The organism is Bradyrhizobium sp. AC87j1 (assembly GCF_002936975.1).
Lineage (GTDB): Bacteria > Pseudomonadota > Alphaproteobacteria > Rhizobiales > Xanthobacteraceae > Bradyrhizobium > Bradyrhizobium shewense.
This window is the reverse complement of the sequence record NZ_PTFE01000028.1, coordinates 1-55769: the sequence shown is the minus strand read 5'-3', so window position 1 is coordinate 55769 and position 55769 is coordinate 1. Positions and strand designations below refer to the sequence as shown.

Below are 55769 nucleotides of genomic sequence, written 5' to 3'. Positions count from 1 at the left end.
GCGTTCGTCAACAGGAAGCGATAGGCGCGCGCCACCTCTCCCCAACCGCACGACCAAATCTCATCCGAGCCCAGACATTTTCTCATCCCTGGCGCGGTTGCATTTTTTGCACCGCATCATATGATGATCATAATCTTACACATCATCGCCAGGGAGTCCCATCATGGCCGAAGCCGCCGATCCCGTCGTCATCGTCTCCGCCGCCCGCACCCCGCTCGGCCGCTTCATGGGCGAGCTCTCGCCGCTCCCCGCGCACAAGCTCGGGTCACACGTGATCGGCGCGGCGCTGGAGCGCGCAAGACTTGCACCCGAGAAAGTCGACGAGGTCTTCATGGGCTGTGTGCTGCCGGCGGGACAGGGCCAGGCGCCGGCGCGGCAGGCGGCGCGCGCGGCCGGGCTGCCCGACGCTACCGGCGCGACCACGGTCAACAAGGTCTGCGGTTCCGGCATGAAGGCGACCATGCTGGCGCACGATATCATTCGCGCCGGCTCGGCCGAGATCGTCGTCTCCGGCGGCATGGAGAGCATGAGCAATGCGCCCTATCTGCTCGCCAAGGCGCGCGGCGGCTATCGCGTCGGCCACGACCGTATCATCGACCACATGATGATGGATGGCCTTGAGGACGCCTACGAGACCGGCCGCTCCATGGGCGATTTCGGCGAAGCGACCGCAGAGGCCTATCAGTTCACCCGCAAGGACCAGGACGCCTATGCCATGGAGACGCTCAGCCGAGCCCGCAAGGCGGTCGAGGGCGGCGCGTTCAAGGCCGAGATTGCGCCGATCACGCTCGCGGAAAAGGCCGGTCCCCGCATCGTCGCCAATGACGAGCATCCGCTGAAAGTCGATCCGGCGAAGATCCCGGGCCTGAAGCCGGCGTTCCGCGCCAACGGCACCATCACGCCGGCCGCCTCCTCCGCCAATGCCGACGGCGCGGCGGCGCTGGTGCTGACGAAACGCTCGCTTGCCGATCGCAGCGGATTGCCTGTTCTCGCGGAGATCAGGGGCCACGCCACCCACAGCCAGGAGCCGCAATGGTTCACCACGGCGCCGATCCCGGCGATCCGCAAGCTGCTCGACAAGGTCGGTTGGGCTGCCTCCGACGTCGATCTGTTCGAGATCAACGAGGCCTTCGCCGTGGTCGCGATGGCGGCGCAACGTGACCTCGGCATTCCCCGCGACAAGCTGAACGTCAATGGCGGCGCCTGCGCGCTCGGCCATCCTATCGGCGCCACCGGCGCGCGACTGATCGTGACACTGCTGCATGCGCTCGAGGCGAACAATCTCAAGCGCGGTATCGCCGCGCTCTGCATCGGCGGCGGCGAAGCCACGGCGATCGCGGTGGAGCGGCTGGTGCGCTGAGCGCGGGTGTCCGAAATAGAGGGAAGTCTGTCATTTCAGACTTTCCTTTCCCGTGCCAGACTGGAACCATGACGCGAGTCTCACCGGGCTCGCCAATCCACATTGAGGCCCAATGATCTCGAACTGGCTCGCGGCAGCATTGTCCCGCCGCAACATTCATTACGGCTGGGTGATGGTCGGCGTGACCTTCCTTGCCGCGCTGATCAGCGCCGGCACGGTCGGCGCGCCCGGCGTGTTCATCGTTCCGCTTCAGAAGGAGTTCGGCTGGAGCACGGCGGAGATCTCCTCCGCGCTGTCGATCCGGTTCATCCTGTTCGGACTGATGGCGCCATTCGCGGCCGCCCTGCTCAACCGCTACGGTTTGCGCAACGTCACGCTGGCGGCCCAGCTGATCGTCGTCTCGGCGCTGGTAGCATCGCTCGGCATGACCGAGGTCTGGCAGCTCGTCGCGCTTTGGGGCGTCGTGATCGGCATCGGCACCGGCATGACCGCGCTGGTGCTCGGCGCAACCATCGCCACGCGCTGGTTCGCAGACAGGCGCGGCCTCGTCGTCGGCATCATGACTGCGAGCGTCGCCACCGGCCAGCTCGTGTTCCTGCCGTTGCTCGCAAGCCTCACCGAACGCTATGGCTGGCGGCTCGCGCTCGGATTCGTCTGCATCATGCTCGGCGTCTCTGCGCTGGCCGTCCTGCTTGCGATGCGCGACCGTCCGAGCGATCTCGGCCTGCGCCCGTACGGCGATGAAGGCACCGAGCCCCTGCCCGCCCCGCCCGTGACCCACGGGTCGATCACGGGCGTGGCGCTCGGTACGCTGCGCGATGCCTCGAAGTCGACGGCATTCTGGATCCTGTTTGCGACCTTCTTCGTCTGCGGCGCCTCGACCAACGGCCTCGTCCAGGTTCACCTGATCCCGATGTGCCTCGATTTCGGCATCCCGCAGGTGCAGGCCGCGAGCCTGCTCGCAGCCATGGGCATCTTCGACTTCTTCGGCACCATCATGTCGGGTTGGCTGTCGGACCGCTACGACAACCGCTACCTGCTGTTCTGGTACTATGGCCTGCGTGGGCTCTCGCTGATCTTCCTGCCGTTCAGCGATTTCTCGTTCTATGGCCTGTCGATCTTCGCGATGTTCTACGGCCTCGACTGGATCGCAACCGTGCCGCCCACCGTGCGCCTCACCGCGCAAAAATTCGGGCCCGAGCGCGCCAATCTGGTGTTCGGCTGGATCTTTGCGGGCCACCAGCTCGGCGCCGGTACCGCGGCGTTCGGTGCGGGCCTGTCGCGGACGGTCTATGAGAGCTACCTGCCCGCGTTCTTCATCGCCGGCGCGCTCTGCGTGTTCGCCTCGTTGATCGTGCTGGCGCTGTCGCGGCAACCGAAACTACAGCCGGCGGCGGCCTCGGCCTAGTACCGGAGCGTAGAGGTGACGCCGAACACTGCGGCGTCACCGATCCGCGAAACACCGCTCGGGTCGTTCGGATTTGCAACGCCGCCGGAGGGGCGGAACACATATTGAAAGTAAGGCGCGATTAGCCAGCCCGGCTTGATGTGCGCCTCGTAGATCATCTCGATCAGCGTCTCGTTGCTGCGCACCGGGCTCCGGAGGCCGGTGAAGGCCCGCGTGTCGATGTCGAGATGGCGCGCGGTGTTCGAGATCCGCATGTAGGCCATCGCCACGCCGAAGCGGTCAAGCGGACGGCCCGGCGTGAAGCCGACGAAGCCGATGCCGCCGTCCATATAGAGATCGATCAGATTGCGGTCCGGCGGGCTGTAGGCGATGCGGCCGAAGGCGGTGATGCCGGGGAGCGAGGCCGACGTGCTGGTCTCGGTGACCTCAGGCGGGCGATACAGCACCTGCTCGATCACGGCGAAGATGCCGTAATTGCCTTTGAGCTTTGCGGGAATGCCGCTGCCGCCGGAATCGGCGATCGACATCCCTTCTGCCGTAAAACGCTGGCTGTCGAACGAGCCGTAATGCTTCCACCCACCCGGCGTGAAATTGCCGGCGAGCGGGCGGCCGCCGATATCGATGTCGTAGTTGAAGCGGACCTGCCCGATCACCCACGGCGGATCGTTGATGCGGAATGCCAGACCATGATGGTCGCGCAGCTGCGGATCGACATCGCCGGGCCCGGACGGATCGCCGTTGAACACCGCACCATACGCGATGATCTTGTCGGTCAGCGCCGCCTTGATGCGAATGCCGGGCACCGCGATCGGCGGCGCCGGGCCGCCGGCCGGAAGATTGCTGGCCTTGATCGCGGGCCAGCCGAAGGTGCCGTTGATGAAGAGATCGTCGGTCTGGCTGTCGAAGAATTCGACATCGGCGGCCTGCTGGCCGGCCCGGATGTTCAGGCGGTCATTGAAAAAGCTCTGCTCGAAATAGGCATTGTAGAGCCGCTGATCCGGCAGCGCCTCGATCTCGCTGATGGTGGCGAGGTTCTGGACGTAGTTGCGGGAGAGCCCCTGGCCGTAGATGACGAAAGCATTGGCGTAAAAGCGGCCGCCGGTCCAGCCGACCAGTCTGTCGAGATCGGCATCGACCGACAGATCGAGCCGGCCGAAATGGATGGCACCGCGCTTCACGCCGCCGGCGGCGTTTGCGATATTGTCTGCGATATAGGTGGCGCCGAAATTCAGGCCCTTGCTGGCAAGGCCGTCATGCCATTCGTTGAACCATTTGGGAAACAGCCATGCGGCCGCGCTTTCGTCCTTGGCGCCGGCGAGCGCGCTCGTCGCCGTGCAGGCCAGGGCAATCGCGGCCGCCACGGATATTTGGGTCCCCCAACTCACGATCGACACACGCTACTTGAAGATGCCGGTGCGCCGCATGAAGAGATAGGCCGCAGCCACCGAGGAGGCCATCAGCACCGCGGCCCAGAGGAATCCGCTCTCGACCTCGGTCAGCGGCAGGCCTTTTGTGTTCATACCAAAAATGCCGGTGATCAGCGTCGGCGGCAGCAACAGCGAGGTCACGATCGAGAGGGTGTGGAGATGGCGGTTGCTCTCCTCCTCGTTCTTGAACCGCAGTTCCTCCTCGAGCAGGCGGCTGCGCTCGCGCAGCTCGACGATGTCGTGATCAAGGCCATCGAGCCGCTGCGCGAGCTTGCCGGCCTGGATCCGCAACGCCGGCGACAAATGATCGGTGTTCTTCTGATCGAGACGGTGAAACAGCGTGCGCAATCCGGTGAGCTGCCGATGCAGCCGCACGCAGGTACGGCGGAGACGGCCGAGATTGCGGCGCATCTCGGGCTTGGCGTCATCGGCCAGGATGCGCTCCTCGATGTCGTCGATCTCCTGGCCGAGCTTGTCAGCCACCCGGTCAAGCGTGTCGGCGACCTCGTCGACGATCTTTTCGAGCAGATGGGCGACGTTGTCGACGCGGTAGCCGCCTTCGAGCACCCGCCGCGTGGCGTCCGCCGAGCACAGCGCCTGGTGGCGGCCGGAGACCAGCAGCCGCTCGGTCATGGCGAAGCGCAGGAACGCGGTCTCCTCCGTCGCGCTGTCGATCTCGCGCACGAGATCGGAGAACACGCCGTAGACGCAGTGGTCGATGACGTGAAGCTGCTGGAACGTGTCGCTCGACAGCAGCAGCTCGCGCGCCAGCGGCGGCAGCTGCGACGCCGCGATCCAGGGCCGTGCCCGCGCGTCAGTCAGGGTGAAATGCAGCCAGAGCCGGCCGTCATGGCTGAACTCGATCGGCCGGTCGACCGGCAGCGCCTCGGCACTGCCGTCGCTGTGCAGGCGGAAGGCCCAGACCAGGCCGGGAATGGCGGGTTCGCCGTCCGATAGTGCGCTGACAAGCTTTGCCGGCTCAGCCATGGCCAACCCCAACCGTCAACAACTGCCCCATTCCGGAAGATGGCTGACGGCATCTTCCGGACCCCACGCGGGTACTCAATTACGCCAGTGTTACAGTTTGATGATGCCGCCCTATTCCGCCGCGAGCCCCGTCGCGGCCGCCTCGGCTTGCCTGATGTAGTCGTGCACGACGCGGCCGAACGGCAGCGTCAGGTCGGCGATGTAATGATGCGCGCCGAGGCAGCGGCGGACCGGGAAATCCGCGACCGGCGCGTTGACATGCGGCACCAGATGCAGCCGGCCCGGCCCCATCCAGGAGCCCTTCGGCACGATGTCGACGAGGTTGATCGCGACCAGTTGGCAGACCTCGAGACGGCCGTCGACGCCCGGAATCATCTTCAGATTGATCTGCGTCTTCGACAGCGTGGCGCGGGTGAGATCGCCGTTGCCGGCCATGCTCTCGTGCTTGTAACCCATGGTGCCCATGGCGACGAGCTGGCCGGCATATTCCAGCGTGCCCGTCAGCGTGTCCTTGACGATCTCGAGCTTGGGGTGGGCGTACTTCTTGGGAAAGCCCCAGATCTCGCGGCCGGCGGCGATCGGCGGATCGTCGTCGAGATACATCTGCGAGACGAAGTTGACGTCCTCGCCGTTGAGGCGCGCGGGGATGACGAGGCCGGATTCGGTGTAGCTGCCGAAGCCGGAGGAGTCAGGCATTTTGATCCATTCGTAATGCACGATCGGCTGGTCGATCGGCTGCAGCGGCTCGGGCAAACCGGCGCGGATCAGCTCCGGGTCGGTCTCGTAGGTGATGACGAGGAATTCGCGGTTGACGAACCGATACGGCCCGGCCGGATAGCTCGGCCCTGCCGCGGGCATGGACGGAAGTCTCAGCACGTCTTCGCTTCGCATCGCTGGTCTCCTGTGAATCCTGATCGGCGGCAATTGCTAGCGATCCTCATTGACTGCGATGTGAAGCTTTTCCGTCAGGCACACGACCCCTGCCGTTGCAGCGTGGTCGATCTGCGTTGCCGGCGATGCAACGGTGCCGCCTCTGTCATCACGCCGTCACCGCGGGACGCAATCGTCTGGCGCAAGCAGGAGGCATCGCCATGGACGCCCGCACGTCGCAACCGACCTATCAGACACATCAGGCGCCCTCGCGGGGCTGGCGGCCCGAGCGCTGCGATCGCGTCGCGCTGGTGCTGCAAGGCGGCGGCGCGCTCGGCGCCTACCAGGCCGGCGTCTATCAGGCGCTGCACGAGGCAGGCATCGAGCCCGACTGGGTCTGCGGCGTCTCGATCGGTGCGATCAACTCCGCCATCATCGCCGGCAACAAGCCGGAGAAGCGGCTCGAGGCGCTGCGCATCTTCTGGGAGCGCATTACCAACCGCAAGATCTGGCACTACACGCCCGACGGCGACATCTTCCGCCAGTGGCGCAATCTCACCAGCGCGTGGATGACCTCGGCGATGGGCCAGCCCGGCTTCTTCACCCCGCACCAAATGAACCCCTGGTTCAGCCCGGTCGGCGCGCGCACCGCGACCAGTTACTACGACACGATGCCGCTGAAGGAGAGCCTGCTCGAGCTGGTCGACTTCGATCTCATCAACGAGAAGAAGGTCCGCTTCGCGGTCGGCGCGGTCAACGTGCTCTCGGGCAATTTCATCTATTTCGACAATTCCCATGACGAGATCGAGCCGGAGCACATCATGGCCTCCGGCGCCCTGCCCCCGGCGCTGCCGATGGTGCGGATCGGCACCGATCATTTCTGGGACGGCGGCATCGTCTCCAACACGCCGTTGCAGCACCTGCTCGACCAGGAGGATGCGCTCAACTCGCTGGTGTTCCAGGTCGACCTTTTCAGCGCGCGCGGCGTGCTGCCGCGCTCGATCCAGGACGTGATGGCCCGCCACAAGGACATCATGTATTCCTCGCGCACGCGCCACAACACCGACGTCTATCGCCGCACCCATAATCTCAAGGTCCTGCTCCACAAGGCGCTGGCGAAGCTGCCGGACGAGCAGCTGTCCGACGAGGAGCGCAAGCTGAAGGCGAGCCTGTGCCACATGCCGGAGATCGCGATCCTGCATCTGATCTACCAGCAGAAGGCCTATGAGGGCGACGCCAAGGACCACGAATTCTCGGGCACCTCGATGCGAGAGCACTGGACCAGCGGCTATGAGGACACCAAGCGCACGCTGAAGCGCCGCGACTGGATCAAGATGCCGGAGGAAGGCATGGGCCTCGTGGTGCACGACGTGCACCGGGAGACGGAGAGCGCGTAGCTCTATTCCGTCGTCATTGCGAGCGCAGCGAAGCAATCCAGAGTCTTCCCGCAGCTCGTAGGATGGGTAGAGCGAAGCGAAACCCATCAACGCTTCTTCGACGTCGAACCATGATGGGTTTCGCAAGGGCTCTACCCATCCTACGACCTCGCAGACACGGCCCCACGTTCTCGCGGCTCATTTCGCCCGAGCTTTGCTTTCTTCGTTGCCCTTCTTGTTCAGCTCGTAGGATGGGTAGAGCGGAGCGAAACCCATGAACGCTTCTTCAACGTCGAACCATGATGGGTTTCGCAAGGGCTCAACCCATCCTACGACCTTGCAGACACGGCCTCGCATTCTCGCGGTTCATTTCGCCCGAGCTTTGCTCTCTTCGTTGCCCTTCTTGTTCAGAAAGGGCGCAGGGAAGGCCGGGCGCCGGCTGGCACCCGCGGTCCCGTGTGCGAACAAGACGCGCACGGGGTGGACAACAGGTGTAGCCGGGCGACCGGCCTTCCCTGCGCGAATGGCTTTACGGCTTATGTCGCGCTCTCCCCGGGGAGCGATGCACTATTGCCCCCGTCGCCTTGCGGATGACTGATGTGCAGACCCGGTTGGGCCGCAACATCACCGCAACACTTGACGCACAGACCCCGGGCGTCAGGACCACACGATTTTGCCGTCCGCGCACGTCCCCGTTCCTGTCCCCGATGGCTTGCGTGCGCTCACCATCGAGGCCGAACCGAGGACGCCGTCAGCGCCGTGTCGTATCGCGCGTGCCGCTGCTCACGGGGATCCCGCCCTGCAGCCTGCCCAGCGCGCCGACGCCGTCGCGGCCACCGCCTCCCGGCCCGCGTCTCGTGACGATCGCGAAACGCCCCTTATGGCGGGCGGGATGGGCCATGGATACGACATATCCGAAATTCGGTAAACAAGAATGTTTTTGCGTGGAGGGATTGACAGGGTGTTTTGCCCGACGGGCGGCGGGCGAGTGTCACCGTGACTGAATATTCGATGCAATAGTGCGGCGCGCCTGAAACTCCAGCTTGTCGGGAGCCGGCTTAGCCCCAGGAATTGCGGTGACAGTGCACTCAACTCTCACGTGACGATGAGTTGACGCCATGGAGGCGGCTTCGGGCCGCGCCCGCCAGGGACGAAGAGCGCGCCTGGTCAAGCGTTCGAGCCGCGACATGGAGTACTCGTCAGGTCAATTGCCCGTCAATTTCTACTGCGAAGCTTCGTCAATGGTGCTGACGGTAATTCTCCGGAATTGCCGTTGCGTCTGCCCCGGTCTGGGATGGGCCATTCAACGCATCTACTTCGAGACAAGACGACTGCCCCTTTGTTTGTATCGTACATTGAGTCTGGAGATGATCATGCGCAACATTGCATCGGCGATTGCAATCGTGATCTCGTTGAGCGCGCCGGCTTTGGCTCAGAAGGCCGAGATCGAAGCAAACAACGCGAAATGGATAGAGATGTTCAACAAGGGAGATTTTTCCGGGATTGCGTCTCTCTACAGCGCCGATGCGACCGCGCTCCCGCCCGGCTCCGCGATGGTGCAGGGCCGACCAGCCATCGAGGTCATGTGGAAAAGCATGGCTGAACAAGTGACCGATCCGAAGCTCACAACGGTGGATGTCAAGCCACTCGGTTCTTCCGCGGCCCGTGAGATCGGCACGTTCGTCCTGAAGACCAAGGGATCGACACCGCAGGACGTGACCGGAAAGTATGTCGTTGTCTGGGAGAAGGTCGGAGACGACTGGAAGCTCGCCACCGACATCTGGAACGACGGCAAGTAGCCGTCTTACCTCCAAACCGGCGCTTGCGCAGAAAGCACGAGAGATCAAACCGACGCGCGTGTTCATTCGCCGTTGTCATTCGATACGCAGGCGCTATCGTGTGCATGCGGCGCAGCCGCGACATTCATCCGATAATTCTAGGCATGGGAGAATCGCATGAAATTCATAACCACCTGGAGCGTACCTCAAGGCACCTTCAATGCAGCCGTCGCCCGCTTTCTCGAGACCGGTGGCGCGCCACCCGAGGGCGTCAAGATGCTGGGTCGCTGGCATGGCATGAATGGACAGGGATTTGCGATCTCTGAATCGAGTGATCCAAAAGCCATGTATCGTTGGCTCGCTCAATGGTCTGACCTGCTCCCGTTGACCGTCACGCCCTGCCTTGAGGACGGAGACGCGGGCGAGGTGATGGCGTCGCTCCCCAAGCGTTGATCATCAATACTCACGTCGCTGCCGCCGCTGAAACCGGCGGTGGTGACGTGCTCGACCGTGGTGACGTCGCCGCTAGCGCTCAGACAGGGGCCGAATCTCCCATTGCTCGAGGCGGTCGATTGGCGCGCGGCCGTTCGTGCTGGCCCAGCCAAATCATGAGGAGAACCAGCACGCCAGCGAGCGTGCTGATGTCGTCATTGGCCATCCGCCCCATCGTCGTCTTCAACCTGCAGAATGGTCTCCGACAGCAGGGCGGCCGCCTTTTGAAGCGGCGCGATGAACCGATCCAGTTCGACGAAACTCACGCGCGCCACCGGCACCGAGACGCCCAGGCAAGCGATCAATTCTCGATCGGGTGACAGAATGGGGACGGCGCACCCCACAACGCCCTTGACGTATTCTTCGTTTGTCTTGGCCCAGCCCTTCTGCCGCGTGTCCTCAAGAGTCTTCATCAGTCCGTGGACATCGACGATCGTCGTGTCCGTGTATCTGGTCAGAGGGAGTGCGCGGCACAAATTCGCTCTCGTCCGCTCAGGCAGTCTGCTCATGTAGATCTTTCCGGTCGACGTGCAGTGTAGCGGCGCCGCTTCTCCCGGATTGAACTGAAGGCCTTGCGGCTCCGAAACCCGAACGCTGTCGACATAGGCAACGACATTGTCGCGGACGACGCCGATCTCGCACTGTTCGCCGATCTCTCCCGCAACCGCCCGAAGCACCGCGTGCCGTCGCGCGGTGCGGAAGGCCGCTCCGATGACGGTCGCGGACAGTGTGACCAGCTGGTTTCCGACAACGTAACGCTTGGTCCCCAACGCCTTCTGAAGCAGTCCGCGGTCCTCGAGGTTTCCGATCAGCCTGTGCGCCGTCGGCAGCGGCAGCGAGAGAGCCTTTGCGATCTCTGCCGCCGAGACGGCTTTGCGTTGGTCGGCGACGTGCCGAACGATCGCGAAAGCACGATCCAATGGCCCGTCCTTCTGAATGCGTTTCTTCATTGTCCCCACCGGCCAAATTTGCTTGCGAGATCAAGATCAACGCCTCATATTATCATTTTTCGGAATGCAATATATTGAAAATCGAAAAATTTGTTTGTCGAAATTCTCAAAGCTCATATCCTCAGCGCTGCCGGTGATTGACCACAAATTGTGCAACGCGGTCTCGCCGTTCCCAGAGTTTCGCTCCGCCGCTTGGCCAAGAGCCAAGTCGCTGGCGGGGCGCCAACAGGAGATGTGCATGTCTCGTCACTACGACGTGGACGCCGTGAGGAAGGAATTCCCCGCTGTCGAACGGATGGTCTATCTGGACTCCGGGTTTCAAACCCCGCTTGCGCGCCCGGTGAAGGCCGCGATCGAGCTCTTCCTTCGCGAGGGCTTCGAGACGGCCGGACCGAAGAGCGTCTGGCTCGACCGGGTGGAGCAGACCCGGGCCAAGGTCGCTCGCTTTCTCGGCGTGACGGCGGATGAAATCGCCTTCACGAAAAACACGTCGGAAAGCATGAACGTCGCGGCAAACGCGCTGCCGCTCCGGGCCGGCGACAATGTCCTGATGATCCACGGCGATCATCCGAACAACGCCTATGCATTCCTCCATCTGCAACGGAAGGGCGTCGAGGTCCGCTTCATCCCGATGACTGACGTCGTCGATGCCGACAGCTTTGCGCCTTTCATCGACGAGAACACGCGTGCCATCTCTATGTCGCACGTGACCTTCCACGCCGGTCACCGCTTTGACATCGAGAGCGTCGGCGCGATGTGCACCAGGAAGAAGCTCTACTTCGTGGTGGACGTGATGCAGGCAATCGGCGTGGTGCCGGTCAACGCGACGGCGATTGGCGCAAGCTTCATCGGCTCCGGCAGCCACAAGGGATTGCTGGTTCCGCAAGGGCTCGGGCTTCTCTATTGGGACAAGACGCTCAAAGAGCTGGAGCCGGCCTATCTGGCGGCCGCGAGCCTCGCCGAGATCCCTGATGATCTCATCGCGCGTGCCGACAGAATGGCGCCCTCGCCCGCTGCCAGGCGCTTTGAGCTCGGCAACTTCAATCTGCCCGCGGTCCATGCGTTGGGCGCTTCGCTCGACATGATCGAGCAGATCGGGGTGCAGAACATCCAGAACCACTGCTTCGACCTCGGCGATCACCTGATCGCGCGCCTGGACGAGCTGGGCGTCGGCCTCGTTGGCCCGCGCGAGCGCAAGCATCGCGCTCCGCATATCTACGTCATCGCCCTGCCGGCATCGGACTGGCTTGGCCATTTCGAGGAGAACGGTGTGCGCGTGTCGCCCGAACGGGATGGCATTCGCGTCTCACTCGGCATGTTCAACACCGCCACCGACATCGATCGCCTGATCGACGTCATCCGCCGGCGAGGGCTCGGACGCCCCTCCGCCGCAGCTTGACCTCGACAACCGATGGGAAGGGAAAAACCATGAAGACGCTTGTTCAGATGCTCGGACGCCTCTCAGGCCTGCTGGCCGTACTGCTGGCCGTCAGCCCGTGTCCCTCCGCGGCAGCCGACAGCCCGACGCTCGATAAGATCAAATCCAGCGGCGCAATCACGATCGGCCACCGCGAGGCTTCGATACCGTTCTCGTACCTCGGGCCCGATCAGAAGCCCATCGGCTTCTCGCTCGATCTCTGCGGGGCGATCGTCGATCGCATCAAGGAGAAGCTGAAGTTGCCCAACCTCAAAGTCAGCTACACGCCAGTGAATTCCTCGAACCGGATTCCGCTGATCCAGAGCGGGACCGTCGACATCGAGTGCGGCGGCACCGCGAACGACAAGAAGCGGCAGGAACAGGTCTCGTTTTCGGTCGCGACGTTCGTCAGCCAACCGCGATGGCTCGTCAAGGCCACCAGCGGCGTGAAGACCGCCGGCGACCTGAAAGGCAAGACGATTGTCGTCACCCAAGGCTCCAACGCAGTCGGTTTCGCGCAGAGCGTCAACGCCAAGGAGCAACTCGGCCTCAACATCGTCCAGGCCAAGGACCATGCGGAATCCTTCCTGATGTTGAACACCGGCCGTGCGGCCGCTTTCATGGAGGACGATATCCTCCTCGCCGGGCTCAAGGCTGCCGCGCCAAATCCGGACGCGCTCCTGTTCCTTCCCGAGGGATACGCAAAGATCTACTATGGATTGATGTTCACGAAGGGTGATGCCGGGTTCAAGGGCCTCGTCGACGACGTCCTCTCCAAGCAAATGGCATCCGGCCAGTTCGAGAAGACCTACGCGAAATGGTTCACCAAGCCGATTCCGCCCAAGAGTGAGAACCTCGCATTCCCGCTCACGGACGAGTTGATGGCACGGATCGCGCATCCCAGTGATGCTGTCGACTGATTGGCGGAGCTGACCGTCTCGCACGGAAATCCTCGTTCGCACCTGCAACCTGAGGGCTCGCGATGTTCGGAGTGCTTTTTGAACAGACGGCGGACGGCCAGCGCTATATCGACTGGCTTCTGTCGGGTCTCGGTTGGACGTTGGCCCTGGCCTTCTTCGGTTGGTGGATCGCCTTCGGCATCGGTGTGGTCGTCGGCGTGGGGCGCACGGTGCAGAATCGCTTCCTCTCCGTCTCGGCCCGGCTCTATGTCGAGATATTCCGGAACATCCCTGTCCTGGTGCAGATGTTCCTCTGGTACTTCGTCTTCCCGGAGGTTGTGCCCAGCGCGCTGGGTGATGCCATCAAGCAGATCCCGCCACCCTGGGCGTCGTTTTTCCCGGCGCTCCTCTGCCTGGGACTCTACACGGCGTCCCGAATAGCCGAGCAGGTCCGGGCGGGCATCGAAGCGCTCCCAAGGGGACAGATCGAAGCGGCCAACGCTCTCGGCCTCAATGGCTACCTCACTTATCGATACGTCATCGTGCCGCAGGCCCTGCGCCTCATCGTGCCGAGCCTCACCAGCGAGGTGATGGGCATCTACAAGAACACCTCCGTCGCCCTCACGATCGGCTTGATGGAGCTGACCGCCCAGGCGCGCCAGATCAGCGAGGCCACATTCCAGACATTTACGGCATTTGGCGCAGCGACGATCATCTACCTTTGTCTGGCGCTGGTTGCCTATCAGGCCATGACGCTCATCGACAAAGCCGTCCGCATTCCGGGCAGCGCTCCCGTCAAGCCCATGACTGACGAGGATCTGGCCAATGAGATGCGGCAAGGCGGCGCCCTGCCCGCCGCCATGGAGGTCGTGAAATGAACACTCTCGATTTCTCGATTGTAACGCAATCGTGGCCCTATCTCTGGTCGGGCCTGCTCTTCTCGCTTGCGCTCACGGCCGCCGCATTCGTCATCGGCATGGTTCTCGGAACCTGCCTGGCGCTCGTTCAGCATTTCGAGATTCCGGTGTTCGCCCAGATCATCCGCGGCTACGTTGCGGTCATCAGATCGATTCCGCTGATCCTCGTCCTGTTCTGGTTCTTCTTCCTGGTGCCGATCGTGCTTGGGCATCTCAGCGGCAGCGGGCGCCCGATTCCGATCGGCGCCACCTATACGGCCTTCATCACCTTCGGCTTGTTCGAGGCCGCCTACTACTCCGAGATCATCCGTGTCGGGCTGCGAGCGGTGAACAAGGGCCAGTTCGAGGCCTGCCAGGCGCTCGCTCTGTCCACCTACGACACCTACCGCCATATCGTCCTCCCGCAGGTCCTTCGCGTGGCCAGTCCGATCATCCTCAGCCAGACGATCATCCTCTTTCAGGACACCTCGCTCGTTTACGTCCTTTCGCTGACGGATCTTCTGGGCGCCGCTTCCAAGCTTGCGCAGCTCAACGGCCGCCTCGTCGAAATGTACCTCGTCGTCGCAGTGGCCTATCTCGCCATCAGTTCGGCAGCTTCTCAGTGTGTCGCTGTCCTTCGCAAACGATACGCGCTCGCCACATCGCGATAACGCCTCGAATCCGGGAGACGAACATGCATCGAGAGACCTCCAGCAATGCCGCGCAGCCCGGTGCAATCGTCGTCATCGAGAGCTTGGTGAAGCGGTTCGGTGCATTCACCGCGCTGAACGACGTCAATCTCAGGGTCGGCAAAGGCGAGAAGATCGTGCTGTGCGGACCTTCGGGCTCCGGCAAGTCGACTCTGATCCGCTGCATCAACCATATCGAGAAGCACGACGGAGGCCGGATCCTCGTCGACGGCGTCGAACTGAGCAACCGCCTCGCCGACATCAACAGCGTGCGCTGCGAAACCGGGATGGTGTTTCAGAGTTTCAACCTGTTTCCGCACCTCACGGTCGCCGAGAACTGCATGCTGGCCCCGATGAAGGTTCGCGGCATTTCGCAAGCCGAAGCGCGCGATCGCGCACTGGGCTTGCTGCGGAAGGTTCGCATTCAGGATCAGGCGGACAAATATCCTGCGCAATTGTCAGGCGGCCAGCAGCAACGCGTTGCCATCGCCCGAGCGCTGTGCATGCAGCCCAAGATCATGCTGTTCGACGAACCGACGTCCGCGCTCGATCCCGAGATGGTCAAGGAAGTGCTGGACACCATGGTCGAGTTGGCGCGGGACGGAATGACGATGGTCTGCGTGACACACGAGATGGGCTTCGCCCGCGAGGTTGCAGACCGGGTGGTCTTCATGGATCGCGGAAGCATCGTTGAGGAGGCAGATCCGGAAACATTCTTTCGGGCCCCTCGCACGGAGCGAGCGAAGGGTTTTCTGCACCAGATCATTCACTAAAGCGCGATGAGATTAGGATGAATCGACATCGCGCTTTAGTTTATTGTTTGAGCATGATCTTTTCGGAAAACCGCGGCGCACTTTTCCGGATCATGCTCTAGGGTCCAGCCGTCTCCCGGGGCGATCGCATATGGCACTTTGCGCGACCTGAGCGCGCGCCTCGTCCTTCGAGACGACCGCTCCGCGGTCTCCTCAGGATGAGGCTAAGCGGCATCGGCGGCCGTTACGACTGCTGCCACACACTCCGTCCTCATCCTGAGGGCCCGCCAACGGCGGTCGTCTCGAAGGATGGCCACAGAGAAATAGTCAAATGCGCTTGCCCTCCCCGCAAGCGGGAGACACAGCCGCGGCAGATCGGAGCTAAACCCTGCCTTATCCCGGCCCTGGCATCTTGCCGGCGAACTGCGGATAGCACTCGCGCAGCTCCTCGCGAATTTGCCCTCGGATCAAGGACAACGTCGCTTCGTCCGGCAACGGCGTCGTGACCTCGCATTGCTCGTTGTCGTACAGGAATCCCGTCGTGCCTCGAATGTCGCGCCAACCATATCCCGGATGGCTGCTCTCGAGGCGAAAGCGTCCCGCCTCTCGGTTGAAGGAAAACAACGCCGCATTGGTCAAGAGGGCATGAGGGCCGCCTCGCCGATAGACCGTCTCGTCGGTAACGCCAGGCGCGGACACGAAGTCCACGCGTTCCACCAGGGATCGCAGGCTGTGCTCTTCGCGGAACAGAATGACCCGCGGCACCAGGAAGTACAGATAGGCGGAGCCGAATGAGCCGGGCCACCTGACCGGATTGTTCGGATAGTCGCCGGTGCCAACGAGATTGACGTTGCCCCGGCCGTCGATCTGGCCGCCGCCGAGAAAGAACGCGTCGAGGCGCCCCTGCGCCGCGCAGTCGAACAGCTCCTCGGCACCGCCGGTGAAGGAATTGTGCTTGACCGACCCGAGGATCGAGACCTGCACGTGCTCCAATCCGTCACGCTGGTTGAGCGCACGCAACAGCATCGCTCCCGCCGCCGGCATCGGCGACGATTGACCGACCGCAACATGCCGCACGCCTTTCAGCAGCCGCGAGATCGTATAGATCATCAACTCACGGCTGGTGCACGCCTCGCTCATGCCGCGCTCCCCAGGCCCCGAACGTAGGCCTGGAATCCCTCCGGCGAGCGCGCCGCGCGCGCGTATTTCTCGATTTCCTGCCCGTCCCTGGGATATTCGGCGTAAAGCCCCGTGGGCCACCCGCCCTTCTCGAGCTGTGCCACCGCACTCACGTAGATCGCGGGCAGGATTCCCGCGGCCATTTTCTCGTCGTCAAGCAGCGACACTTCGGAGATGCGCTCGACGGTCACAAAAGCCTTCTTCGACGCATGGGCCAGCAGCATCGTTTCGCGCCGGCGCCCGAGCCGGACGTTGCCGAACCGGTCGGCTTCGGGTGCATGAAACAGGGCAATGTCGGGCTGGATCGCGGAGACCACGACGATCTTCTCGCCGTCATCAAACGGGTTCGACGTCACCTTCCAGTCGTCGCGCTTCTCCAGGACGTCGCTGCCGATGATGCCGCGGATCGGCATGAACGGCACCCCCTTCTCCGCGGCCGTTAACCCTGCGAACACCGCCGGACAGGTGGCATCACGGAGGCGAATGGATCCGTCGCGGACAGCCCGGCTGAAACAGGGCGCGCCCCCCGCTTCGCCGAGACTGACGGCGCTCGTCTCCAGCGTCGCCACGGCGCCGGCGCCGATCAGCATGTCGACCTGCATGCCGCCGATCGGCGCGCAGACCACATGAAGATCGCGAATGCCGCGATCGATCAGCATCCGGACCAATCCCGGGGCCGCGGCGTAGTCGTCCGGCGCCAGGCCGAGCTTGCACCCCGAGGGTATCATCTCCGCCATCTCTCGCGGCGTTACGAAGTCTGTCATCTCTTCACCTCTCCCTCGGGTCCCCATCAACACGCCGCGTCGCGACGATAGCGCCCTAGTCCTTTGCCGCAAGATCCCTTGATACGACGTAGCCATCGCGCGTCTGCGGCAGCTTCCAGCCCAGGATCTTGCTGGCAACCAATGTGCGCAGCACCTGGGCCGTGCCGCCCCCGATCGTGAACATGCGGACATCGCGTGCCATCCGTTCAAGCGGAAAGTCGCGCGAATAGCCGCGGGCGCCGAACACCTGCAGGGCGTCGTTGACGATCTTGATGGCGGCTTCCGAGGCGAAGATCTTCGCCTGAGCGGCAAGCATGGGATCGGGAAATGCGCTGCCGCCCGGCCCGCGTGAAGCCGCCGCCGCGTGCAGCATCAGGCGCGATGCGGTCAGCTGCGTCTGCATGTCGGCGAGCATCCAGTGCAGCCCCTGAAATTCGCCGATCGGCCGCCCGAACTGCTCGCGCGTCTTGGCCCATGCGATGGCGTGCTCCAGTGCGCCGGCTGCAATCCCCATGGCGACCGTGCCGGCGCCGACACGCTGGCTGTTGTAGGCATTGATGAGGTCGGCAAAGCCCCGCTTGAAGCCTGACGGCGGCAGCAGCACCATGTCCGGCGTGATCTCGAGGTCCTCGAACACGAGCTCGCCTTCGGGCATGCCACACAGTCCCATCGTCGTCTCGCGCTTGCTGACGCGGAGCCCTTCCGCCTCGCCGCGCACGGCCAGGAAGCCGCCGACGCCCAGCTCCGCTCCGCTCTCGTCGAACACGCGCGCAAAGATCAGATGGAGGCGGGATACCCCGGCGCCGGTGATCCAGTGCTTCTTGCCGTTGAGCACATAGCGGTTGCCGCGCTTGTCGGCTCGCGTCGTCATTCCGCTTGCGTCACTGCCCGCGTCGGGCTCTGTGATGCAGATGGCCGGCTTGTCGCCATCCAGGACCAGATCGGCGGCGCGCTTTTTCTGCGCATCGGTCCCGTAGGCCATCACGGTCGAGATGGCGCCCATGTTGGCCTCGACCACGATGCGCGCAGACACGGTGCAGGACCGGGCGATTTCCTCGATGACCAGCACCGTGTCGAGGAAGCTCCGCCCCTGGCCGCCATATTCGACCGGAATGGTCATTCCCATGAAGCGCTCGGCCTTCAGCGCCTCGACGACGTCCCATGGATATTCACGCGACCGGTCGATGTCGGCGGCACGTCTGCGGATCGTCCCGTTGGAGAGCGCCGCAGCCCTCTCCTTCAAGGCCATCTGCTCGGATGAGAGTTCCATGACCGTTCTCCATTCCGCGCGGACGAGAGCGTTTGCCGAACAGGTCAGTCAGCCCGATCAGCCGCGTCCCATGTTATAGAACTCCGGGTTCGGACGCATGCTCGTGACGTTGGCAAGCCGGTTGGAGAGGCCGAAGAAGGCCGAGATCGCGGCAATGTCCCAGATGTCGTCTTCCGTGAACCCGTGCGATTTCAGCGTGGCGAAATCGGATTCGGACACCTTGTAGGCCTCGGTCGAGACGCGCACGGCGAGATCGAGCATCGCCTTCTGCCGGTCGGTGATATCCGCCTTGCGGTAGTTGACCGCGACCTGATCGGCGATCAGGGGATCCTTGGCGCGGATGCGCAGGATCGCGCCATGGGCGATGACGCAATACTGGCATTGATTGAGGTTGCTGGTCGCAACCACGATCATTTCCCGCTCGGCCTTGGTGAGGTTGCCGGGCTTGTCCATGAGCGCGTCGTGATAGGCAAAAAATGCGCGAAACTCGTCCGGCCGGTGCGCCAGCACGAGAAAGACGTTCGGGATGAAGCCGGACTTCTCCTGGACGGCGACGATGCGGGCCCGGATGTCCTCTGGCATGTCGGCCAGATCAGGGACAGGGAAGCGGCTGATGGCAAGTGCCTGGGTCATGGCCTGGTTATCCTTGTTACTCGTCGATGGAAATCGGTACGGTCACGCGTTCCTTCGCCTGGATCATGGCGAGAAATGCTCGCGCGAAGACGTCGAGCGCGTCGGGACGTCTTTCCAGCTTCGCCCGCAGCACCGCGCCCTCCCAGCCGATCCAGAAGAAATGCGCGAGGCTGTCGCAATCGACGCCTTTGGGGATGTCACCCGCCTGCTGCGCCGCGCGGAGGCAGCGTGAGGTCCGCGCTTCCCAGTCCCTGAAGACGGCGGCGAGGCGCTGTCGGAACGGCTCCGGCAGCGCCCCCATCTCTTGCCCGAGATTGCCGACGAGACAGCCACGTCGATAGCCGTAGCGCGCCATGCCCGACCGCGCGTCCGCGATGAAATCGCGCAGGCGGTCCAGCGGAGCCCGCTCTATGTCGTCGAACCATCGATCCAGCTTGCGGGCGAAATAGGCGGCGTAGGCATCGATCAGCTCGAGGCCGAAAGCCTCCTTGCTGCCGAAGTAGTGATAGAACGACCCTTTCGGCACGTCGGCGGAGTCCAGGATCTCCTCGACGCCGACGGCGCTGAATCCCTTCTCGGTCAGAATCGCAACGCCCGTCCGCAACAGACGCGCGCGCGGCGCGTTCGGCTGCGACTGGTCCCTGGGAGGACGACCCCGTCGGCGCGGCTCTGAAACCGAGGCTGCTCTGTTCATCAGGATTTATTAGACCGATCGTCTTGCCAAATCAACCCTCTCCCTTCCAAGGCTCAGATCTCTCGCGGACCGCATGCGTCACCGGCTCCAGATTCGAGACATCTTGCCGTTAGACTCCCCGCGTCAAACGTGGACAATACCTGGGCACGTCACGTGCGCAGTGCACACCAAGATGCGCCAGGGGAAACGAAAATGCCGGCTGCCTTCCCGTCGTCCGAACCCACCATTCCGACCGCTCCCTTGACTGCCGAGATGCGCGATGCGTTGCGCGCGATCGTGGGTGAAAAGGGCCTCATCGAAGATGAGCACGGCAAGCAACCGTTCGTGACGGATTGGCGGGGATTGCTGGTTGGCGGTGCCGGCGCCGTCGTCCGTCCTGGCAGCACCGCGGAAGTTTCGAAAGTGGTCCGGCTTTGCCATGAGCACGGCGTCGCCATCGTGCCGCAGGGCGGCAACACCGGCCTGATGGGTGGGGCGACGCCCTGGCCTGCACACACCGGCATCGTGTTGTCGCTCGGCCGCATGAACCGCGTGCTGGACGTCGATCCCGTCGGCTACGCGATGACGGTCGAGGCCGGCTGCGTGCTGCAGACGCTTCAGGAGACGGCAAGCCTCCACGACAGGTTCCTGCCGCTCAGCCTCGGCGCCCAGGGCTCGTGCATGATCGGCGGCAATCTGTCGACCAACGCCGGCGGCGTGCAGGTGCTGCGCTATGGCAATGCCCGCAATCTCGTGCTGGGGCTCGAGGTCGTGCTGGCGAACGGCAAGGTCTGGGATGGATTGCGCGCGCTCAAGAAGGACAACACCGGCTATGACCTCAAGCACCTCTTCATGGGCGCCGAAGGCACGCTGGGCATCATCACCAAGGCCGTGCTCAAGCTGTGGCCGGCGCCGAAGGACGTCTCTACGTCGTGGCTGGCGATCCGCGATCCACGCGCGGCCCTGGAGATCCTGTCGGAAGCGCACGCGGCATCCGGAGACAATGTCGGCTCTTGCGAGCTGATGAGCCGCGCCGCCGTTGACATGGTGCTGCGCCATATTCCCGGCACCCAGGATCCTCTCAAGGCCGACACGCCATGGTATCTGCTGCTGGAATGGTCGTCCTCGCGGGCGCGCCAGGACGGCGCGGAGGGCATATCCGAGAAGATGGAGCAGTTTCTCGCCGATCAACTCGAGGCCGGCCGCGTGCTCGATGCGGTGATCGCCCACACGGTCAGTCAATCGCGCAACATGTGGCGCATCCGCGAAAGTGTCGCCGAGGCCTCCCGGGCCGAAGGTCCGGGGCTCAGCTTCGATGTGTCGGTGGCCATCTCCAGGATTCCGGAGTTCATCGCCAAGGGCAGCAAGGCCGTGCTCGACATTCTCCCGAGCATCAGGCCCTATCCTTTGGGGCACATCGGTGATGGCAATCTGCATTTTTCGTTCATGGGGCCGACCGGCATGGATCAGCAGACGCTGATCCAATACAAGGGCGCCATCACGCGGGCCGTAAACGATCTCGTCACCTCGATGGGCGGCTCGATCTCGGCAGAGCACGGCATCGGCATCGACAAGCTCGACGAGCTCAGCCATTACCGCTCGAAGACCGAGCTCGACATCATGCGGACCATCAAGCGCGCGCTCGATCCGCAGAACATCATGAATCCCGGCAAGGTGCTGCGGCTGTGACCGACGCTGCCCCCCGCCCCAACGATTGGTCGAGCGTGGGCAGGTCGCAACGATGTTGCGACCCGACCGCGATCTTGTCGAGCGTGGTGTCCTCGGTCCTCAAGCCGCCGAACCGCCGCGCGGATTGACGATCGCATACCCTCGCAATGAACGTGCGTGGATTCGCGTGGTGTGTCCGCCCGAGTTGGCGTCATAGGCCATCCAGACATCGCCTCCGAGGTGCTGCTCCAGAACGAAAACGTGTCCTCGTCGCGCAGCAACCATTCCCGGTGCCGGTGATGTCCGCGGAAAGCGCAACCAATTGGCCGCAAGATTCAATTCCGGCACGATACGACCGAACACGCGCAGAGCCGCGCCGCAGCCGCAGAAGGACGAAGGGCAACCTGCCGGACGACCACCGACGACGCGAGCCCCGGAAACACCGGAGACGGTCGCCGGCGTGGCGGCGCCCCCAGCGTCAGTCACTGTCAGCTGCGTCGAGCGGTACGCTTGTAGTGACGACCTGGAATTCAGTGAGAATCTGGAAGTAAGTGAAGACTTGAAGGTCCGCTCGCGTTGCATCTGCGAATACGAGAAGTCGCAGGGCATGGTGACATTGCATTCGGAAGCATGATGAATGCGATAAGGCCGTGCTTCAGAAGCGACAGAACTTAAGACAACGAAGAGATACGCAGAAATTACTAGCCTGTACATTGCAGGACTCCAAAATAGAGTGGTCCTGCCCCAGGCAACGAGAAACCAATAACAGTTTGGCTGAAATGGGCCTAAAGAGCGGCTGAAAATGGCTGCATCTGCGCGACGCTGTCTGCAATCATCATAGCCTACAAATAGCGACCGAAATGATTAACTCGCAGAGAACGAATGAACGCTCGGCGCGTCCAACGCACCGCATGCAATCAAGTCCGGTTCGTATTCGTCGTGGATTCTGCAGCAAGCTCTCCTCGTCGCTGCGCTGCCCTGATCGGCACAACGCCGCTATTCACTGCATCATCGCGGCTGCGATCTTCTCCGCCGACATCAACACGGGAAAGTTGGTGTTGGCGCATGGCACCACCGGAAAGATCGAGGCGTCGACGACGCGCAGGCCCTGGATGCCTTTGACGCGGCCCTGGTTGTCGACCACCGCCATCGGATCGTCGGCGCGGCCCATGCGGCATGAGCAGGAGGCGTGCCAGACGCCGATGGTCGCCTTGCGCACGAAGGCTTCCAGCGCCTCGTCGTCGTTCATCACCTGATCGAAGGTAAAACCTTCGACCACGAAATTGTCGATCATGTAGTGACGCAGCGCCGCCGGTCCGTCCATCAGCGTCGCGGCGATCTTGGTGAGAATCCTGTTCTTGGTGTTGACCACGCCGATCTTGCGGACCTTGTCCGTATAGGCAGCCGGGAACGGCTTGTCCGTCACCGCCCTCACCACGTCGCTCATCTGCACCGCCGCCATCTTGCGGAAGCCGCTCATCAGGCGATCGAGATCGCGCCGGTCGGACAAGAGATTGAACTCGACGATCGGCTCTGCCGAGGGATCGCGCGAGGCCAGCTTGACCTGTCCCGTCTCGGAATAGGTCTTGTTGACGAAGGTCAGCAGCGAGCCGATCTGCTCGCCGACCGCATGCCAGGCCGACTTGGAGAGCAGGACGACGAACATGTCGCCCTTCGGCACGCCTGCGAGATCGGAGGAATAGCGCAGGCCCAGCTGCATGTGGCGCCTGGTGTGCTCGTTCATGCGCGCGCCGCGGCGGACAAAGGACGACAGCGAGATCGAGGGATGATCCATCAGGCGCTGGCCGACGCCCGGCAGTCCCATCAGCACGGGAATGCCGAGATCCTTGAGGTGGCCGACCGGCCCGATCCCGGCGCGCAACAGATGCGCCGGCGAATGGATGGCGCCGCTGGAGAGGATGATCTCGCGTCCACGGAATTCCTGCTCGCGTCCATCAACCATCGCCTTCACGCCGACGCATCGCGTGCCTTCGAACAGCAGCTCGCGGACTTGCGTGTTGGTGGAGATGGTGAGATTGGCGCGCTGGCGGGTATCGCGATCGAGATAGCCCATGGCGGCGGAGACGCGTTGCTCTGCCTGGTTCGAATGCGTCACCGGGAAGAAGCCGTCGACGAACTCGCCGTTCTGGTCCGGCAGGAATCGGTGGCCGGCCTGCTGGAAGGCCTCGGCGAAGGCCTGCGAATGCCGCGTCCAGTGCTCCCTGGGGATGCGGCGGACCGGGATCCGGCCATCCTTGCCATGGTACGGTCCGTCGAAATCGAGATCGCGCTCGACCTTCTTGAAGAAGGGCAGCACGTCGTTCCACGTCCACCCTTCGGCGCCGCGCGCGTCCCATTCGTCGTAATCGGTGGGAGCGCCGCGGTTGGCCATCTGGCCGTTGATCGACGAGCCGCCACCGAGCACGCGCGCCTGCTCGTATTTGCGCAAGGGAGGCCGGCCCACGTGCGGGTTGTTGTGGCTGACGACCTGCGTCGTGACCTTGAGCTCGGTCCAGTGGAAGCGCGGATCGAAATAGGCCGTGCCCGGATAGCTGTCCCTGATCTCGGCCGGCTCGTTACCGGGAGGGGTATCCTGGCCGGCTTCGCACAGCAGGACCTTGTTGGCACTCTTCGCGGAGAGCCGGTGGGCCAGCACGGACCCCGCCGAGCCGCCGCCCACGATAATGAAGTCATACACGATTGGCGCGTCCTCTTGTTCTTGTTCGGGGAACGTAGCGCGTAATTGTTTTGAGGTCACGCATGCGGCCGCGACAAGATTGCCGCGCGGCAGCGATGGCCAATATCAAGGCCTGATCGAAAAATTCTCCGGCGGCCCCGCTTTTCGCAGCGGCTCGGCCAGCCTTGCGAACTCGCACAGCAGCGACCTTGTCTTCCGGGGATCGATGATCTCCTCGACCCAGAATTTTTCGGCCGAGCGGAACGGCGAGCGCAGCTTGTTGAGACGCGCCTCGATCTCCTTGAGCTTCTCCGCCTTGTCCTCGGCCGCATCGATGTCGGCGCGGTAGGCGGCCTCGATGCCGCCTTCGAGCGGCAGCGAGCCCCAATAGGCCGACGGCCAGGCGTAGCGGATCGAGAAGCGATCGGCCGGCTGGTGCACGACACCCGCAACACCAAACGCGTTGCGCAAGATCACGGTGCACCAGGGCACGGTGGTCTGGTTCACCGCGGCCATGGCGCGAACGCCGTGGCGGATGGTCGCCGCCTTCTCGGCATCGAGGCCGATCATGAAGCCCGGGCAGTCCATGAGATAGACGACCGGCAGATGAAAAGTTTCGGCGAAGTCGACCCAGCGCACCACCTTCTGGCAGGCATCCGCCGTCCAGGAGCCGCCATAATGAAAGCTGTCGCTGGCGAGCAGCAGCACCGCCCTGCCCTCGAGTCGCGCGAGACCGACGATGATGGGCTTGCCGAAATTCTTGCCGACCTCGAAGAACGAGCCCTTGTCGACGACGGACTCGATAATGGGCCGCATCTTGTAGACCTGCTTGCGGTTACGCGGCACCGCGTTCATCAGCGCCTCTTCGCTGCGCTCGGGGTTGTCGGTGCAGGGCAAGGTCGGCGATAGCTCATAGACCGACGACGGCAGATAAGAGAGGAAACGCCGCGCGCAGGCGAACGCCTCTTCTTCCGTGTCGACGGCATGATCGACAGCGCCGGCGCGGGTCTGGATGTCGGCACCGCCGAGCTCCTCCTTCGACAGGTCCTGCCCCAGCGCCTTCACTACCGGCGGCCCCGCGACGAACATCGCGGACTTCCTGGTCATGATCGAATAGTGGCTGGCGGCAAGCCGCGCGGCACCGAGGCCTGCGACCGAGCCGAGGCCGAGTGCGACCACGGGAACGCGCGACAGGTTCTCCGTCGTGAAGCGATACCAGCGTGTGCCGCCGATGCCTCCAGGCAGGTTCGCCGCGCCCTTGGTCTCGATGGTCTTGACCGAGCCGCCGCCGCCGGAGCCCTCGATGATGCGGACGATCGGCAGGCGGAAATCATGCGCCATCTCCTCCGCCATCAGCGGTTTTGCGGAAATGGACGCATCAGCCGAGCCGCCCCGTACCGTAAAGTCGTCGCCGACCACGACCACGGTGCGGCCGTCGACGCGCGCGCGGCCAAACACGCAGTTCGCCGGCGTCAATTTCTGCAGCTCGCCGCTGGTATCGTACTCACCGATGCCGGAGACGGCACCGATCTCGTGGAAGCTGCCTTTGTCGATCAGCTTGTCGATACGCTCCCGAACAGTCAGCCGGCCCTGGTCATGCTGTCGCTTGACCTTGTCAACGCCGCCCATCTCCCGCGCGAAGGCTTCGCGCCGGGCGAGCTCGTCGAGTTCCGGCTTCCAGTTCATTCACTCCCTCCGAATTGATCGGCTTGTTATTGTTGTGCACGGCCATTGCGACCGGTTTACGCGGGATGCGGTTGTTGAAGGCGTCGCCTTCCGCGCCCTCCATCAGGCTGCCGAGCGACCGGCCGAGCTCGAGCATCAGGGGTGCGACTTCGGCATGCAGCCGCTGCTCGTCATACATCGTGGACAGAAGGCCGATCGTGATGACGACGTAGGTCTGGTATTGCGGCGACCAGATCGGCACCGCGAGCCCGTTGATGTGCGGGCTCCACAAGCCACAGGCCACGACATAGCCGCGCTCACGCAACATCTGCCGATTGGCTTCAATGCGGGGTTTCAGGATCTTCGCAGCCTCGGGCGCTTCCCGTTCCACGTCCGCGATGAAGGCATCGCCGATCTCCGGCGCCAGCGCCGCGGTGTAGGCCGCGCCCGCGGCGGTCGAGGCCATCGAGATGCGGCTGCCGGTGCCCTCGTGCAGGCCGAGGGCGGTCGCCGAGCGCGCGAACTGGAGATAGACCAGATGGAAGCGATCGGGCACGACGAGGCCGACGGTGCCCGGCAGTTGCTCGGCGACTTCCTGAAGCCGTTGCCGGATCATGCTGCGCAACTGCGCGCCCTTCATCATCGAGGCGCTCATCGCCACCGCGCTCGGGCCGATGCGATATTTCTGATCGCGCGGCAGGTAGACCAGCTGGCCCATCCGCGTCAGCGTGTGCGTGAGCCGCGACACCGTCGAGCGCGGCAGGCCGCAGCGATTTGAAATCTCGAGATTGCCGAGCCTTGCCTCGTGGCCCTCGAAGCATCGCAACACGTCGAACGCGCGCGAGACCACCTGGATGACATCACTCTCACCGGCATCGCCAGCGAGCACACCTTGCCTACTCAACCGCTCGGATCGTCGTCCCATGTTCCCTACCGTTTGTTCCGCTGTGCGGAATTAAATTCCACTTGCAGACGACGCTACCTCAGGCATTTTGCGACGACAACAAAAAGGGATGGCATGCCAGAAATTAAGATCGTCACGGAGGTCGCCGGGCGCGTCTGCGCAACTCCCGTGCAAGTTGGAGGAACCATTACGGATGGCGATGAAATTGTAATCGTCGAAGCCATGAAGATGGAAATACCGGTGCTCTCGCCTGCAAGCGGCACGATCACATCGCTTCTGGTGAAACTCGACGACGTCGTTGCCGAGGGACAGGCGGTCGCGATTGTCGCGTGCTGACGGCGTTATCCGTCGCCTCCGCGGCAATCTGTCAGTCTCGTTCCCGCATGCGCGGTACGGCGTTGCCATCGCCTGATGCGGGTGACATGATCCGTCGCAAACAAAACTCTGTTTCAAACAAAGAACGAAAATCTTCGCGGCAAACGCGAAAGATCATTGGAGGGAAACATGCTTCGTGGGCTGCTCGTGCTCGCGCCTGCCTTGGTGGCGGGCATCTCTTTTGCGTCTACACGCTACTCGTTCGCCGAAGACATCAAGCTGCCGGCGACGTTGACGTTCACCGCCTATGACACCGGAACCGCCGGCTTCAACATCGCGGTCGGCGTCGGCAAGATGATGAAGGACAAATACGGCACCGATGTGCGCGTGCTGCCCGCAGGCAACGACGTTGCCCGTCTCGCGCCGCTGCGCGCCAAGCGCGCGGCATCTTCGGCGATGGGATCCGGCACCTACTTCGCGCAGGAAGGCATGTTCGAGTTCGGCGCGAAGGAATGGGGCCCGCAGCCGCTTCAGATCCTGCTCTCGAGCGTCGACTGCAATTGCGGATCGCTCGGCGTCGCCGCCGACACCGGTGTGAAGGAGCTGAAGGACCTCAAGGGCAAGCGTGTCGGCTTCGTGGTCGGCTCACCCGCGCTGAACCAGAACTCGCTCGCCGTGCTCGCCTTCGCCGGGCTGACGCAGAAGGACGTCAAGGCCGTCGAATTCGCAAGCTACGGCGCGATGTGGAAAGGCCTGATCAACAACGACGTCGATGCCGCTTTCGGCACCACCATCACCGGCCCCGCCAAGGAAGCCGAGACCTCGCCGCGCGGCCTGATCTGGCCGCCGCTGCCCGCCAAGGACAAGGAAGGCTGGGCGCGAATGCAGAAGGTTGGATCGTTCTTCTTCCCGCAGACTGCGACCTGCGGGGCCGGCATCTCGCCGGACAAGCCGGTCGAGCTCGGCAACTACCCATACCCGATCTTCGTCGCCTATGCCTCGCAGCCGGCAGACCAGGTCTATGCGATCACCAAGGCGATGATCACAAATTACGACGCCTACAAGGATTCGGCGCCCGGTGCAGGTGGCCTCGCGGCCGACCGCCAGACCAAGAACTGGGTGGTGCCGGTGCATCCCGGCTCGGTGAAGGCGCTGAAGGAAGCCGGGCAATGGAGCGATGCGCAGGAGGCGCACAACAACAAGCTGATCAAGCGGCAGGAGGTGCTGGCAGCCGCGTGGGCCGATTACGGCAAGTCCAACCCGCCGTCGGACGACAAGGCATTTCTCGACGGCTGGATGAAGGCCCGCGCAACAGCGCTTGCGAAAGCCGACATGCCGAACGGGTTCGAGGATTAGAGTGTGATGTTGTTGGGCTTGATGGCCGCCGCGCGAGAAGTGCGTCGACCTCTCCCGCAAGCGGGAGAGGTTGAGGAGCCCGCGGCTTGATCGATTCAACCAACGGCCATTCGCTTAGTTAGTTGCCAGCGCACGCGGGATCGCTTATGTCTTCTTCCACCTCCACTGCCCCGCAAGACGAGACCAAGCGGGTCGTGTTCGACGATCCCCATGGCGCGGCCGGCAACATGCAGGAGGCCGAAGTCACGCGCGTGCGCACCTTGCGCGGCGCCTGGCGCTGGACGCTGGTCGCAGCGACCGCGGCCACGATCCTGCTCTGCATCAACCAGCAATTTTCGCTGCGCTTCTTCATCGGCTACACCCAGCTCAACACGGAGTATTTCTATCTCCTGATCGCGTTGATGCTGCCCTTCACCTTCCTGATCTTTCCGGGCACCGAGCGCGCCCCGCTCGACCGGATTCCCTGGTACGACCTCGTCTTGTTCGCCGCGACTTTCGCCGCAGCGCTGCTGCTGATGTCGAACGTGCGCAAGGCGGCGGAGGCCGGCTGGGAGTTCGGCGGCGCGCCGAACAACGTGATCGCCGCGGGGCTCGTGATGTGGGCGATGCTGATGGAGGCGCTGCGCCGCACCGGCGGCTGGAGCCTGCTGTTGAGCGTGCTCCCCTTCACGGTCTACCCGCTGTTCGCCGAATCCAGCTGGCTCGGCCCGTTCCGCGGCACGCAATCGACGCTGGAGCAGGCGACCGCCTATCACGTGCTGTCGGGCGAGAGCCTGCTCGGCATTCCGATCCAGGCCTTCGCCGACACCGTGATCGGCTTCCTCGTGTTCGGCACCGCGCTGATGATGACCGGCGCCGGCAAATTCTTCATCAACCTCTCTTTCGCGATGTGCGGCACGTTCCGCGGCGGCGCGGCCAAGGTCTGCATCTTCGCGAGCGGCCTGCTCGGCATGATGTCAGGCTCGATCATCTCCAACGTGCTGACCGCCGGCACCATGACCATCCCCGTGATGAAGAAGAGCGGCTTTCGCGCCTCCTATGCCGGCGCGATCGAGGCCTGCGCCTCGACCGGCGCGGTGCTGGCGCCGCCGGTGATGGGTGCGACCGCCTTCGTGATCGCGCAGTTCCTCAATGTCAGCTACGCCGAGGTCGCGGTCGCCGCGATCATCCCGGCCGCGCTCTATTATGTCGGCCTGTTCATGCAGGTCGATTCCTACGCCGCGCGCCATGGGCTGAAGGGGATTCCGCGCGCCGAGCTGCCGCGGATCATGGATACGATCAAGGACGGCTGGTACTACGTCCTCGTCATCGCCCTGCTGATCGTGATGCTGCTCTACTTCAAGCGCGAAAGCCATGCGCCGTTCTACGCGACCGCGCTGCTGCTGGTGCTCAACCAGTTCTTCTCCAAGGACACGCGCTGGACCCTTGCGACGATCGGCAAATTCCTCGAGGTCAACGGCCGCACCTTCGTCGAGCTCGTCGGCATCCTCGCCGGCTGCGGTCTTCTGATCGGCGCGTTCTCGATGACCGGTGTGGTGTCGAGCCTTGCCAACGATCTCCTGCATATTGCCGGCGACAATCCCTTCCTGCTGCTCGGCATGTGCGCCCTCACCAGCCTGATCCTCGGCCTCGGGCTGACGACGACGGCCTGCTACATCTTCCTCGCCATCCTGGTCGCGCCCGCGCTGGAGAAGCTCGGGCTGAACAAGATGGCCGTGCACATGTTCATCTTCTATTGGGGCATGCTGTCGTCGATCACCCCGCCGGTCGCGATCGCCTCCTTCGCGGCCGCAGGCATTGCCGGCTCGCCGGCGATGAAGACGGGCTGGGAATCGATGTGGGTCGGCAGCATCATCTATTTCATCCCGTTCTTCTTCGTGCTCAATCCGGCGCTGGTGCTGCAAGGGCCGAGCCCGTATCTCGCCGGTCTCGGCCTGATGGGACTTGCCGCGTTCGGCACGCTGTTCATCTGCGGCGGCATCCAGGGCTACCAGCCCTTCGTCGGCGACCTCCGCCGCGCAGGCGGGCTGGAATGGCCGATCCGCGTGCTGCTGGTGATCGGCGGCTTCGTGGTGGCGACACCGGGTGGCGGGATCATGCCGCTGTCGCAGATGCAGGTGACGCTGCTGGGCCTTGCGATCCTCGCGCCCACGGTTCTGCTCGCCCTGCTGCTGGTCCGGCGCCAGGCCGTGGTTCCGAACGGGTTGCGCGTGCCCTGATTGCGTTGCACAAGAGAGGCGATGACCCCGCTCTCGCCTCTCACCGCCGCCTGGACCCGCTCGAAGCCGCCCTTGCTGCGGTTTCTGGATAATTGCCTCAACGAATTCTCCGCCGAAACGTCAGGCAGCGTCGCAGACTACATCCCCGAACTGAGCAAGGCTGATCCTGCCTATTTTGGCATCAGCCTCGCGACACTGGATGGCCACGTCTACGAAGTCGGCGACTCCAGGGTGCCCTTCACCATCCAGTCGATGTCAAAGCCGTTCGTGTTCGCGCTGGCGCTGGACCTTCTGGGCGCAGGCCGGGTCGAGAGCGCGATCGGCGTCGAACCATCAGGCGATCCCTTCAACTCGATCCGGCTCAATTCCGAGAACCACCCGTTCAACCCGATGGTCAATGCCGGCGCGATCGCCTGCACCGGGCTGATTTACGACAGCAAGGGCGCAGATGCCTTCGAGCAGATTCGCCTCGCGCTGAGCCGCTTCGCAGGCCGCGATCTCGCCGTGGACGAGGCCGTCTACGGCTCGGAGAGCCAGACCGGCGACCGCAACCGCGCGATCGGTTATCTGCTCAAGACCAACGCCGTGATCTCCGACAATGTCGCAGGCGTCCTCGACGTCTATTTCCGGCAATGCGCCGTGCTGGTCACCGCGCGCGACATCGCGGTGATGGCGGCGACCCTCGCCAACCGCGGCGTCAATCCCGTCACGGGCGAGCAGGTGCTGACGCCTTACGCGATCTCGCGCACGCTGTCGGTGATGACGTCCTCGGGCATGTACGACTATGCCGGCGAATGGATCTACCGGATCGGCATTCCCGCCAAGAGCGGCGTCGGCGGCGGCATCCTTGCCGCCCTCCCCGCCCGCCTCGGGCTCGGCAGCTATTCGCCGAAGCTCGACAAGCACGGCAACAGCGTGCGCGGCATCAAGGTCTGCGAGGCGCTGTCTTCGCATTACGACCTGCACATGCTCAACCGCAGCGACGACGCCCGCAACGCCGTCATCGCCGACTACGACATCGGCAAGAGCCCGTCACGCCGCGTGCGCCGGCCGCAGGAGCGGGAGATTCTCGCCGCGCATGAGCAAGAGGTGCGGATCATCGAGCTGGTCGGCACGCTGTCGCTGTCCGCGGTCGACTACGTCTCCCGGCGGCTCGCGGGGCGGCCCCGTCCGCAATTCGTGATCTTCGATCTGCACCGCGTCACCTCCACCACGCGCGCCGGGGCGCGGCTCGTCGCCGAAGCGTTCGAGCAGCTCGCGGCGCTGAACGTGACCGTCGTGCTGTCCGGCGTCAGGCGCGCATCGAAGGAGTGGGACACGTTGCGGGAATGGACGGCCGAGCTGAAGAATGTTCGCGACTTCTACCTGCTCGACACCGCGATCGAATGGGCCGAAGACCAGATCGTCTACCGCTACGGCGGCTCGATCGACTTCCACGAGACCACCGAGCTTGCCGAGCAGCCGCTGCTCGAGGGCCTCGGCGAGGACGAGCTGGCGGATCTCGCCTCGATCTGCACCATCCGCACCTATCAATCCGGCGCGAAGATTCTCACCACGGGCGATCGCGCCGATTCCCTGTTCTTCCTGCGCAGCGGCGCCGTGCACGTCACGCTGCCTGACGGCGTGCGGCTCGCGACGCTGACCGCGGGCATGGCGTTCGGCGAGATGGCGCTGCTCGAGTCCACGCGCTCGGCCGACGTCTTCGCCGACATGGCGGCGACCGCCTATGAGGCTCCGCTGCAGGAATTCGAACGCTTCCGCCAGCAGCACCCGCACGCCAGCGAGCGCATCATGCGCAACCTCGCCCAGCTGCTCGCCGACCGCCTGATCGTGGCGAACGCGAAGGTGGATATTTTGACATCGACGTGAGCGGCGGCGTTCTTCGCCTCTCCCGTAGGGAGGGCGCTCGCGGATCGTATCCGGTCTACCGGCTGGCCGCCTCGCCCAGCCGCCGCTTGATCTTCGCCGCACTCTTTTCGAGTAGCTCGGACGGTTTCTGGCCGGTCGTCGCGCAGAGGCAGGCCCAGTAATAGATGACGTCGCCGAGCTCATCGACGAGGCCAGCCTTGTCGAGCCAGTCATCGCGCAACAGCTTCTTGATGTGCTCGGCCACCTCGCCGGCCTCGCCCGCGAGGCCGAGACCGAGATAGGACAGCCGCTCGTTGGACGGATGTTCATCGACTTTCGCAACGCTCGCGGCCCAGGCCGCATATTCATCGATCGTCATTGGCATCCCTCGCCGCGGTGCTTCGATCAGCCCACCACTTCGGTAACGGGCTGGAGATCGATCTCGAACGTCTCCAGGAATTTTGACGTCATGATGTAGAAGCCGACCGAGAGCTGCAGTTCGACCAGCGCAGCCGGCGTCAGCTTCGCTGCGATCGCCTTGAAGGTCGCATCTGTCGGCTTCTTGAGCTTCACGATCTCGTCGGTGAAGGCGAGCGCGGCGCGCTGCACCTCGTTGAAGCACGTTGCCGCCTGCCAGTTTTCGAGCGCCTCGTTCTGCGGGTCGGTGACGCCGACATTCTTGCCGATCCGCTTGTGCGCGACGATCTCGTACGGGGCCTCGCACAAGATCCCGGTGCGGGTGATCGCAAGCTCGCGCACGACCGGATCGAGCTCGCCCTTGTGACGGATGGCGCCCCCCAAGCGGCAGTACTGCTCGAAATAGCTTGGCGAGTGCGCCATCATGCGGAAGATGTTGGCGTTGCGGTTCTTGTCGAGAATTTCGCGGGTGCGGTCGGATGCCTTGGACGGGTCGCTGTAGTTGATGCGGGCCATGATTTTCCTGAAGTTTTCCCTGACTTTTTGATGCTTTTTGTCGTCGTCGGCGCAAGTTCCCGAAGACTCTATTCGCGCGAGGACGCAGGAGCAACATTATCGAGTCAAATTGCCGCCGCATTGCTGATCGACCCTGACACAGTCGATATTCGCCGCGTGGGGACAAATCACGGTGAGTACTCGCAAATGGGGTGTTCCGAGTAAAACAATTGGCCATTGGGTGCGCTAGCCGCACAACGATGAGTCACGCCCAAGTCTAGGGAGAAAAAGGCATGAAGGAAGCCACCAAGGGGGCGGCCTCGGGAGCGCTCGCGCATATGCTGGCGGTGACGGCGATGCTCGTCATCGCCAGCATCTTGTTCTACGGGCGTTAGTTGGAGTTCTAGAGTTTTCGTCATTCCGGGGTGGCCCTCGCACAGGCCAAGCCCAGAATACCCGTTCCAGGCTCGGTCCCATGACCGCCCCCGAATGACGAATCCCGTTACGTGTCCTTCGTGAAGAACGGCACGAGCTTCCCGGCAAACGGCTTGAAGCTTACGACGACCGAATCGCCGATGGCGAGTCCGTTGTCGCCATGCGCCATCATGCGAAATCCCTCGGCGCAATCGACCAGCAGGATGTTGTAGGGCACGTGTGCGCGCGTCTCGGGCGTGGCGGCGCGACAGACCAGCGAGGTGGCGTAGACCCTGCCTTTGCCGCTGGAGCGCTGCTCGCGCGGATCCGATTCGCCACAAGCCGCGCAGAAGGCGCGGTGGAAATACTGCACGTGCCCGCATGAGTTGCAGGTCTGGTAGGTGATGGCCGCTTCGCCCTTGGTCCAGTCCGCCAGACGCCCGCTCATCGCACCCGCTCCAGGAACATGCTCACATGCGACGACAGCACACCGCCGTCGCCGTGCAGCAACGCGATCGAGGCGTCGCGCACCTGGCGGCTAGCCGCCCGCCCCGTCATCTGCAAATGCGCCTCGACCAGATGCGCCATCGCGCCGCCGACGCCGCAATGGCCATAGCTGAGCAGGCCGCCATGGGTGTTGAGCGGCATCGCGCCGTCGCGGCTGAAATGGCCCGATCGCACGCGGCTTGCGGCCTCACCGCGGCCGGCAAGGCCGAGGTCTTCCAGCAGCATCGCGAGCGTGATGGTAAAACTGTCGTAGATTGCGGCGTAGCGCACGTCGGAGATCGCAAGGCCCGTGGCCTTCTTGGCGCGGGCGATGGAGATCTCGGCGCCGAGCTCACTGAGCGCGGGCGCGGCCGTGACATGCTGATGGGTATGCGCTTGCGCGCAGCCGCGGATTCGCACGCCCGCCTCTCCGGTCCGCTCGCGGCTGACGATGAAGGCCGCACCGCCGTCGGACACTGGGCAGCAGTCGAGCAGCTTGAGCGGCATCGCCACCGGCTTCGAGGCCATGACATCGGCAACAGTGATCGGGTCGTGGAATTGCGCGCCGGGATGGGTGCAGGCGTGCGCGCGCATCAGCACGGCGAATTCGGCGAGATCCTCTTCCGTCACGCCATATTCGTGCATGTACCTGTTGGCGACGAGGCCGTAATAGGCGGGGATCGTCGGCCCCAGCGGCACCTCGTAGTCGGGATGGCCGACCTGCGCCAGCGCCTGGATCGAGGCATCACGGCTCTGCCCGGTGAGGCGGTTCTCGCCGGCGACGACGAGCACATTGCGCGCGACGCCCGAGGTGACGAGGTGATGCGCCAGCATCGTCATCGCCAGCCCCGTGGCGCCGCCGACCTGCACGGCGTGAGCATAACTCGGGCGGATTCCAAAGTGCTCTGCGAACACGGTCGCCAGCATGATGTGCGGCGAGACGGTGGAATAGCCGCAAAGAATGCCGTCGATGTCCGAGCGCTTCAGCCCGGCATCGTCGAGCGCGGCTTGCGCCGCCTGGCTCATCAGGTCGAGCGAGGACGAGCCTTCATGCTTGCCGAAAGGCGTGAGGCCGACGCCGGTGATGAAGCTCATGGTGCCTCTCCCTACTCCGGCGGCGAGCGCGTGACGCCGTCGCGCACCATGGCGGCGATCTCGTCGGCGGAGTATCCGATCGCGCGAAGAATCTCTGCGCCGTGCTCGTTGAGACGCGGTGCCAGCTGCACCGGCTCGGCCTCCGTCTCGGACCAGGTCGCCGTCACCTTCATGCTGCGGATCGGACCCTCGGTCGGATGGTCCACGACCGGGAAGAAATTCGTCGCCTCCAGATGCTCGTCGTGCAGGATCGAGGCGAGGTCGTGCATCGGCATGACCGGGACGTCGGCCTTGGTGAGCAGGTCGATCCATTCGGCGGTGGGGCGCGTCTCGAAGATGCGCGCGAGCTCGGCATAGACGACGTCGATATTGGCGGCGCGCCCCGCGAAAGTCGCAAATCTGGGATCGGCGCGCAAATCATCGCGCGCCGTCGCCATGAAGAAGTTTTCCCACTGCTTGTCGTTGTAGACGATGACGCTGAGATAGCCGTCCGAGGTCTTATAGGGCCTGCGGTCGCGCGAGAGGTGGCGGGCATAGCCGCCCTTGTCGAGCGGCGGCTCATAGGTGAGCCCGCCCATGTGATCGCCCATGACGAAGCCGGCCATGGTCTCGAACATCGGGATGTCGACCCGCTGGCCGCGGCCGGTGCGGTCGCGGTGCACGAGGCTGGCGCAGATCGCGCCGACGGCGGTGAGGCCAACGATGCGGTCGACCAGCGCGTTCGGCACGTAGCGCGGCACACCGTCGCCGGTCTGCGCCATCAGCGCCGGCAGCGCGGTGGCGCCCTGGATCAGATCGTCATAGGCGGGCTTTGCGGCATACGGGCCATCCTGGCCAAAGCCGAACACGCCGGCATAGACGAGGCGCGGATTGATTTTCGAGACGACGTCGTAGCCGAGCTGAAGCCGCGCCATCGCCTGCGGGCGGACGTTGTAAACCAATACGTCGGCGTCCTTCAGAAGCCGCAGCACGGCCTCGCGGCCGGCGGGCTTCTTGAGATCGAGGCAGATCGAGCGCTTGCTGCGGTTGGTGTTGAGAAACACCGGCCCCATGCCGGCGTGGCGCATCGGGCCGATCAGGCGGGTGACGTCACCGTCCAGCGATTCCACCTTGATGACGTCGGCGCCGTAATCGCCGAGCATCTGGGTCGCATAAGGCCCCATCAGCACGGTGGTCATGTCGATGACCTTGATGCCCTTCAGCGGCCCCATCATTCGCTCCCGATTGCGCGGGGGCCAAGGCGCGGCCCCGCGATTTCGGTCCAGCTAAAGGCAGCGGGGCCGCGCGCACAAGGGCGGCCGGCGTATGGCCGCATGCGCCGCGCGGTGATACCGGCCGCTATTTCTTCTGGCGGGATTCGCGGATCTTGAGGAGCCGGTCGAGCTCTTCGTTCTGCTGGCTGATCCGGTCGGCGATGCGCGACTCGTTCTGCTCGCCTGAGGCGGCCGCGGCCTGCTCGATGAGCTGCCTTATATTGTCCTCGAGGATCGCAATCCGACCGTTGAGTGCGTCCATCGACAGCGAGTCTTCGTAGTCAGTGCTCATGATGCTTTTCCGCCAATCAATCAGGAGCCATAGGGTGGGCCAAGCGAAGCGGGCCCACCATGATCTAACGCAAGGAAGATGGTGGGCACGGCGCCTTCGCGCCTTTGCCCACCATACGAGAGCCTACTTCAGCGGCTCCAGCACCGAGACGTAATTGGCGACAGCAGCGCCGCCCATGTTGAAGATGCCGCCGAGCTTGGCGTTCTTGAGCTGCATGCCCTCGGGCGCCTGGCCTGCGAGCTGCATAGCGGTCATCACGTGCATGGAGACGCCGGTGGCGCCGATCGGATGGCCCTTGGCCTTCAGGCCGCCGGACGGATTGACCGGCAGCTTGCCGTCCTTGAGCGTCCACCCTTCCTTGATGGCGCGGGCGCCCTGGCCCCTCGGCGTCAGGCCCATCGCTTCGTATTCGATCAGCTCGGCCACCGTGAAGCAGTCATGGGTCTCGACGAAGGAGAGATCGGACAGCGTCACCCCGGCCTTTTCCAGCGCGCGCTGCCAGGCAACGGTGCAGCCCTCGAACTGGAGGATGTCGCGCTTGGACATCGGCAGGAAGTCCTGGGCGTGCGCGGTGGCGCGGAAGCCGATCGACTTGGTCATGCCCTTGGCGGTCTCGGCGTCGGCCAGCACCAGCGCGGCGGCGCCGTCGGAGACCAGCGAGCAATCGGTGCGCTTCAGGGGGCCGGCGACGTAGGGGTTCTTCTCGCTCTCGGCGCGGCAGAAGTCGAAACCGAAATCCTTACGCATCTGGGCGAAGGGATTGGCGACGCCGTTCTTGTGGTTCTTGGCCGCGATCAGCGCCAGAGCGTCGGACTGGTCGCCGTATTTCTGGAAATACGAGCTGGCGATCTTGCCGAACACACCGGCGAAGCCGCCGACGGTGTCGCCGTCCTCGGGCAGGTAGGACGCCTTCAGCAGGTTCTTGCCGATCTCGGCGCCCGGGGTACGCGTCATCTGCTCGACGCCGACGACCAGGACGATCTTGGCGGCGCCTGCGGCGATCGCGCGCAGGCCCTGGTGCACGGCGGCAGAACCGGTGGCGCAGGCGTTCTCGACCCGGGTGGCCGGCTTGAAGCGCAGCTTCGGGTCGGCCTGGAGCACCAGCGAGGCGGTAAAATCCTGCGCCGAGAAGCCGGCGTTGAAATGGCCGAGCACGATCTCGTCGACATCGCCGGCCGAAATCCCGGCATCGGCCACCGCCTCATTGGCGACGCGGGTGACGAGGCTTTCGACGGTTTCGGTGTCGAACTTGCCGAACGGCGTATGCGCCCATCCGACGATGCTGGCGGTCATGGTCATGTCTCCCTGGGGTCTCTTCCTGAGCTAAGTCTTAGCGCAGGGATGGCAAGACTTCACGCGGGTTTCAGGGCCTTGAGGGTGCGCTGGCAGATGGCAGTTATGCCGGCCCAGTTCCCGGCCCTGATCTCGGCCGTCGGGCACAGCCAGGAACCGCCGACCGCGACCACATTGGGCTCGGCGAGCCAGCTCGCCGCGTTGGCCTCACCGATGCCGCCGGTCGGGCAGAACCGCACGTTCGGGAACGGACCGCCGAGCGAACGCAGGCCCTTGATGCCGCCGGCCTGTTCGGCCGGGAAGAATTTTGCGACGTCGAGGCCGTGCGACAGCGCCAGCATCAGCTCGGACGCCGTGGCGATGCCCGGCGCGAACGGCAGGGAGCTGTGGGCGGCGGCCTTGAGGAGATCGGGGGTCAGGCCGGGGCTGATGCCGAAGGCGACGCCGAGCTTCTCGACACGGGTGAAGTCGGCCGGATTGAGGATCGTGCCGATGCCGACGACCGCCTCCGGGACTTCGGCCATCATCGCCCTCGCCGCCTCGATCGCAACCGGGGTGCGCATGGTCACCTCCAGCGTGCGGACGCCGCCGGCAACCAGCGCGCGCGCCAGCGGCACGGCATCCTGGATACGCTCGATGGTGAGGACGGGAATGACGGTCGCCGCCTTGAACAGCGCGGCGAGGTGGTTCTGTTGGGCAGTCGTGGTCATAGGGTCTCGATCTTTACTTGGTCGCCTGGCGAGAGGTCGCCGGCCGGTGTCGTTTCATCGGCGGCATGGCATAACCCGGAATAATGGCGCCGGAATAGCAGATCACGAGGCTGGCGAGGCGATGCCCGGCCTGGGCGGCCTCGACCGGATCGGAACCGGCGAGCCGGGCCGCGATATAGGCCGCGGCAAAGCTGTCGCCGGCCGCCGTGGTGTCGACGACGGGCTTGGTCATCGGTTCGGCCCGGACCTCATGGGTAGCCCCGGGGAAACGCAGCAGGCTGACGGGCTCGGCGAGCCGGAACACCAGCTCGGGCGTCGGGATGCGCGCCATCAGCTGGTCGTTGCTCTCCCCGGGATAGAGCGCGAGCAGATCCTCGGTGGAGGTCAGCACGATGTCGGCGGCGGCGAAAGCAGCCGCAAACACCTCGCGCGCGACATCGCGGTCCGGCCATCCCCGCGCGCGAAAATTGGTGTCGAACACGAAGCGGGTGCCGAGCAGGCGCGCACGATTGATCGCCGCGAACAGCCGCTCGCGCCCGGGCGCATCGTAGATCGAGAGCGTGATCGCGGAGAGATAGACGATGTCGTAGCTCATCAGCGAGTTGAGCAGCTCATCGGTCTCCGGCAGATTCATCAGCTGGCGCGCCGCCGCGCTGTCGCGCCAGTGGAAGAACTGGCGCTCGCCCTTCGCATCCAGCTGGATCATGTAGAGGCCAGGCAGCTTGCCGGCCAACCGCACGACGCGCCTTGTGCCGACGTTCTCCGCGTTCCAGGCCGCGATCATCTCGTCGCTGAGGCCGTCATCGCCGAGCGCGGTGAGATAATCGACCTTGACCTCGAGCCGCGCCAGATAGACCGCGGTGTTGAGGGTGTCACCGCCGAAGCCGCGCGAATATAGCCCGCCGCCCTGCCCTTGCCCGGCAGACGCGTTTCCTTGCGCCTGCCTGAGCTCAACCATGCATTCGCCGATGCAAGCAACGCTCGCCATCACCAGGGCCCGCTCAGTCAGAGATCATGCGACGAAGTTGCCGCCTAGCTCGTCTTCGATGTGAATGCGGATGATGTCGTCGAAGGTCTCCTCGGCGGTGGTGAAGCCGAGCTCGAGCGACCGCTTCGCATTGAAATTGCGCGGCCAGCCGCCGACGATGCCGACGATGAAGGGATCAGGCTCGCGTTTGATACGCGCCGCGACCTTTTCGCCCGCAACCCGCTTCAAGGCGGCGATCTGCTCGCCGACCGTTGCCGAAAGTCCCGGCATGGTCAGGTTGCGGCGCGGTCCGACCTTTTCAAGGTCCATGGTGCCGGCATGGAGCAGGAAGCCGACGGCCGAGCGCGGCGTGGCGTGCCAGTGTCGGACGTCCTCGGACACCGGGAGGATCACGTCCTTGCCGGCCAGCGGCTCGCGCAGGATACTGGAGAAGAAGCCCGATGCCGCCTTGTTGGGCAGGCCGGGCCGGATGCAGATGGTCGGCAGGCGGATGCCGATGCCGTCGAGGAAGCCGCGGCGCGAATAGTCGGCGAGCAAGAGTTCGCCGATCGCCTTCTGGGTGCCGTAGCTGAGCAGCGGGGTGTGGAAGAACTCGTCGCCGATCGCATCCGGGAACGGCGCGCCGAACACCGCGATCGAGGACGTGAAGACCACGCGGGGCTTGTAGCCGCCGCCGACGAGCCTGACAGCGTCGAGCAGCATCCGCGTGCCGTCGAGATTGATGCGGTAACCCTTGTCGAAATCGAGCTCGGCTTCGCCGGAGACGATCGCGGCGAGATGGAAGATCACGTCCGGGCGGCCGGCGATCAGCTTTTCGGCCGCGCCCGGCACGGCGAAATCGCCCGACACGGTCTCGACGGGGAAACCAGCCTTCTCCGGCTTCTTCGGCTCGACCACGTCATGCATGGTCAGCTTGGTGATGTCGCTCTTGCCGAGCCGGCCGTCACGCAACAGCCGTTCGCACAATTTGCGGCCGACCATGCCGGCGGCGCCGAGAACCAGAATGTGCAAGAGCTTAACTCCTTCTTATTGGCCGGAGCGCGCAGCCTCGGGCGCGCTCCCGTGGCAGCCCCCGCGACTATTCCTTCACGGCGCCGGTCATCGCGGACACATAATGCTCCACGAAGAAGGCGTAAAGGATGACGAGCGGCAGCGAGCCGGCCAAGGCTCCGGCCATCAGCGAACCCCAGCGGTAGATGTCACCGTCCACGAACTCGTTGACGATCGCGACCGGCACCGTCTTGTTGCTGGTCGACTGCAGGAAGGTCAACGCGTAGATGAACTCGTTCCAGCACAGCGTGAAGCAGAAGATGAAGGCCGAGATCAGGCCGGGGATTGCGAGCGGCAGAACGATCTTGACCAGGATCTGCCAGCGGCTCGCCCCGTCGATCAGCGCGCATTCCTCGAGCTCGAACGGGATGGTCTTGAAATAACCCATCAAGAGCCAGGTCGAGAACGGGATCAGGATGGTCGGATAGGTCAGGATCAACGCCAGCGGCGAGTCGAACAGCCCGTACTGGAACACGACGGTGGCGAGCGGGATGAACAGGATCGACGGCGGCACCAGATAAGCGAGGAAGATCAGCCCGCCGACGAGATTGGCGCCCTTGTAGCGCAAGCGCACGATGGCGTAGGCAGCTAACACCGACGCGATGATCGAAAGCACCGTCGCGCAGACGGCCACGTACATCGTGTTCCAGAGCCAGTACGGGTAGTAGCTCTCGAACAGCAGCTTGTGGAAATGCTTGAAGGTCGGATTCCAGGTCCAGAACGGGTTGTACCTGTCGAGATCGAGCAATTGCTCGTCCGGCTTCACCGAGGTCAGCGCCATCCAGTAGAACGGAAACAGCAGAACAATGACGATGATCGCGAGCGGCAGGTACAGCGTCACCATCCGGCGCGGCACCGACTGCAGATAGCTCATGCCCTCGCTGTGATCGTCCTTCGCCACCGTCGGAGAAGATCCCGATAGCACGGCCTTGAGATCAACGGACCTGGTGGGAAGATCAGTCATTGTTCTCTCCCTGCTGCCACTTGCGACGCTGCAGGCCGAACCAGGACACCATGATGGCAGCGAGCAGGAACGGAATCATGGCACTGGATATCGCCGCGCCCTCCCCGAGCTGCCCAGCGATGATCGCGCGCTGGTAAGACAGCGTCGCCATCAGATGGGTGGCGTTGACGGGGCCGCCGCGGGTCATCGCCCAGATCAGCTGGAAGTCGGTGAAGGTGAACAGCACCGAGAAGGTCATCACGACGGCGATGATCGGCGTCAGCAGCGGATAGGTGATGAAGCGGAAATTCTGCCAGCGCGTGGCGCCGTCGAGCGTTGCCGCTTCATAGAGCGAGGGCGACACCGTCTGCAGGCCCGCCAGCAGCGTGATCGCCACGAACGGCACGCCGCGCCAGATATTGGCGAAGATCACGCAAATCCGCGCCCACGTCGTGTCGCCGAGGAAGTTGATGTTTTGGTTGATGATGCCGAGATGCCTCAGCGACCAGGAGATGATGGAGAATTGCGAATCGAAGATCCACCAGAACGCCAGCGCCGAGAGCACCGTCGGCACGATGAAGGGGATCAGGACCATCGCGCGCAACATCGCCTTGAACGGCATGTTCTCGTTCAGCAGCAGCGCGAGATAAAGCCCGATCGCGAATTTGAGGGCGCTGGCGACGAAGGTGTAGAGCAGCGTGTTGAACACCGACAGCCAGAAGATGGAATCGTCCCACAGCCACTCATAGTTCTCGGTGGCGACGAAATGCCCGACCCTGCCGATGCGGGTATCGGTGAAGGACAACCAGATGCCTAGGCCCAGCGGATAAGCCAGGAAAAAGATCAGGAACGCCATGGCCGGCACCATGAACCAGAAGCCGAGCCAGTTGCGATTGTGTTTGAGCTGGGTCCAGGCGCTGTCCTCGCTCATATGAGGCTTGGCCCGGGGAATTGCGACATCAGCCATGCCCGATATCCCTGATCGAAATGTTGACGAGCGGGCGGCCGAATGGCCGCCCGCTCAGTGACCCTCAGCGATAGATGCGCTTCAGCTGGCGCTCGGCTTCCGCCATCGCGCCCTTCGCATCCTTGGTGCCGGTGCAGTAGTTGGCGAACATGTCGACGACGATGAAGTCGGCGATTGCCGTCGCCGCCTTTTCGCCGACGGTGCCGATACCGGCCGCCGGGAGAGTGCGCTTGGACGCCTGCGAGAACACGGCATTCTTGGGATCCGCCGTCCAGATCGGCGCCGATTCATAGCCGTTCAAGGTCTGCGTCAGATAGCCCTGCGCGCCGTCCAGCCACTTCTCGTAATTCTCCTTCTCCAGCATGAAGGCGACGAAAGCCTTTGACGCGTTCGGGTATTTGGTGAAGTTGAAGGCGAGGATCGGCAGCGCAAGCTGCAGCTCGGTCGGCTTGCCGACCGGTCCGACCGGCCAGAGCGCGTGATAGGTGTCCGCGGCGAGCTCCTTCTTGCTCGCATCGGTCTTGGCGGCGACGTAGATCGAGATGCCGTTCGCCGTGCAATAGAGCTCGCCGGCGAGGAACGCCTTGTTGTTGGAGGAATCGTTCCAGGACGCGGTGCCCGGGATGAAGCTGTCGTACAGCGCCTTGCAATATTCCAGCGCCTTCGCCGTCTCCGGCGAATTGATGATGATCTTGTCGTTCTGGTCGACCGTGTAGGCGCCGTGGCCCCACAGCACCCAGTGCAGCCACGAATTGCCGTCGCCCGAGGCGTGCCCGAGAGCGAAGCCGGCCGGCGTGTTGTTCGCCTTCAGCGCCTTGCACATCTCGAGGAAGCTCGGGAAGTCCTTCGGGAACTCCTTGAACCCCGCCTTGTCGAGCGCCGACTTGCGGTACGTCATGTAACCGCCGTTGGTCGCGACGGGAATGCCGAGCCAATCGTTGCCTTGCTTGCAGGTCTTGGCGGCCGCATCGGTCCAGCCGCCGTATTTCTTGCCGAGATAATCGGCGACGTCGTTCATCTTCAGCACTTTGGTGGGGAACAGCTGCGGCAACGTGTGCAGGCCCCAGGCAAGATCGAGTCCGGAGCCGGTATTGGCCGCAACAGAGGCCTTCGGCTGCACGTCCTCGAAGGATTCGCTGAACACGTTCATCTCGGTGCCGGTGGCAGCCTTGAACGCCGCGACCATTGCGTTGAACGCATCGTCCTCAGCCGGCACGAAGCGCTTCCACCGCATCACGGTCAGCTTGGCACCGGGCTCCGCCTTCCAGGGCGCGCTCTGCGCCCAGGCCTTGGCGAAATCGAACAGTGCCGGCCCGGTGAGCATGCCGGTCGCAGCCAGTGCCGTTCCGCCTTGAAGCAGAGTCCGGCGGGTAAAGTCTTGCATGTCGTCCTCCCTGTGATGCTTTTTATTGTCTTAACTTAAACTCACGCTACGCGTTCAGGCGCTTTCCCGTAGCCTCGTCGAACAGATGCACCAGTGACGGGTCGGGCTTCAGCCGGACCTTGTCGCCCGGGTTGAACTGGTGGCGTTCGCGGAAGACCGCGACGACCTGCTCGCCGCCGATCTTGGCGAACACCTGCGTCTCCGAGCCGGTTGGCTCGACCACGATGATCTCGGCTTCGGCGCCGTCGTCGGCAATGGTGAAATGCTCGGGCCGCACGCCGTAGACCGCGGGACGGCCGTCGGACGCCGCGGGCGCGGTCTTGAGCGGCAGCTTGACGCCGTTCGGTCCCTCGAAGGTCGCAACGCCGTTGACGCGCACATGCCCCTTCAGGAAGTTCATCGCGGGCGAGCCGATGAAGCCGGCGACGAACTGGTTGTCGGGCTTGTCATAGAGCTCGAGCGGCGTGCCCATCTGCTCGACGATGCCGTCATGCATGACGACGATCTTGTCGGCCATGGTCATGGCTTCGATCTGATCGTGGGTGACGTAGACGGTCGTCGTCTTCAGCCGCTGGTGCAGCTCCTTGATCTCGGTGCGCATGGCGACGCGCAGCTTGGCGTCGAGGTTGGACAAGGGCTCGTCGAACAGGAAGACTTGCGGGTCGCGCACGATGGCGCGGCCCATCGCGACGCGCTGGCGCTGGCCGCCGGAGAGCTGGCGCGGATAGCGATCGAGCAGCGGCGACAGCGCGAGGATCTCGGCGGCGCGCTTGACGCGCTTGTTGATCTCGTCGGCACCCGCATTCCGCAGCTTCAGCGAGAAGCCCATGTTGTCGGCGACCGTCATGTGCGGATAGAGCGCGTAGTTCTGGAAGACCATCGCAATGTCCCGCTCCTTGGGCTGGACATTGTTGACGACGCGGTCGCCGATCGAGATCGTGCCGGAGGTGATGTTCTCGAGACCGGCGAGCATGCGCAGAAGCGTCGACTTGCCGCAGCCGGAGGGGCCGACCAGAACGACGAACTGGCCGTCCTCGATCGGTACAGTCACGCCGTGCAGGACTTCAAAATTGCCGAACGATTTCCGCACGTCGCGGATTTGCACAGACGACATCTAGCTCCCTCCTCGAAAGTCCACGGCGCCTCTAGCGCCGCGACCGTCTTGTTTTTTCAGACTTCACCGAACTCGGCCCGATCTTAGCGGGCAACATTGTCGGCAGTTTGTGCGGTTTTGGCAATTTGTCTTTGGTTAGTCGTTGCTGGTAGCGCTGTCAACGTTCCTTTGTTTGCGGGACTGACTGTGTTAAGAGCAGCAAATGGGTCGAAAACGCACCAAGTCAGGCAAGATCCGGCTGGCGGAAGTCGCCGAGCTTGCCGGCGTCAGCCCGATTACGGCGTCCCGCTTCTTCCGTAATCCGGAGGCCCTGTCGATCGGCAAGCGGACGCGGGTCGAGAGCGCCGCCAAGGAGCTCGGCTATGTGCCGAACCTTGCGGCCCGCGCGCTGGCCTCGCAACGCACCGAGGTCATCGGTGTCTTGATCCCCTCCCTCACCAACAACGTGTTCTCGGACGTGCTGCGCGGCATCTACGACGCGTCCGAAGGCAGCCGTTACTCGATCCAGTTGTCCAACACGCGCTACAGCATCCTCCAGGAAGAAAAGCTGCTGCGACTATTTCTCGCGCAGAAGCCGGCCGGGCTGATCGTCACCGGCATCGACCAGACCACGGAATCGCGCGCCATGCTGGAGGCCGCCGATTGCCCGATCGTGCAGATCATGGAGATCGGCCCCGACCCGGTCGACATGATGATCGGCTTTTCGCACTATGATGCAGCCCGCGCAGCGGTTTCGCACCTGTTCGAGCAGGGCCGCCGCAAGATCGGCTTCGTCGGTGCGCGGATGGATCCGCGGGTGCAGCGACGGCTGGACGGATATGTCTCGGCGATGAAGGATGCCGCACTGTTCGAGCAGCGCCTCGTCGTCACCACGGCGACACCGACCTCGGTGACGCTGGGCGGCGCGCTGTTCACCGACCTCCTGGCGCGCGAGCCCAATCTCGATGCGGTGTTCTGCGCCAATGACGACCTTGCGCTCGGCGTGCTGTTCGAATGCCGGCGCCGGGAGATCGCTGTCCCCGAGCAGATCGCGATTGTCGGCTTCAACGACCTCGAATTCATGGCGTCCGCCGTCCCCACCCTCACCAGCGTGCGCACCAACCGCTACGAGATGGGCAAAACGGCCGCCACCATGCTGATCGAGGCGATCGACGGACGACGTCCGGAGCAGCCGGTGCTCGATCTCGGCTTCAGGGTGATCGAGCGGCAAAGCTCATCGCCGCGCCATTCGGACAGCAGGCCGACCGTTTCAAGCGCAGGCGCGGCGAACAAAATGGTAGCGTTACCAAGTAGCCATGACTAGTATCGCATTTGTGAGGAAACGACCCGCCAGCGGGCCAGCGATCCGTCATTGGCGTCATTGGGCATCGCACAAGCCGACACCCCAAGACTGATGTAAATGGACGGACGCCAGTGCGTTTGCATTGCAGGAGAAACCAATGACAAAAAAGCCAACCAATGGGCATGCGCCCGCCGGCAACGGCTCCCGCCGCCACCTTCGCTCGCAGGAATGGTTCAACAACCCGCATAATCCGGGCATGACGGCGCTCTACATGGAGCGCTACCTCAATTACGGCCTCACCCGTGCCGAGCTGCAGTCCGGCAAACCGATCATCGGCATTGCCCAGACCGGCAACGACCTCTCTCCCTGCAACCGCCACCATATCGAGCTTGCCCATCGCGTCCGCGAGGGCATCCGCGAGGCCGGCGGCATTGCGATGGAATTCCCGACCCATCCAATCCAGGAGACCGGCAAGCGCCCGACCGCCGCGCTCGACCGCAACCTCGCTTATCTCGGCCTGGTCGAGATCCTCTACGGCTATCCGCTCGACGGCGTCGTGCTCACCACCGGCTGCGACAAGACCACGCCGGCCTGCATGATGGCGGCGGCGACCGTCAACCTGCCCGCGATCGTGCTGTCGGGCGGCCCGATGCTGAACGGCTGGCACGCCGGCGAGCGCACCGGGTCCGGCACCATCGTCTGGAAGTCGCGCGAGCGGCTCGCCGCGGGCGAGATCGACTATGAAGAGTTCATGGAGATCGTGGCCTCGTCGGCGCCGTCGGTCGGCCATTGCAACACCATGGGCACCGCCTCGACCATGAACGGTCTTGCCGAGGCGCTCGGCTTCTCGCTGCCGGGCTGCGCGGCGATCCCCGCACCCTATCGCGAGCGCGGCCAGATCGCCTACGAGACCGGCAAGCGCGCCGTCGAGATGGTCTGGGAAGACCTCAAGCCCTCGGACATCCTGACCCGCAAGGCGTTCGAGAACTGCATCGTGATCAATTCGGCGATCGGCGGCTCCACCAACGCGCCGATCCACATCAACGCGCTGGCCCGCCACATCGGCGTCGAGCTCACCATCGAGGACTGGCAGAAGGTCGGCCATGATGTGCCGCTGCTGGTCAACATGCAGCCGGCCGGCTTCTATCTCGGCGAGGAATTCCACCGCGCCGGCGGCGTGCCTGCGGTGGTGCGCGAGTTGATGAAGCACAAGCGCATCCATGAGGACGCCGTCACCGTCAACGGCCGCGGCATCGGCGAGAACTGCAAGGACGCGCCTGTCCCCGACAACGACGTGATCTGGGCTTACGACAAGCCGCTGGTGAAGGACGCCGGCTTCCTGGTGCTGAAGGGCAATCTGTTCGATTCCGCGATCATGAAGACCTCAGTGATCTCCAAGGAATTCCGCGACCGCTATCTCAGCAATCCGAAAGACCCCAACGCATTCGAGGGCCGCGCCATCGTGTTCGAGGGGCCGGAGGACTATCACGAGCGAATCGACGATGCCTCGCTCGACATCGACGAGCGCTGCGTGCTGTTCATCCGCGGCACCGGGCCGATCGGCTACCCTGGCGGCGCCGAGGTCGTGAACATGCAGCCGCCGGCAGCGCTGATCAAACGCGGCATCCTGTCCCTGCCCTGCATCGGCGACGGCCGCCAGTCCGGCACCTCGGGCTCGCCCTCGATCCTGAACGCTTCGCCGGAAGCTGCCGCCAATGGCGGACTTGCGGTCCTCAAGACCGGCGACAAGGTCCGCGTCGACCTCAACAAGGGCAGCGCCAACATCCTGATCTCGGACGAGGAGCTGAAGAAGCGTCACGCCGAGCTCAAGGCCAGTGGCGGCTTCAAGCATCCGCAGAACCAGACGCCGTGGCAGGAGATCTATCGCAACACCGTCGGCCAGCAATCGACCGGCGCCTGCATGGAGCTCGCCACGCGCTACCAGAACGTCGCCGGCACGTTTGGCGTGGCGCGGGATAATCACTAACCAAGATTGTCATTCCGGGATGCGCCGCAAGGCGCAGGCCCGGAATCCATACTCCCGATCGTGGTTATGGATTCCGGGCTCGCGGCTGCGCCGCGCCCCGGAATGACGGCACCAATTCAAGGAGAAAACAACATGGCAGACCGCCTCAAGGGCAAACGCGCCGTCGTCACGGCTGCAGCCGCCGGCATCGGGCGCGCATGCGCCCTTGCATTTGCGCGTGAAGGCGCAACCGTCATCGCCACCGACATCAACGAGGCCGGTATCGCTGATCTGACCAAGGAAGGCATTGCCGAGGTCGCAAAGCTCGACGTGCGCAACACCGCCGACGTCAATGCCTTTGCCAAGCGTATCGGCAAGGTCGACATCCTGCTCAACGCGGCCGGCTTCGTGCACCACGGCACCATCCTGGAGTGCTCGGAAGAGGATTTTGATTTCTCGTTCGACCTCAACGTCAAGTCGATGCACCGGACCATCAGGGCTTTCCTGCCCGAGATGATCGCGGGCGGCGGCGGCAGCATCGTCAATATCTCGTCCTGCGCGGCGCTGCGGCCGCCGGCGAACCGCTACGTCTACAGCTCGTCGAAGGCGGCGGTGTCGCTGCTGTCGCGCGCGGTCGCGCTCGACTTCATCACCAAGGGCATCCGCTGCAACTCGATCTGCCCCGGCACCGTCGAGACGCCCTCGATGCTCGACCGCGCCGCCGCACAGGGACCGCAAGGCAAGGAGATGTTCATCTCCCGCCAGAAGATGGGCCGGCTCGGCACCGCCGACGAGATCGCATCGATGGCGGTCTATCTCGGCAGTGACGAGAGCGCCTTCACCACCGGCGTCGACCTCGTCGTCGACGGCGGCTACATGCTCTGATCAACTCCTCATCCCGAGGCGGCGCGACAGCGCCGTCTCGAGGGATGGGCCACGGGCTCCATGGTTCGAGACGCGCGCCAACTGCGCGCTCCTCACCATGAGGGATAGATAAGGGGATTTCTCATGAACAAGATCGACCTCAACGGCCGCGTCGCCATCGTCACCGGCGGCGCACAGGGCTTTGGCCGCGCCATCACCGAGCGCCTCACCGCCTCTGGCGCCAAGGTCGGGATCTGGGATTTTGACGCCGCGCTGGCCGAGAAGACGGCGAAGGAGATCGGCGGCGAGACCAAGGTCTTCAAGGTCGATGTCACCGACACCGCAGCCGTCGAGCAGGCGCGCGATGCGACGCTCGCCGCGTTCGGCAAGATCGACATCCTCGTCAACAATGCCGGCATCGCCGGCGTCAACAAGCCGGTCTGGGAAACGGACCTCGAGGAATGGCGCAAGGTGCTGCGCATCAACCTCGACGGTCCCTTCATCGTCTGCAAGGCCATCGTGCCCGCGATGCTCAAGCAGAAATACGGGCGCATCGTGAACATCGCCTCGATCGCCGGCAAGGAAGGCAACCCGAACGCCTCGCACTATTCGGCGTCCAAGGCCGGCCTGATCGCGCTGACGAAATCGCTCGGCAAGGAGCTCGCCGCGCATGACATCCTCGTCAATGCTGTGACGCCGGCCGCGGCCAAGACCGCGATCTTCGACCAGATGACGCAGCAGCACATCGACTTCATGCTGTCGAAGATCCCGAAGGGGCGCTTCGTGCTGGTCGAAGAGCTCGCCGCGATGGTAGCCTGGCTCGCGTCCGAAGATTGTGCCTTCTCCACCGGCGCGGTGTTCGACATCTCGGGCGGACGCGCAACCTATTGAGGACATCATGACCCGGGAAGGTGGATGCCTGTGCGGCGCGGTGCGGTTCAAGGCGGAGGGCGAGCCGCTCAACGTTCGCGTCTGCCATTGCCGCCTGTGTCAGAAGGCGATGGGCTCGTCCTTCTTCGCCCGCGCGCAGTTCGACCAGCGCGCGCTGAGCGTCGAAGGCGAGACGGAGCGCTATGCGTCGTCGGAGAACATCGACCGCGTGTTCTGCAAGCGCTGCGGCACCCGCCTGTTCGCGTGGCGGCGTAATGGTACGCTGGCGGGCGTGTCCCTCTCCGTTTTCGACGACCGCAATGCCTTTGCGCCGACCGAGCACTTCTGGGTCTCGGAAAAGCCCGCCTGGCTGAAGCTCGACGACGGCCTGCCACAACATCCGGGGACGATTCCGGCGTAATTGCACGATGGCACGACGGCGTGCTGCCGGCGGACCCTTTGCAGCGTGGCATTTCGGGACCGCTCCCCCTATGTTGAGCCGAAGCGTTGCTGTACCGCCGGTTGGCCGGGACGGCTGCAAGGCCGCAGGCAAACCGGGACGGACGAGCCGTGAACATTTCCTTTTATGATCTGTCGGTATGGGTGCTTCCCCTCGTGCTCGCCATCACCTTCCACGAGGCTGCGCACGCTTTCGTAGCGGACCGGCTCGGGGACGACACGGCCTCGCAGCTCGGCCGCGTCAGCTTCAACCCGCTCCGCCACATTGACCCGTTCGGCACCGTGATCCTACCGGCGATGCTGCTGTTCGCGCACTCGCCGTTCCTGTTCGGCTACGCCAAGCCGGTGCCGGTCAACTTCCGCAAGCTGAAAAACCCCAAACTGGACATGGTCTGGGTGGCATTGGCCGGGCCGGTCACCAACATCCTGCTGGCGCTTGCAGTGGCCCTCGCCTTCCACGCCCTGCCCCTTGTCCCCGCAAGCTCGGCGAAATGGGTCGCCGACAACCTCAAGAATGCGCTCATCATCAACGCCATCCTCGCGGTCTTCAACATGATGCCGATCCCGCCGCTCGATGGCGGGCGCGTCGCGGTCGGGCTGTTGCCCCGCGCCCTCGCCATGCCGCTGGCCCGGCTCGAGCCGTTCGGGATGCTGATCCTGATCGGCCTGTTGATCTTGCTGCCCCTTGCAGGTTCCCAGTTCGGTCTAAATCTTGATGTTATTTCAGTAATACTGCGAACGTTGACCGGTTATGTGATTCAGGCTGTTCTCTTCCTGACCGGCAATGCGTAGTTGAACAGCCACCCGAACTTTAAGCCGAAGGGCCAGAGGCCGACTTGGTCAAAGCTGCCGATATGCTGATCGCGCGACGCGCGGACACCCGCGCCCGCGCCGATTTTGCCACCTGGAAGATGATGGCCAAGCTCAACGGGGCGTCCGCGCTGCCGCCGGAAGCCCAGGAGTTTCTGGCGAGCTACCAGAACCTGCTGGCGCAGATGAGCGAGGGCGAGGCCACGGAGGCGACCATCGGCGCAATCTACAAGGCCTATTATGCCGAGATGGGCGGTGCGGGGGCGGCACCCGACGTCCGCCCTCGCCCGCCTGAAGCAGCGGCGGACAATGTTACCGCTTTCCGCCGTCCGGCGCCGAAGCCAAAGACGACCAGCTTTTTCGGGGCTGGCGCGGCCGCTGGAACCCAGAAACGGCCGCTCCCGGTGGCGCTGATCTTCGCCTGCCTAGTCGTCGTCTATGTCGGCATCCGGCTCTATTGGCGCTGAGCGGTCTTCTTCTTTTTCGCGTCGGCCGGCGTGAAGATGATATCGACGGTCCGCTCGAACCGGTCCTCGGTCAGCCCGGCAGGCGGCTGCGGGATCGGATCCGACTTGCGGACGATCGAGACCGCGGCCGCGTCGTAGGCTGAATCCCCTGATGACTCCACCACATCCACCGACAGCACGTTGCCCTTCCGGTTGATCGCGAAGCTCACCTTGACCTTCTGGTTATTGGGCTGCTTGCCTTCCGGATTGATCTTGTGCAGCGACAAATGCGCACTGATCTTGCGGTTCCAGTCGGCGGTCAGCTTCAGGATGTCCTTGCCGATGCCGATGACGGGCGCCAGCGCCTTCTCGGCCTCGCGCGCGTCCTCCTCGAGCGTCTGCCGTGCCGTCGCAACCGATTTCGGCGAGGCTTCGGCGGCCGGCGTTTCGATCGCTTGAATTTTCGGATCGTCTTCGGTCGGCTTCTTCGCGTTGTTCTCGGTCACGACGCGGTCGGGATCCTCGACCTGCTGCGACTGGTCCTTTGGAAGCTCCGTCTCCTTGGTCTCGGCCTTCTGCTCGGGAAGCGCCTGCTGCTCCTGCATCGCTTCGCTGTCGGGCCCGGGCGGCAGATCGGTTTCGGGCGCCTTGGGCGATGCCATCTCCACGGCGAATTCCGCACCGTTCGCACCCAGGCCGTCGCCGTCGTCGTCAGCGCGCAAATGAGCCAGCGCGAGCGCAGCACCACCCAAATGGAGCACGAGCGCGGCCACCGCCGCCAGGATCCAGAGCTTCCGGGATGGTCTGTGTTCGTCCGACATAGCGGGCCTCTAAGGCTGAGCGGCGCCTGCCGCAGGCGCTCCCGGCGCGCCTTCCAGCGCCACCAGCTTCACCCGCGTATAGCCGCCTGAGCGCAGGAGCTCCATGACGCCCATCAACTCCCCGTACGGCACCGAACGATCGGCGCGCAGGAAGACGAACTTGTCCTTGCTCATGTCGGACAGTCCGTCGAGCGTCCCGATCAGCTCGGCCCGGTGAACCGGGTTCTCCCCGAGGGCAAGCGTCAGATCGGGCTTGATGCTGAGATAGGTCGGCTTATCCGGCTTCTTCTGCGGCGTCGCGCTCGACGTCGGCAGATCGATCGGCAGGTCGACCGTGGAGAGCGGAGCTGCGACCATGAAGATGATGAGCAGCACGAGGATGACGTCGATGAACGGCGTGACGTTGATGTCATGCGTTTCCGAGAAATCGTCGTCGTCATCATTGTCTGCGAGCGAAACGCCCATGGCTCACTCCGCTGCGCGCGAATGCACGCTGCCGTGGCTGCGGTCGAGATCACGCGAGAGCAGCCGCCCCGCGGCACCCGAGGCACGGCTGACGAGCTCGAGATAGCTCTTCGTCACGCGCGAGAAGTGGTTGTAGATGATGACGGCCGGGATCGCGGCGACGAGGCCGATCGCGGTGGCGAGCAGCGCTTCGGCGATGCCGGGCGCGACAACGGCGAGGTTCGTGGTCTGAGACTTCGAGATGCCGATGAAGCTGTTCATGATGCCCCAGACCGTGCCGAACAGGCCGACGAAGGGCGAGGTCGAGCCGATGGTCGCGAGCACGCCCATGCCGATGCGGATGCGCCGCGCCTCGGCGCGCACAATCTCGGAAAAGCTGGAGGCGGCGCGCTCCTTGATGCCCGCGTCGCTGGACAGGCCGGCCGACATCCGCGCCTCGCGCAGGGCCGCAGTCAGGAACGACGGCAGGATGCCCTCCTTGGCTCCGAGCGCCATCTGCGCTTCGGCGAGGGAGCGCGTCTCCGCAACCTTCTTCAGCGCCGAACGAAGCTTGGAGGATGCGACCGACAGCTCGATCGACTTGGCGATGAAGACGGTCCAGGTCATCAGCGACGCGAAGGCGAGCCCGATCATCACCGCCTTCACGATGACGTCCGCCGACATGAACATCACCCAGGGCGACAATTCCTTCATCGCCGGCGCGATGCCAGCCGACGCATCAGGCTTGGCGGTGGTCGAAACGGCGGCCGCTGAGGGCGCCGTCGGAGCGACCGGGGTGACCGCCGTCGAAGCCGAAGGCGCTGGGACCGCAGGCGCGGTGACCGCTGGCGCCGCCGGAGCCGGAGCGACCGGGGCCGGCTGAGCCGTCGACTGCGCCGGTGCCGAGGGGGTTTGCGTCTGGGCAGAAACGGGGGATGCGAGCCAGGCGGCCGTCAGCATCAAAGCTGCGGCAAGGCTTGCTTGGAAGGTCATGGTCTTCATACTTCGGCCCAGTAGCGAATGAGGTTGTGATAGATACCCGTCAATTTGACCGTTTCGGGATCGTCACGCCCGAGCCGGTCCACCAGCGCCTGAATCGCGGTGTCGAGGTCGAAGATCATGCTCCGGGCTTGATCGTCCCGTATCATGCTCTGAAGCCAGAAGAAAGACGCAACCCGTGTTCCCCTCGTCACCGGCGTGACGAGGTGGAGGCTGGTCGAGGGATAGAGCACGCAGTCGCCGGCTGGCAACTTGACTTCGTGCGAGCCGTAAGTGTCCTCGATCACAAGTTCGCCACCGTCGTACTCTTCCGGCTCGGCGAGGAACAGCGTCACCGAAAGGTCCGTGCGGATGCGAAGGCCGGTCAGACGGTCGCCGCGGATCGCATTGTCGACATGCAGGCCGAAATGGTGGCCGCTATCCGCCGCATAGCGGTTGAACAGCGGCGGGAAGATCTGGAGCGGAATTGCCGCCGCGATGAAGCGCGGGTTCGACGTCAGCGCCGAGATGATACGATTGCCGAGCTTGCGCGCGACCTCGCTGTCCGGCGGCAATTGCTCGTTGCGCTTGACCATCGCCGACTGCGCACCGGCAGTCGACCGGCCGTCCTCCCATGCGCCGGCGTCCATGATACGGCGAAAATCCGCCACATCATCTTTGCTGAGAACGCCAGGCAAACACGTCAACATGATCAGAACTTCGCCGTCGTCACGAGGTAGAACGCCCTGCCCGGCGCGACTGCGACGAACGGCACGGCGCTGCGATAGAACGAGTCGTAATACAGCTTGTTGGTCAGGTTCTGGGCGTAGAACTTCATCGTCCAGTTCTTGTCGATCTTCTTCTCGACGAACGCATCGAAGCGCCAATAGCTCGGCAACTCGTTGGTGTTGGCCGCGAACGTGCCGCCATAGACCTTCGAGCGATACACCGCCTGTCCGCCAAGCTCCCAGCCATCGTCGAACTTGTATTTGGTCAGCATGCTGAACGACTGGTGCGCGATGTTGGCAAGCTGCAGGCCAATGTTCGAGGCAACGCCGCTCTGTGTGACCTTGGACTGCATCAGCACCAGGCCGCCGAAGATGCTCCAGCGATCGGTGATCTTACCCTCGGCTTCGATGTCGATGCCTTGGATCCTGTAGGCAGCGCCCGAGGTAAGCAGGCCGCTGACCGTCTCGCGCGCGTTGTCCTTGGTGGTTTGGAACAGCGCGCCGGTCACCAGCAGATGGCGATCAGCAAGCTCCCATTTGGTACCGACCTCGATCGCCTTATTGCGCTCGGGTCCGAGCAGGATGGTCGAGTTGGCGGGAACGCCGCCGTAGTCGGTGGCGGTCGCATCAAGCTCCGAGCCGAACGGATTGGCAGAGGTCGCGTAGGCTGCATAGACGCTGCCGATCGACATCGGCTTGTAGACCGCGCCAACGTTGTAATTGACGAG

Annotated in this window: 55 protein-coding genes (1 of these 55 running past the window's edge); 23 read left to right on the top strand and 32 right to left on the bottom strand. The window is 64.0% G+C overall.

Annotated features, from left to right (window positions below):
* The 3 genes from CV770_RS16830 to CV770_RS16820 all read left to right on the top strand — a co-directional run.
* Positions 1 to 24, top strand: the final stretch of a protein-coding gene (locus CV770_RS16830; protein WP_104463097.1) for an enoyl-CoA hydratase. 747 nt of this gene lie to the left of the window's left edge; 24 of the gene's 771 nt are visible here — the last part of the coding sequence; the start codon falls outside the window, past its left edge; its stop codon occupies positions 22 to 24.
* A gap of 139 nt (positions 25 to 163) precedes the next feature.
* Positions 164 to 1360, top strand: coding sequence for an acetyl-CoA C-acyltransferase (locus tag CV770_RS16825; RefSeq protein ID WP_104463096.1), 1197 nt, complete (start codon positions 164 to 166; stop codon positions 1358 to 1360).
* A gap of 112 nt (positions 1361 to 1472) precedes the next feature.
* Entirely contained in the window at positions 1473 to 2768 is a 1296-nt protein-coding gene (locus CV770_RS16820; protein WP_104463095.1) for an MFS transporter, read from the top strand.
* Here CV770_RS16820 and CV770_RS16815 read toward each other — a convergent pair.
* The 3 genes from CV770_RS16815 to CV770_RS16805 all read right to left on the bottom strand — a co-directional run bounded on the left by CV770_RS16815 (position 2765) and on the right by CV770_RS16805 (position 6073).
* Positions 2765 to 4135 (bottom strand): carbohydrate porin, encoded by a 1371-nt coding sequence (locus CV770_RS16815; RefSeq protein ID WP_502693601.1) that lies wholly within the window; start codon positions 4133 to 4135, stop codon positions 2765 to 2767. The genes CV770_RS16820 and CV770_RS16815 overlap by 4 nt on opposite strands.
* A 30-nt stretch (positions 4136 to 4165) precedes the next feature.
* Positions 4166 to 5182 carry a transporter gene (locus tag CV770_RS16810; protein WP_104463093.1) on the bottom strand — a complete coding sequence of 339 codons (1017 nt, stop codon included), beginning with the start codon at positions 5180 to 5182 and terminating at the stop codon, positions 4166 to 4168.
* A gap of 111 nt (positions 5183 to 5293) precedes the next feature.
* A complete protein-coding gene (locus tag CV770_RS16805; protein WP_018319871.1) occupies positions 5294 to 6073 on the bottom strand; it encodes an acetoacetate decarboxylase in 780 nt (259 codons plus the stop codon).
* Between the two features lie 200 nt (positions 6074 to 6273).
* On the opposite strand from CV770_RS16805, the gene CV770_RS16800 reads away from it, so the two are divergent.
* The 3 genes from CV770_RS16800 (at position 6274) to CV770_RS16790 (ending at position 9659) form a co-directional block, all read left to right on the top strand.
* Positions 6274 to 7449: a patatin-like phospholipase family protein gene (locus CV770_RS16800; RefSeq protein WP_104463092.1), complete on the top strand. Its 1176-nt coding sequence runs from the start codon at positions 6274 to 6276 to the stop codon at positions 7447 to 7449.
* 1097 nt (positions 7450 to 8546) lie between these two features.
* Positions 8547 to 9227 carry a YybH family protein gene (locus CV770_RS43325; protein ID WP_245453772.1) on the top strand — a complete coding sequence of 227 codons (681 nt, stop codon included), beginning with the start codon at positions 8547 to 8549 and terminating at the stop codon, positions 9225 to 9227.
* Between the two features lie 156 nt (positions 9228 to 9383).
* A complete protein-coding gene (locus CV770_RS16790; protein WP_018319867.1) occupies positions 9384 to 9659 on the top strand; it encodes a DUF3303 domain-containing protein in 276 nt (91 codons plus the stop codon).
* A gap of 194 nt (positions 9660 to 9853) precedes the next feature.
* On the opposite strand, the gene CV770_RS16785 is transcribed toward CV770_RS16790, so the two are convergent.
* Entirely contained in the window at positions 9854 to 10648 is a 795-nt protein-coding gene (locus CV770_RS16785) for an IclR family transcriptional regulator (protein WP_104463091.1), read from the bottom strand.
* Positions 10649 to 10886: 238 nt separating this feature from the next.
* On the opposite strand from CV770_RS16785, the gene CV770_RS16780 reads away from it, so the two are divergent.
* The 5 genes from CV770_RS16780 to CV770_RS16760 all read left to right on the top strand — a co-directional run bounded on the left by CV770_RS16780 (position 10887) and on the right by CV770_RS16760 (position 15322).
* Positions 10887 to 12047: an aminotransferase class V-fold PLP-dependent enzyme gene (locus tag CV770_RS16780; protein ID WP_201759888.1), complete on the top strand. Its 1161-nt coding sequence runs from the start codon at positions 10887 to 10889 to the stop codon at positions 12045 to 12047.
* 29 nt (positions 12048 to 12076) lie between these two features.
* The gene (locus CV770_RS16775; protein WP_104463090.1) at positions 12077 to 12985 is read left to right on the top strand and encodes an amino acid ABC transporter substrate-binding protein; all 909 of its coding nucleotides are present in this window, start codon (positions 12077 to 12079) and stop codon (positions 12983 to 12985) included.
* Between the two features lie 62 nt (positions 12986 to 13047).
* Positions 13048 to 13842, top strand: a complete 795-nt coding sequence (locus CV770_RS16770; protein WP_104463089.1) for an amino acid ABC transporter permease — start codon at positions 13048 to 13050, stop codon at positions 13840 to 13842.
* Positions 13839 to 14531: an amino acid ABC transporter permease gene (locus tag CV770_RS16765; protein WP_104463088.1), complete on the top strand. Its 693-nt coding sequence runs from the start codon at positions 13839 to 13841 to the stop codon at positions 14529 to 14531. Before CV770_RS16770 ends, CV770_RS16765 begins: the two co-directional genes overlap by 4 nt.
* Positions 14532 to 14554: 23 nt before the next feature.
* On the top strand, positions 14555 to 15322 hold the full coding sequence (locus CV770_RS16760) for an amino acid ABC transporter ATP-binding protein (RefSeq protein WP_104463087.1): 768 nt from the start codon (positions 14555 to 14557) through the stop codon (positions 15320 to 15322).
* A 372-nt stretch (positions 15323 to 15694) separates the two neighbouring features.
* Here CV770_RS16760 and CV770_RS16755 read toward each other — a convergent pair whose 3' ends face one another.
* The 5 genes from CV770_RS16755 to acuR all read right to left on the bottom strand — a co-directional run bounded on the left by CV770_RS16755 (position 15695) and on the right by acuR (position 19841).
* Positions 15695 to 16441 carry a CoA-transferase gene (locus CV770_RS16755; protein WP_104463086.1) on the bottom strand — a complete coding sequence of 249 codons (747 nt, stop codon included), beginning with the start codon at positions 16439 to 16441 and terminating at the stop codon, positions 15695 to 15697.
* Positions 16438 to 17208 carry a CoA transferase subunit A gene (locus tag CV770_RS16750; protein WP_502693600.1) on the bottom strand — a complete coding sequence of 257 codons (771 nt, stop codon included), beginning with the start codon at positions 17206 to 17208 and terminating at the stop codon, positions 16438 to 16440. Before CV770_RS16750 ends, CV770_RS16755 begins: the two co-directional genes overlap by 4 nt.
* Before the next feature lie 91 nt (positions 17209 to 17299).
* Complete coding sequence (gene acdA / locus CV770_RS16745; RefSeq protein WP_104463084.1) at positions 17300 to 18514, bottom strand: 3-sulfinopropanoyl-CoA desulfinase; 1215 nt, start codon at positions 18512 to 18514, stop codon at positions 17300 to 17302.
* 57 nt (positions 18515 to 18571) lie between these two features.
* Positions 18572 to 19147, bottom strand: a complete 576-nt coding sequence (locus CV770_RS16740; RefSeq protein ID WP_104463083.1) for a peroxidase-related enzyme — start codon at positions 19145 to 19147, stop codon at positions 18572 to 18574.
* Between the two features lie 16 nt (positions 19148 to 19163).
* A complete protein-coding gene (gene acuR / locus CV770_RS16735; protein ID WP_104463082.1) occupies positions 19164 to 19841 on the bottom strand; it encodes an acrylate utilization transcriptional regulator AcuR in 678 nt (225 codons plus the stop codon).
* A gap of 192 nt (positions 19842 to 20033) precedes the next feature.
* Here acuR and CV770_RS16730 point away from each other — a divergent pair, with 192 nt between their 5' ends.
* A complete protein-coding gene (locus tag CV770_RS16730) occupies positions 20034 to 21509 on the top strand; it encodes an FAD-binding oxidoreductase (RefSeq protein ID WP_104463081.1) in 1476 nt (491 codons plus the stop codon).
* Between the two features lie 99 nt (positions 21510 to 21608).
* On the opposite strand, the gene CV770_RS16725 is transcribed toward CV770_RS16730, so the two are convergent.
* The 4 genes from CV770_RS16725 to CV770_RS16710 all read right to left on the bottom strand — a co-directional run bounded on the left by CV770_RS16725 (position 21609) and on the right by CV770_RS16710 (position 26755).
* On the bottom strand, positions 21609 to 22202 hold the full coding sequence (locus CV770_RS16725) for a hypothetical protein (RefSeq protein WP_201759885.1): 594 nt from the start codon (positions 22200 to 22202) through the stop codon (positions 21609 to 21611).
* A 286-nt stretch (positions 22203 to 22488) separates the two neighbouring features.
* Positions 22489 to 24186, bottom strand: coding sequence for a GMC family oxidoreductase (locus tag CV770_RS16720; RefSeq protein ID WP_104463080.1), 1698 nt, complete (start codon positions 24184 to 24186; stop codon positions 22489 to 22491).
* 105 nt (positions 24187 to 24291) lie between these two features.
* Positions 24292 to 25851 (bottom strand): acyl-CoA carboxylase subunit beta, encoded by a 1560-nt coding sequence (locus CV770_RS16715; RefSeq protein WP_091954365.1) that lies wholly within the window; start codon positions 25849 to 25851, stop codon positions 24292 to 24294.
* Positions 25781 to 26755: an IclR family transcriptional regulator gene (locus tag CV770_RS16710; protein WP_091954362.1), complete on the bottom strand. Its 975-nt coding sequence runs from the start codon at positions 26753 to 26755 to the stop codon at positions 25781 to 25783. The genes CV770_RS16715 and CV770_RS16710 overlap by 71 nt, the downstream gene beginning before the upstream one ends.
* A gap of 93 nt (positions 26756 to 26848) precedes the next feature.
* On the opposite strand from CV770_RS16710, the gene CV770_RS16705 reads away from it, so the two are divergent.
* From CV770_RS16705 to glsA, 4 genes are all read left to right on the top strand, one after another.
* Positions 26849 to 27070 (top strand): acyl-CoA carboxylase biotin carboxyl carrier protein subunit, encoded by a 222-nt coding sequence (locus CV770_RS16705; protein WP_104463079.1) that lies wholly within the window; start codon positions 26849 to 26851, stop codon positions 27068 to 27070.
* A gap of 168 nt (positions 27071 to 27238) precedes the next feature.
* On the top strand, positions 27239 to 28405 hold the full coding sequence (locus tag CV770_RS16700; protein ID WP_091954356.1) for a TAXI family TRAP transporter solute-binding subunit: 1167 nt from the start codon (positions 27239 to 27241) through the stop codon (positions 28403 to 28405).
* Positions 28406 to 28551: 146 nt separating this feature from the next.
* Positions 28552 to 30624 (top strand): TRAP transporter permease, encoded by a 2073-nt coding sequence (locus CV770_RS16695; RefSeq protein WP_104463078.1) that lies wholly within the window; start codon positions 28552 to 28554, stop codon positions 30622 to 30624.
* Between the two features lie 21 nt (positions 30625 to 30645).
* Positions 30646 to 32493, top strand: coding sequence for a glutaminase A (glsA, locus tag CV770_RS16690; RefSeq protein ID WP_104463077.1), 1848 nt, complete (start codon positions 30646 to 30648; stop codon positions 32491 to 32493).
* 55 nt (positions 32494 to 32548) lie between these two features.
* Here the strand turns inward: glsA and CV770_RS16685 are convergent, their stop codons facing one another.
* The 14 genes from CV770_RS16685 to CV770_RS16620 form a co-directional block, all read right to left on the bottom strand.
* Entirely contained in the window at positions 32549 to 32851 is a 303-nt protein-coding gene (locus CV770_RS16685; protein WP_165637169.1) for a nucleoside triphosphate pyrophosphohydrolase family protein, read from the bottom strand.
* Between the two features lie 26 nt (positions 32852 to 32877).
* Complete coding sequence (locus tag CV770_RS16680; protein ID WP_104463076.1) at positions 32878 to 33405, bottom strand: carboxymuconolactone decarboxylase family protein; 528 nt, start codon at positions 33403 to 33405, stop codon at positions 32878 to 32880.
* Positions 33406 to 33886: 481 nt separating this feature from the next.
* Positions 33887 to 34246, bottom strand: coding sequence for a Zn-ribbon domain-containing OB-fold protein (locus tag CV770_RS16675; protein WP_104463075.1), 360 nt, complete (start codon positions 34244 to 34246; stop codon positions 33887 to 33889).
* Positions 34243 to 35379 (bottom strand): thiolase family protein, encoded by a 1137-nt coding sequence (locus CV770_RS16670; protein WP_104463074.1) that lies wholly within the window; start codon positions 35377 to 35379, stop codon positions 34243 to 34245. The genes CV770_RS16675 and CV770_RS16670 overlap by 4 nt, the downstream gene beginning before the upstream one ends.
* Before the next feature lie 11 nt (positions 35380 to 35390).
* Complete coding sequence (locus tag CV770_RS16665) at positions 35391 to 36590, bottom strand: CaiB/BaiF CoA transferase family protein (protein WP_104463110.1); 1200 nt, start codon at positions 36588 to 36590, stop codon at positions 35391 to 35393.
* Between the two features lie 127 nt (positions 36591 to 36717).
* Positions 36718 to 36924, bottom strand: a complete 207-nt coding sequence (locus CV770_RS16660; protein WP_028145154.1) for a hypothetical protein — start codon at positions 36922 to 36924, stop codon at positions 36718 to 36720.
* Between the two features lie 123 nt (positions 36925 to 37047).
* Positions 37048 to 38217, bottom strand: a complete 1170-nt coding sequence (locus CV770_RS16655) for an acetyl-CoA acetyltransferase (RefSeq protein ID WP_104463109.1) — start codon at positions 38215 to 38217, stop codon at positions 37048 to 37050.
* A gap of 59 nt (positions 38218 to 38276) precedes the next feature.
* Positions 38277 to 38927 carry a bifunctional 4-hydroxy-2-oxoglutarate aldolase/2-dehydro-3-deoxy-phosphogluconate aldolase gene (eda, locus tag CV770_RS16650; RefSeq protein WP_092252610.1) on the bottom strand — a complete coding sequence of 217 codons (651 nt, stop codon included), beginning with the start codon at positions 38925 to 38927 and terminating at the stop codon, positions 38277 to 38279.
* A 13-nt stretch (positions 38928 to 38940) separates the two neighbouring features.
* Positions 38941 to 39915 carry a sugar kinase gene (locus CV770_RS16645; protein WP_104463073.1) on the bottom strand — a complete coding sequence of 325 codons (975 nt, stop codon included), beginning with the start codon at positions 39913 to 39915 and terminating at the stop codon, positions 38941 to 38943.
* Between the two features lie 24 nt (positions 39916 to 39939).
* Positions 39940 to 40926, bottom strand: a complete 987-nt coding sequence (gene denD, locus CV770_RS16640; protein WP_104463072.1) for a D-erythronate dehydrogenase — start codon at positions 40924 to 40926, stop codon at positions 39940 to 39942.
* 67 nt (positions 40927 to 40993) lie between these two features.
* Positions 40994 to 41929 carry a carbohydrate ABC transporter permease gene (locus CV770_RS16635; RefSeq protein ID WP_018319835.1) on the bottom strand — a complete coding sequence of 312 codons (936 nt, stop codon included), beginning with the start codon at positions 41927 to 41929 and terminating at the stop codon, positions 40994 to 40996.
* Positions 41922 to 42839, bottom strand: a complete 918-nt coding sequence (locus CV770_RS16630) for a carbohydrate ABC transporter permease (RefSeq protein WP_201759889.1) — start codon at positions 42837 to 42839, stop codon at positions 41922 to 41924. Before CV770_RS16630 ends, CV770_RS16635 begins: the two co-directional genes overlap by 8 nt.
* A gap of 100 nt (positions 42840 to 42939) precedes the next feature.
* Positions 42940 to 44259 (bottom strand): ABC transporter substrate-binding protein, encoded by a 1320-nt coding sequence (locus tag CV770_RS16625; protein ID WP_091954328.1) that lies wholly within the window; start codon positions 44257 to 44259, stop codon positions 42940 to 42942.
* 46 nt (positions 44260 to 44305) lie between these two features.
* Positions 44306 to 45373: an ABC transporter ATP-binding protein gene (locus CV770_RS16620; protein WP_091954325.1), complete on the bottom strand. Its 1068-nt coding sequence runs from the start codon at positions 45371 to 45373 to the stop codon at positions 44306 to 44308.
* Between the two features lie 202 nt (positions 45374 to 45575).
* On the opposite strand from CV770_RS16620, the gene gntR reads away from it, so the two are divergent.
* From gntR to CV770_RS16585, 7 genes are all read left to right on the top strand, one after another.
* Positions 45576 to 46676, top strand: a complete 1101-nt coding sequence (gntR, locus tag CV770_RS16615; RefSeq protein WP_104463071.1) for an HTH-type transcriptional regulator GntR — start codon at positions 45576 to 45578, stop codon at positions 46674 to 46676.
* Positions 46677 to 46812: 136 nt separating this feature from the next.
* A complete protein-coding gene (locus CV770_RS16610; RefSeq protein WP_091954318.1) occupies positions 46813 to 48642 on the top strand; it encodes an IlvD/Edd family dehydratase in 1830 nt (609 codons plus the stop codon).
* 132 nt (positions 48643 to 48774) lie between these two features.
* Positions 48775 to 49506 (top strand): SDR family oxidoreductase, encoded by a 732-nt coding sequence (locus CV770_RS16605; protein ID WP_104463070.1) that lies wholly within the window; start codon positions 48775 to 48777, stop codon positions 49504 to 49506.
* A gap of 123 nt (positions 49507 to 49629) precedes the next feature.
* Positions 49630 to 50376 carry an SDR family NAD(P)-dependent oxidoreductase gene (locus CV770_RS16600; RefSeq protein ID WP_104463069.1) on the top strand — a complete coding sequence of 249 codons (747 nt, stop codon included), beginning with the start codon at positions 49630 to 49632 and terminating at the stop codon, positions 50374 to 50376.
* Between the two features lie 7 nt (positions 50377 to 50383).
* Positions 50384 to 50776, top strand: a complete 393-nt coding sequence (locus CV770_RS16595; RefSeq protein ID WP_104463068.1) for a GFA family protein — start codon at positions 50384 to 50386, stop codon at positions 50774 to 50776.
* Positions 50777 to 50925: 149 nt separating this feature from the next.
* Complete coding sequence (locus CV770_RS16590; RefSeq protein WP_104463067.1) at positions 50926 to 51606, top strand: site-2 protease family protein; 681 nt, start codon at positions 50926 to 50928, stop codon at positions 51604 to 51606.
* Between the two features lie 62 nt (positions 51607 to 51668).
* The gene (locus CV770_RS16585) at positions 51669 to 52091 is read left to right on the top strand and encodes a hypothetical protein (protein ID WP_091955167.1); all 423 of its coding nucleotides are present in this window, start codon (positions 51669 to 51671) and stop codon (positions 52089 to 52091) included.
* Here CV770_RS16585 and CV770_RS16580 read toward each other — a convergent pair.
* From CV770_RS16580 to CV770_RS16560, 5 genes are all read right to left on the bottom strand, one after another.
* A complete protein-coding gene (locus CV770_RS16580) occupies positions 52079 to 52891 on the bottom strand; it encodes an energy transducer TonB family protein (protein ID WP_104463066.1) in 813 nt (270 codons plus the stop codon). The genes CV770_RS16585 and CV770_RS16580 overlap by 13 nt on opposite strands.
* A 9-nt stretch (positions 52892 to 52900) precedes the next feature.
* The gene (gene exbD, locus CV770_RS16575; protein WP_104463065.1) at positions 52901 to 53356 is read right to left on the bottom strand and encodes a TonB system transport protein ExbD; all 456 of its coding nucleotides are present in this window, start codon (positions 53354 to 53356) and stop codon (positions 52901 to 52903) included.
* A 3-nt stretch (positions 53357 to 53359) separates the two neighbouring features.
* Positions 53360 to 54337 (bottom strand): tonB-system energizer ExbB, encoded by a 978-nt coding sequence (exbB, locus tag CV770_RS16570; protein WP_104463064.1) that lies wholly within the window; start codon positions 54335 to 54337, stop codon positions 53360 to 53362.
* Positions 54334 to 55023: a Fe2+-dependent dioxygenase gene (locus CV770_RS16565; protein WP_104463063.1), complete on the bottom strand. Its 690-nt coding sequence runs from the start codon at positions 55021 to 55023 to the stop codon at positions 54334 to 54336. Before CV770_RS16565 ends, exbB begins: the two co-directional genes overlap by 4 nt.
* A gap of 2 nt (positions 55024 to 55025) precedes the next feature.
* A partial coding sequence (locus CV770_RS16560; RefSeq protein ID WP_146101296.1) for a TonB-dependent receptor occupies positions 55026 to 55769 on the bottom strand: 744 nt, incomplete at its 5' end.

Excerpts from the sequence above, each read along its gene's own strand:
- CV770_RS16825 (WP_104463096.1), top strand. The coding sequence starts at position 164 with ATGGCCGAAGCCGCCGATCCCGTCGTCATCGTCTCCGCCGCCCGCACC.
- CV770_RS16820 (WP_104463095.1), top strand. The coding sequence starts at position 1,473 with ATGATCTCGAACTGGCTCGCGGCAGCATTGTCCCGCCGCAACATTCAT.
- CV770_RS16810 (WP_104463093.1), bottom strand. The coding sequence starts at position 5,182 with ATGGCTGAGCCGGCAAAGCTTGTCAGCGCACTATCGGACGGCGAACCC.
- CV770_RS16805 (WP_018319871.1), bottom strand. The coding sequence starts at position 6,073 with ATGCGAAGCGAAGACGTGCTGAGACTTCCGTCCATGCCCGCGGCAGGG.
- CV770_RS16800 (WP_104463092.1), top strand. The coding sequence starts at position 6,274 with ATGGACGCCCGCACGTCGCAACCGACCTATCAGACACATCAGGCGCCC.
- CV770_RS43325 (WP_245453772.1), top strand. The coding sequence starts at position 8,547 with ATGGAGGCGGCTTCGGGCCGCGCCCGCCAGGGACGAAGAGCGCGCCTG.
- CV770_RS16790 (WP_018319867.1), top strand. The coding sequence starts at position 9,384 with ATGAAATTCATAACCACCTGGAGCGTACCTCAAGGCACCTTCAATGCA.
- CV770_RS16785 (WP_104463091.1), bottom strand. The coding sequence starts at position 10,648 with ATGAAGAAACGCATTCAGAAGGACGGGCCATTGGATCGTGCTTTCGCG.
- CV770_RS16780 (WP_201759888.1), top strand. The coding sequence starts at position 10,887 with ATGTCTCGTCACTACGACGTGGACGCCGTGAGGAAGGAATTCCCCGCT.
- CV770_RS16775 (WP_104463090.1), top strand. The coding sequence starts at position 12,077 with ATGAAGACGCTTGTTCAGATGCTCGGACGCCTCTCAGGCCTGCTGGCC.
- CV770_RS16770 (WP_104463089.1), top strand. The coding sequence starts at position 13,048 with ATGTTCGGAGTGCTTTTTGAACAGACGGCGGACGGCCAGCGCTATATC.
- CV770_RS16765 (WP_104463088.1), top strand. The coding sequence starts at position 13,839 with ATGAACACTCTCGATTTCTCGATTGTAACGCAATCGTGGCCCTATCTC.
- CV770_RS16760 (WP_104463087.1), top strand. The coding sequence starts at position 14,555 with ATGCATCGAGAGACCTCCAGCAATGCCGCGCAGCCCGGTGCAATCGTC.
- CV770_RS16755 (WP_104463086.1), bottom strand. The coding sequence starts at position 16,441 with ATGAGCGAGGCGTGCACCAGCCGTGAGTTGATGATCTATACGATCTCG.
- CV770_RS16750 (WP_502693600.1), bottom strand. The coding sequence starts at position 17,208 with ATGATACCCTCGGGGTGCAAGCTCGGCCTGGCGCCGGACGACTACGCC.
- acdA (WP_104463084.1), bottom strand. The coding sequence starts at position 18,514 with ATGGAACTCTCATCCGAGCAGATGGCCTTGAAGGAGAGGGCTGCGGCG.
- CV770_RS16740 (WP_104463083.1), bottom strand. The coding sequence starts at position 19,147 with ATGACCCAGGCACTTGCCATCAGCCGCTTCCCTGTCCCTGATCTGGCC.
- acuR (WP_104463082.1), bottom strand. The coding sequence starts at position 19,841 with ATGAACAGAGCAGCCTCGGTTTCAGAGCCGCGCCGACGGGGTCGTCCT.
- CV770_RS16730 (WP_104463081.1), top strand. The coding sequence starts at position 20,034 with ATGCCGGCTGCCTTCCCGTCGTCCGAACCCACCATTCCGACCGCTCCC.
- CV770_RS16725 (WP_201759885.1), bottom strand. The coding sequence starts at position 22,202 with ATGTACAGGCTAGTAATTTCTGCGTATCTCTTCGTTGTCTTAAGTTCT.
- CV770_RS16715 (WP_091954365.1), bottom strand. The coding sequence starts at position 25,851 with ATGAACTGGAAGCCGGAACTCGACGAGCTCGCCCGGCGCGAAGCCTTC.
- CV770_RS16710 (WP_091954362.1), bottom strand. The coding sequence starts at position 26,755 with ATGGGACGACGATCCGAGCGGTTGAGTAGGCAAGGTGTGCTCGCTGGC.
- CV770_RS16705 (WP_104463079.1), top strand. The coding sequence starts at position 26,849 with ATGCCAGAAATTAAGATCGTCACGGAGGTCGCCGGGCGCGTCTGCGCA.
- CV770_RS16700 (WP_091954356.1), top strand. The coding sequence starts at position 27,239 with ATGCTTCGTGGGCTGCTCGTGCTCGCGCCTGCCTTGGTGGCGGGCATC.
- CV770_RS16695 (WP_104463078.1), top strand. The coding sequence starts at position 28,552 with ATGTCTTCTTCCACCTCCACTGCCCCGCAAGACGAGACCAAGCGGGTC.
- glsA (WP_104463077.1), top strand. The coding sequence starts at position 30,646 with ATGACCCCGCTCTCGCCTCTCACCGCCGCCTGGACCCGCTCGAAGCCG.
- CV770_RS16685 (WP_165637169.1), bottom strand. The coding sequence starts at position 32,851 with ATGACGATCGATGAATATGCGGCCTGGGCCGCGAGCGTTGCGAAAGTC.
- CV770_RS16680 (WP_104463076.1), bottom strand. The coding sequence starts at position 33,405 with ATGGCCCGCATCAACTACAGCGACCCGTCCAAGGCATCCGACCGCACC.
- CV770_RS16675 (WP_104463075.1), bottom strand. The coding sequence starts at position 34,246 with ATGAGCGGGCGTCTGGCGGACTGGACCAAGGGCGAAGCGGCCATCACC.
- CV770_RS16670 (WP_104463074.1), bottom strand. The coding sequence starts at position 35,379 with ATGAGCTTCATCACCGGCGTCGGCCTCACGCCTTTCGGCAAGCATGAA.
- CV770_RS16665 (WP_104463110.1), bottom strand. The coding sequence starts at position 36,590 with ATGGGGCCGCTGAAGGGCATCAAGGTCATCGACATGACCACCGTGCTG.
- CV770_RS16660 (WP_028145154.1), bottom strand. The coding sequence starts at position 36,924 with ATGAGCACTGACTACGAAGACTCGCTGTCGATGGACGCACTCAACGGT.
- CV770_RS16655 (WP_104463109.1), bottom strand. The coding sequence starts at position 38,217 with ATGACCGCCAGCATCGTCGGATGGGCGCATACGCCGTTCGGCAAGTTC.
- eda (WP_092252610.1), bottom strand. The coding sequence starts at position 38,927 with ATGACCACGACTGCCCAACAGAACCACCTCGCCGCGCTGTTCAAGGCG.
- CV770_RS16645 (WP_104463073.1), bottom strand. The coding sequence starts at position 39,915 with ATGGCGAGCGTTGCTTGCATCGGCGAATGCATGGTTGAGCTCAGGCAG.
- CV770_RS16635 (WP_018319835.1), bottom strand. The coding sequence starts at position 41,929 with ATGACTGATCTTCCCACCAGGTCCGTTGATCTCAAGGCCGTGCTATCG.
- CV770_RS16630 (WP_201759889.1), bottom strand. The coding sequence starts at position 42,839 with ATGAGCGAGGACAGCGCCTGGACCCAGCTCAAACACAATCGCAACTGG.
- CV770_RS16625 (WP_091954328.1), bottom strand. The coding sequence starts at position 44,259 with ATGCAAGACTTTACCCGCCGGACTCTGCTTCAAGGCGGAACGGCACTG.
- CV770_RS16620 (WP_091954325.1), bottom strand. The coding sequence starts at position 45,373 with ATGTCGTCTGTGCAAATCCGCGACGTGCGGAAATCGTTCGGCAATTTT.
- gntR (WP_104463071.1), top strand. The coding sequence starts at position 45,576 with ATGGGTCGAAAACGCACCAAGTCAGGCAAGATCCGGCTGGCGGAAGTC.
- CV770_RS16610 (WP_091954318.1), top strand. The coding sequence starts at position 46,813 with ATGACAAAAAAGCCAACCAATGGGCATGCGCCCGCCGGCAACGGCTCC.
- CV770_RS16605 (WP_104463070.1), top strand. The coding sequence starts at position 48,775 with ATGGCAGACCGCCTCAAGGGCAAACGCGCCGTCGTCACGGCTGCAGCC.
- CV770_RS16600 (WP_104463069.1), top strand. The coding sequence starts at position 49,630 with ATGAACAAGATCGACCTCAACGGCCGCGTCGCCATCGTCACCGGCGGC.
- CV770_RS16595 (WP_104463068.1), top strand. The coding sequence starts at position 50,384 with ATGACCCGGGAAGGTGGATGCCTGTGCGGCGCGGTGCGGTTCAAGGCG.
- CV770_RS16585 (WP_091955167.1), top strand. The coding sequence starts at position 51,669 with ATGCTGATCGCGCGACGCGCGGACACCCGCGCCCGCGCCGATTTTGCC.
- CV770_RS16580 (WP_104463066.1), bottom strand. The coding sequence starts at position 52,891 with ATGTCGGACGAACACAGACCATCCCGGAAGCTCTGGATCCTGGCGGCG.
- exbD (WP_104463065.1), bottom strand. The coding sequence starts at position 53,356 with ATGGGCGTTTCGCTCGCAGACAATGATGACGACGACGATTTCTCGGAA.
- exbB (WP_104463064.1), bottom strand. The coding sequence starts at position 54,337 with ATGAAGACCATGACCTTCCAAGCAAGCCTTGCCGCAGCTTTGATGCTG.
- CV770_RS16565 (WP_104463063.1), bottom strand. The coding sequence starts at position 55,023 with ATGTTGACGTGTTTGCCTGGCGTTCTCAGCAAAGATGATGTGGCGGAT.